The following is a 55,569-nucleotide window of genomic DNA, read 5'->3' as shown; positions in this document are numbered from 1 at the left end:
GGAGCTCACCGCCCGGCTGCGCTCGCGCCGGATGCTGCTGGTGCTCGACGACTTCGATCCGGTGCGACGCGAGTGCGTTCGTCTCGTGCGGGCGCTGCTCGACGGGGCTCCGGAGGTACGGGTGCTCACCGCGGGACGGCACCCGCTGGGACTCGGCGAGGAGGCGGTGCTGCGGTTGGGGCCGCTGGCGGTCGGGGAGGGCGGCGAGGGTGTCGGCGCGGACGCCCGTGCCGACATCCCGTCCGTCCCTGCCTCTGCCCCTGCTCCGCCTCCCGACTCCGAGGGCGCCGAGCCGGGCCCGGCCGTGGCGCTCTTCCTCGACCGTGTGCGGGCCGCCCGGCTCCGCGCGGACCACCACGACGGCCCCCTGCGCGGACGGCACGACCCCACGCGTGGTGCCCGCGCCGAAGAGCTGCGGCTCGCCCGTGACATCTGCCGTCGGCTCGAAGGCGTCCCCCTGGCCCTGGAGTTGGCGGCCGCGCAGACGGCGCAGTATCCGCTGGCGCAGCTCGCCCGGATGCTGGAGTCCGGACAGGGCTGGCTCGGCGTGCCGGACGCGCCGGTGCGCAGGCACCGGTCGCTGCGCGCGGCCGTGGGCGCGGGATACGCCCTGTGCGGGGCGGCGGAGCGGACGGTGTGGGCCCGCCTCAGCGTGTTCGCCGGGAGCTTCGAGGAGGAGGCCGCCGCCTACGTGTGCTCGGGCGGCGGGCTGGACGCCCAGGACGTGCCGGCCGCGCTGGCCCGCCTCGCCCTCGCCTCGGTCCTGGAGCCGGTCCGTGATCCGGGCGGTGTGCTGCCGCCGCGGTACCGGATGTCCGCCGCGGTGCGCGGCTTCGGTGCCGAGCGCCTGCAGGCCGCGGGCGAGACGGCGGCGGCCGTGAGCCGTCATCTGTACTGGTACGGCCATGTCGCCTCCAGCGCGCACCACTTGTGGAGCACGGGCCTGCACGAGCGCGCCGCCGCACTGGTCCGTGAGGAGGAGGCCGATCTGGGCCTGGCCCTCACCCGGCGCCCGGGGGACGCGGGCCAGGCGGCCGAGACGCTCGCGCTGGCCGTCGACCTGTGGTTCTGGTGGGCGGTGTGCGGGCACGCCGAGGAGGGGCGCGCGCTGCTCGGCGGGCTGCTGCCGCTCGCCCGGCCCGACACCCGCGTCTGCGCGCGGGCGCTGTGGCTGTCCGGCTGGCTGGCCGTGCGCACGGACGCGCCGGGGTACGCCGAACTGCTCGGTCGGGCCTGGCGGGTGGCCGTGCTCGCCGGTGACGACGCGACGGTCGGGCGGGTCTCGCACGTACTGGGCGCGCTCGCGCTGGAGGACGGCAGGACGGAACGGGCCATCGCCCATCTGCGGGACGCGGCCGACACCATTCCGGTGCACGCGGAGCACGGGCCGCCCGTGGCCGTCAGCTGGGCGCTGCTGGCCGTCGCGCAGGCCGGGGTCAGGCCCGCCGACGCGTGGCGCAGTGTCCGTCGCGCCTCGGCGGGCCCGCAGCCGCGGCACGACCTCTGGACGCGGTCCATGACGCAGTACGCGCAGGCCGTCGTCGACCATCTGCGGGGGCGGCGGAGCCGGGCCTGGCGCCGGGCGCACAAGGCGCTCGCCGGAGCGACGGGCGTGGCCGGGGCCGCGCGGGGGCCGGCCACGGCGGGCGTGTTCCTGTCCGGCGAGCCCGCCGCCCCCGCGCTCCCCCGCGCCGCGCGCACGACCGGCGCCGCCATGGCGGGGCCGCCCGACGCCGCCCTCATCCATCAGCTCATCGCGGACATCGCGGCGGGCCCGCCGCGTGGCCGGGGCCGCCGCGCCACCGGCGCCACGGACGCCCGGGGCCGCGCCGATCCGGAGCTCCCGGCCCGGGGCGCGTCCCCATGAGCGACCCACAGGCGATCCACGGGCGATCCACAGGCGGCCCACGGACGCCGCGCGTCCACAGCCTCCTCGCCGGACGCTCCCGCGCCCTACCGCGCCCCGCGCCCCTCCAGGACCGCCTGCCAGTCGGGCACCGCCGCTGTCGACGACTCCGTGCCGGCGAGTGCCGTGCGGCGGCGCCCGCCGCGGGCGAAGAAGTCGGCCAGCGGCAGGGTCGCCGCGCCCACGGTGACCGCGTCCGGGCCCAGCTGGCCGAGGTCGACGGTGGCGCGGGCGGCGGGGTGGCGCAGCGCGTACGCGTCGGCGTAGGCACGGACGGCGGGCAGCAGGTGCGGGCCGAGCAGGAGGCCCGCCCAGCCGCCGACGAGGACCCGCTCGGGGCCGAAGAGGTTCACCAGGTCCGAGATGCCCGCGCCGAGATACTCGGCGGTCTCGTCGAGCACGGTGACGGCGACCGGGTCGGGGGTGGTGCCGTCCTGCGGATGGGCGGCCGCCAGGAGGGCGCTCACCCCGGTCTCCTCGTCGGCGTCCTCGGGGAGCCGGCCGCCCGCCTCCTGCCAGCGCGCCAGCACGGCCTCGGCCCCCGCGTACGCCTCCAGGCAGCCGCGCGCCCCGCAGCGGCAGCGGCGGCCGCGGATGCTCACGGTCAGGTGGCCCCACTCGGCGGGGGCGCCCCGCGCACCGCCGTGGATGACGCCGCCGGTGACGACGCAGGCGCCCACGCCGGAGCCGATCAGCACGATCGCCGCGTCGCGTGCCCCGCGGCCGCCGCCGAACCACATCTCGGCCTGGCCCAGCGCCCGCGCGCCGTTGTCGACGAAGTAGGCGGTGTCCGCGGGCAGTTCCACCGCCTCGCGGAGCATGTCCTCCAGCGGGACGGCGTCCCAGCCGATGGTCTGGCCGTGCACCACCGTGCCGCCGGAGTCGTCGCGGTCGACGATGCCCGGCACGCCGACGCCGACGCCGAGCAGCGAGCCGTGCGGCGCGTCGGACGCCTCGGCGCCGACCTCCGCCACGCCTTCCCTGATGTGCCGGACGATCGTCGCCACGTCGTAGCCGGAGTCCGTCAACGGCCGCTCGGTGCGGGCCAGTTCCTTCATCCCCAGATCGAAGGCCTCCACGCGGACGCGCGTCTCGCCCACGTCCACGCCGATGAGACGGCCGCTGGACGGCGCGACGCGCAGCAGGGTGCGCGGGCGGCCGCCGTCGGACTCGACGCTGCCCGCCTCCTCCAGGAGGCCGTCGGCGGTGAGTTCGGCGACCACATTGCTCACAGAGCCCGAACTGAGTCCGGTCGCGGGACCGAGCGCCTGACGGCTCATCGGCCCGCCGAAATACAACCGTTGCAACACCGCCGCGCGGTTGCCCACCCGCAGGTCGCGCACCGTTCGACTGCTCCGCTCGGCCATGTGGCTCCTCTCCGGTCGGCAACATACCCGTGCGCGACCCCTTGACGCGACTATCTCTCAGGTTTTAACTCACGTCCTAAATTAAGTCGTGAATTCGTTCAGACGTCGAACTCGGCGCGATCTCACGCCTGTTGTCATCCCGATCATCCACCAGGAACCACTACGAAAGGGACGGATCCGCCATGCGCAGACTCCGAGCCGTGGCAGCTCTTGCCACCGTCACCGCTCTCTCCGGCGCCACCCTCACGGCCTGCGGCGGCGGGACCAGCTCCGGGAGCGAGGGCAGCAACTCCTCCCCCAAGACGCTGACGTACTGGGCGTCCAACCAGGGTCCGAGCATCGACGCGGACAAGAAGATCCTCACTCCCGAGCTGAAGAAGTTCGAGAAGCAGACCGGGATCAAGGTCAAGCTGGAGGTCGTCCCCTGGTCCGACCTGCTCAACCGGATCCTGGCGGCCACCACGTCGGGCCAGGGCCCCGACATCCTCAACATCGGCAACACCTGGTCGTCCTCGCTCCAGGCCACCGGCGCCCTGCTGCCCTGGGACGCGAAGAACTTCAAGGCGATCGGCGGCAGGGACCGCTTCGTCGACGCGGCCCTCGGCTCCACCGGCACCGAGGGCAAGGACCCGGCGGCGGTGCCGCTGTACTCCCTCTCGTACGCCCTCTACTACAACAAGGCGATGTTCAAGGAGGCGGGGATCAGCAAGCCCCCGGCCACCTGGGACGAGCTGGTCGCCGCCGGCAAGAAGATCTCCAAGAACGGCAAGTGGGCCCTCGGTGCCGAGGGTTCGAACCTGGTCAACAACATCCACCAGGCCTTCGCCCTCGGCAAGCAGCACGGCGCCGACTTCTTCGACGCGCAGGGCAAGCCGACCTTCACCTCGCACGGCGCCGTCGCCGCCGTGAAGCAGTACGTCGACTTCATGGCCAAGGACAAGATCATCGCGCCCGGCAACGCCGAGTACGCGCAGAACCAGTCGCTGCGGGACTTCGCGAAGGGCAAGACCGCGATGGTCCTGTGGCAGGCCGCGGCCACCACGTTCGAGGCGCAGGGCATGAAGCCCGACGACTGGGGTGTCGCCCCCGTGCCCGTGCCGTCCGGCAAGCCCGGCGCGGACCGGCAGGTGAACTCGATGGTCGCGGGCATCAACCTCGCCGTCTTCAAGAACACCGACAACCTCGACGGCGCCCGCAAGTTCGTGAAGTTCATGACGAGCGACGCCGAGCAGGCCCACCTCAACAAGGCCTACGGATCGATCCCGCCGGTCAGGACCGCGCAGGAGGACGCCGCCTTCGACCGGGCCGACACGGCCGTGCTGCGCGACACGCTCCGCACGAGCGCGGCACCGCTGCCCCAGGTGGCCAACGAGTCGCAGTTCGAGACGTCCGTGGGCACGGCCATCAAGAAGCTCTTCGCCGACGCGGCGGCGGGCAGGCCGGTCACCACGGCGTCCGTGACGGCCGAACTGTCCAAGGCCCAGCAGCAGATGCCGAAGAGCTGAGAGCCGTTCCATGACCACCCTCACCACGGAGACCGCCCCCGAGAAGCGGGCCGCCCCGCCGCCCGGCCGGCGGCGGAGGCGGCCGCGGCTGCCCGCCCGTCTGCGCCGCGTCTCGCTCCCCTACCTCCTGCTGCTGCCCGCGCTCCTCCTCGAACTCGTCGTCCACCTCGTCCCGATGGCCGTCGGCATCGTGATGAGCTTCAAGGAGCTCACCCAGTTCTTCATCCGGGACTGGGGCGCCGCACCCTGGTCGGGCCTGGACAACTACGAGCTGGCGGTGGACTTCGACGCCCCGGTCGGCGAGGCGCTGCTGCACTCGTTCTTCGTCACCGTCGTGTTCACCGTCCTGTCCGTGGGCCTGTGCTGGCTGATCGGGACGACGGCCGCGGTCTTCATGCAGGAGAACTTCCGCGGCCGCGGCCTGCTCCGGGCCATCTTCCTCACGCCGTACGCGCTGCCGGTCTACGCGGCCGTCATCACCTGGTCGTTCATGTTCCAGCGCGACACGGGACTGATCAACCACGTCATCCACGACCAGCTCGGCCTCACGGACAGCCCGCCGTTCTGGCTGATCGGCGACAACAGCTTCATCGCACTGCTCACCGTGTCGGTGTGGAAGGGCTGGCCGTTCGCCTTCCTCATCGTCATGGCGGGCCTGCAGAACATCCCCAAGGAGCTCTACGAGGCGGCGTCGATCGACGGCGCCGGCATCTGGCAGCAGATACGGCGCATCACGCTGCCGTCGCTGCGGCCGGTGAACCAGGTGCTCGTCCTGGTGCTCTTCCTCTGGACGTTCAACGACTTCAACACGCCGTACGTGCTGTTCGGCAAGTCGGCGCCCGAGGCCGCGGACCTCATCTCCATCCACATCTACCAGTCGTCGTTCGTCACCTGGAACTTCGGCACGGGCTCGGCCATGTCGGTCCTGCTGCTGCTCTTCCTGCTCCTGGTCACGGCCGGCTATCTGCTGGTCACCTCGCGGGGAAGGAAGACCGCCGATGTCTGAGTCCCTGGGCGCACCGCCGCGTTCTCTGCCCGCACGCTCGCCCAGCGCGCCGCCGCGCTCCTTCCTGTGGGCGCGAGGGGTGTTCCTCACCCTGCTGACCGGCTTCGTGCTGCTCCCCGTCTACGTGATGGTCAGCAGCTCCCTCAAGCCGCTGCAGGACGTGTCGGGATCGTTCCGCTGGATGCCCACCGGGTTCACCGTGCGGCCCTACATCGACATCTGGAAGACGGTGCCGCTGGCCGACTACTTCATGAACTCGCTGATCGTGGCGGGCGCGGCGACCGTCTGCTCGGTCGTCATCGCGGTGTTCGCCGCCTACGCGGTCAGCCGCTACCGCTTCCGCGGCAAGCGGGTCTTCACCGTGACCGTCCTGTCGACGCAGATGTTCCCCGGCATCCTGTTCCTGCTGCCGCTCTTCCTCATCTACGTCAACGTCGGCAACGCCACCGGCATCGCACTCTTCGGCTCGCGCGGCGGGCTGATCCTCACCTATCTGACGTTCTCGCTGCCGTTCTCCATCTGGATGCTGATCGGCTACTTCGACTCCGTGCCCAGGGAGCTGGACGAGGCGGCGCTCGTCGACGGGTGCGGGCCGCTGCGCGCGCTGTTCCGGGTCGTGGTGCCCGCCGCGATCCCCGGCATCGTCGCGGTCGCCGTCTACGCCTTCATGACGGCCTGGGGAGAAGTGCTCTTCGCCTCGGTGATGACCAACGACTCCACCCGCACGCTCGCCGTGGGCCTGCAGGGCTACGCCACCCAGAACGACGTGTACTGGAACCAGGTCATGGCCGCCTCGCTCGTCGTGAGCATCCCCGTCGTCGCCGGCTTCCTGCTCCTCCAGCGCTATCTCGTCGCCGGACTCACCGCGGGCGCCGTCAAGTGATCCCGCGGCAGCCCCTTCCCGAAAGGAATTCCGTGACCGACCCCTCCCCCACGACCGCCCCCGCCGCCCCGGACCTCTCCGCGCTCCCCGCGGACTTCACGTGGGGCGTGGCCACCTCGGCGTACCAGATCGAGGGGGCCGTCGCCGAGGACGGCCGCTCGCCGTCGATCTGGGACACCTTCGCGCGCACACCCGGCGCGATCGACGGCGGCGACACCGGCGACGTGGCCTGTGACCACTACCACCGCTGGCCCGAGGACATCGCCCTGATGCGGGAGCTCGGCGTCGACTCCTACCGCTTCTCGCTGGCCTGGCCGCGCATCGTGCCCGGTGGCGACGGGCCGGTCAACGCGGCGGGCCTCGACTTCTACGACCGGCTCGTCGACGCGCTCCTGGCGGCGGGCATCACGCCCAACGCGACCCTCTACCACTGGGACCTGCCCCAGGTGCTGCAGGAGCGCGGCGGCTGGCCCGAGCGGGACACCGCCGAGCACTTCGCCGCGTACGCCTCGGTGGTCGCCGAGCGGCTGGGCGATCGCGTCCCGCACTGGGCCACGCTGAACGAACCGCTCTGCTCCGCCTGGATCGGCCACCTGGAGGGCCGCATGGCGCCGGGTCTGACCGACCTCACGGCCGCCGTGCGCGCCTCCTACCACCTGCTGCTCGGCCACGGGCTGGCCACGCAGGCCATCCGCGCGGCCGTGCCCGGCGCGCAGGTGGGCATCGTCAACAACCTCTCCCCGGTGGAGCCCGCCTCCGACCGCCCCGAGGACGTCGCCGCCGCCCGCCGTGTCGACGGGCACACCAACCGCTGGTGGCTGGACCCGCTGCACGGACGCGGCTTCCCCGCCGACATGCGGGAGGTGTACGGCGTCGAACTGCCGGAGCGGGCGGGCGACCTGGCGACGATCGCGCAGCCGCTGGACTGGCTGGGCCTCAACTACTACTTCCCGGCGATCGTGGCGGACGACCCGGCGGGCCCGGCGCCCTTCGCCCGGCAGGTGTACCGCCCCGAGGTGCCGCACACCGGCATGGACTGGGAGATCGACGCGAACGGCATCGAGAGCCTGCTGATGCGGCTCACCGAGGAGTACGGGGCGCGCAGGCTGTACGTCACCGAGAACGGCTCGGCCTACCCCGACGTGGTCCGCGCCGACGGCACGATCGACGACGTGGAGCGCACCCGGTACCTGGGCGAACACCTGGCGGCCTGCGCCCGCGCCGTCCGCAGGGGCGCGCCGCTGGCGGGGTACTACGCCTGGTCGCTCCTGGACAACTTCGAGTGGGCGTACGGCTACGACAAGCGTTTCGGCCTGGTCCACGTCGACTACGCGACGCAGCGCCGCACCGTGAAGGGCAGCGGCCGGCACTACGCCGACCTCGTCCGGGCGCACCGCCACCGCTCGGCGCGGGCGGCCTGACCGGGGGCTGCGCCCCGAGCCGTCACGGGGAGACGCTGTCCGGTCCCAGCGCCGCGGGCCGGACAGCATCCGCAGTTCCCCGCTGCGCAGCAGCCGCGCGGTCCGCGACCCAGACCGCCCTTTCGGACGGGTGTGCGGGGGCGAGGTCACGGGTGGGTGACCGGCTCACCGTCCCTGGCCGGGGCGCGCAGGATGCCCGCCGTGCAGGCGGCGACCGCGCAGAACGCCACGGGCAGGAAGAAGGTGAGGTTGAGCGGCATGAGGTGGGTGAGCGGGCCGATGACCGCGGGGCCCGCCAGCATGCCGAGGTAGCCGAGGCCGGCGACCCGCGAGACGTTGGCCCCGGCCGCGTCCCGGTCGGCGTGCCCGGCGGCGCTGAACAGCTGGGGGATGCAGCCGGACAGGCCCGCGCCGAACACGGTCCAGCCGGCCAGGGCGAGGGGGGTCCACGGGGACAGGGCCGCCGCGGTGAGGCCGACGGCGGCCACCGTCGCGCCGTACCGGAGGATCGCGACGGGCCCGAAGCGGGCGGCCACACGGTCGGCGAGCAGGCGTCCGACGGTCATGGCGGTGGCGAAGGCGCCGTAGGCGAGGGCGGCGGTCGCCGCGGGCGCGTCCAGGACGTCGCGCAAGTGGAGAACGCTCCAGTCGTTGGCGACGCCCTCGCAGAGCATGAGCATCAGCGCGAGGGCGGCAAGCACCCAGATCCGCCGGGGAGTTCCGCGCCGATTGCCTGCTCGATCGTCAGGGGCCCCGGGTGCCCGGGCGAGCTCGGGGCGCAGCAGTGCGGGTGCCGCCGCTGCGGCGGCGGCGACGCCGAGCAGGGCCACCGCGCCGAGGGTCGCCGCCGGGCTCCAGCCCCAGCTGAGCGTGCGGGCGCCGACCAGCGCGGCCAGGACGCCGCCGATGGAGAACGTCGCATGGAAGGCGGACATGACGGGTCGTGCGTAGCCGCGCTCGACCTGCACGGCGTGGGCGTTCATGCTGACGTCCAGGCAGCCGTTGCCGAAGCCGAGCGCCAAGAGGGCCGCCCCCAGTGCCCACACGTTCGTCGCCAGTCCCGGCAGGACCAGGGCGGCGGCGCACACTCCCGCACTGACCGGGACGACGGTGCGGGCGCCGAGCCGGTCGGTGAGCGGTCCGACGATCTGCATGCCGACGAAGGCGCCCGCCCCGAGCAGCAGCAGGAGCCAGCCGAGCACGGCGTGGCCGATCCCTGCGCGGTCCTCGACGGCGGGGATGTGGACGATCCACATCCCCATGAGGAAGCCGTTCAGCACGAAGTAGGCGAAGGTGGCCAGCCGTCCGGCCCGCAGTGTTCTCTCCATGCCTTCGAACATAACGAACATGGTGAGTGTTCGGAAGATTGATTTTCGAACACTCTTGGTGTTTGATGTGACCGTGGCCAGTACCGATCGACTCCGGCAGATCACCGACGCCGTACGCGAAGCGGGGCGGCTCGGTGTCGCCGAGCTCGCCGCCCTCACCGGCGCCTCCGAGATGACCGTCCGCCGCGACCTGGAGGCCCTCGCCGAACAGGGCGTGCTGGAGCGGTACCGGGGCGGCGCGCGGAGCCTGCTGCTGCGCGGCGAGGAACCGCCGTTCGCGCTGCGGGAGCAGGAGGGCCTCGACGCGAAGCGACGTATCGCCGCCGTGGTGGCGGAGCTGATCTCCGACGGCGAATCCGTCGTCCTGGACAGCGGCACCACATGCCGGGAGGTCGCCCGCGCGCTGGCACACCGCAGGGTGACGGTGATGCCGTTGTCCCTGCACGCGGTGAACGCCCTGACGGGCGCGCCGGAGGTCACCCTCCTGGTGCCCGGCGGCCGGCCGCGCCCCGGTGAGCTGGCCCTGACCGGCCCGCTCACCACGGCGTCCCTGGGCGCGCTGCGCTTCGACACCGCGGTGCTCGGGTGCTGCGGCCTCGGCGCCGCGGATGGCCTGACCGCCTACGACCTGGACGACGCCACCGTCAAGCGCGCCGCGATCGGCTCGGCCCGCCGGGTCGTCGCCGTCGCGGACGCCGCCAAGCTCTCCCGCACCGCCCTGGCGTTCGTCGCCCCCGCCTCCGCCCTGCACACCGTCGTCACGGATGACACCGCACCGGCCGAGGAGACCGACGCGCTCGCCGCCGCGGGCGTGACCGTACGAAAGGCATGACCCCCATGAACCACCCTCCCGCGGCCGCGACCCCCGGCCCGCACCCCGCTGCCGCCGCCGACCACGACATCGTGCTGTTCGACATGTTCGGCGTCATCGCACGCCACCAGTCCGAGGACGGCAAGGACCGGCTGGCGGCGCTCGCGGGCGGCTCGGCACCCGCCTTCTGGGACGCCTACTGGACGCTGCGTCCGCCCTACGACCGCGGGGACGTGACCGGGCCCGCGTACTGGCGACAGGTCGCCGACGCGCTCGGCACGGACTTCACCCCGGCGCAGGTCGCACGGCTCGTCGAGGCGGACGTGGACAGTTGGAGCGCCGTCGACGCGTCCATGGTCGACCTCGTCGAGGAGCTGGCGGCCGCGGGCCGGCCGGTCGCGCTGCTGTCCAACATCCCTGAGGAGCTCGCCGCGTCCTACGAGGAGCGGTACGCGTGGCTCAAGCACTTCCGGGTGTGCGCCTTCTCCTGCCGCATCGGCCACGCCAAGCCCGAGCCCGGCGCCTACCGCTGGTGCCTGGACGCCCTGGGCGTTACGCCGGAGCGCGTCCTGTTCGTCGACGACCGCGACGAGAACATCCGGGCCGCCGAGGCCCTGGGCGTGCGCGGCCACCTCTTCACGGGCCCCGCCCGACTGCGCGAGGCCCTCGGCCTCAGCGGGTGATCGCGCCCAGCAGGGCCTTGGCGCACAGATCCCGCACCTGCTCCCGCGTCAGATCCGGCTCCTGCAGCCACTCCAGACACACCGCCACCATGAACGCGAGCCAGCCGCGCACGGCCAGGCGCAGCGCGGGCAGGTCCTGGGCGGCGTCGGCGGCATCCGGATCCGCGGCGAGGGCCGCGAGGATCTGCCGCTCCTGGGCCGCGAGGCCGTTGCGGTAGACCTCGCGGACCAGGGGATCGCCCGCCGCCTCGGCCCGGTGGAAGGCGCGGAAGCCCTCCGCGTGGCTCTCCACGTAGCCGAGGAAGGCGTCGAGGCCCGTGCTGATCTGCTCGTGCACCGGCAGGCCGGGGACGGCCGCCGTCAGGCGCAGCATGCGCTCGCTCTCCCGGTGCACGACGGCGGCGAAGAAGTCCCGTTTGGTCGGGAAGTAGTGGTACAGGAGTCCGCGCGAGACACCGGCGATCTCCGCGACCCGCTCGATCCACACGTCGTCGTAGGGCTTCTGCGCGAAGAGCCGCGCCCCGACCGAAAGCAGCTGCTCACGCCGCTCTTCGGTACTCAGTCTGCGGCGTGTGCGCTCCTGGGGATTCGCAGCCATACAGGCACCTTACTTGACGCGAATTCAATAGCGGTACCAGACTGGGATCTCCTGTTGAATCCACGTACAACAGGCCCAACGGGCCCGTCGGACAAGGGAGATGGGCAGATGGCGCAGACGACGCGGTCCGCGGCGGCGAACGGTGACCGGAGCGGGCCCCCGCCCGCTCCGCCGAAGGGCTTCCGCAGCGCCGAGCTCGGCTGGCCCGAGCTGCACCGCATCCCGCACCCGCCTCGCCGGCTCCCGCTGCTCGGCGACATCCTGGGGGCCAACGTCCGCACGCCGTTGCAGGATTCGATGAAGATGGCCCGCGAGCTCGGGCCGATCTTCCGCCGGAAGGCCTTCGGCAAGGAGTTCGTCTTCGTGTGGGGCGCCGAGCTCGCCGCCGACATGGCCGACGAGTCGCGGTTCGCCAAGCACGTGGGGCTGGGCGTGGCCAACCTGCGGCCGGTCGCGGGCGACGGGCTTTTCACGGCGTACAACCACGAGCCCAACTGGCAGTTGGCGCACGACATCCTCGCCCCGGGCTTCAGCCGGGACGCGATGGCGGGTTACCACCCGCTGATGCTGGACGTGGCACGGCAGCTGACGGCGCGCTGGGACGAACGGGAGGCGGCGGGCCGGGCGGTGGACGTGCCGGGCGACATGACGAAGCTCACCCTGGAGACGATCGCCCGGACCGGCTTCGGGCACGACTTCGGCTCCTTCGAGCGGTCCGCGCCCCACCCGTTCGTGACGGCGATGGTCGGCACGCTCTCCTTCGCCCAGCGGCGCAACGTCGTGCCGCCCCTGCTCACCCCGCTGCTGCTGCGCGGCGCCGACCGGCGCAACGACGCCGACATGGCGTACCTCAACCGCACCGTGGACGCGGTGGTCGCGGCGCGCCGAGCCGCGTCCGGGTCCGGCGGCCACGGCGACCTGCTCGACCGCATGCTGGAGGTCGCCCACCCCGACACCGGGGAGCGGCTCACCCCGGAGAACATCCGCCGCCAGGTCATCACCTTCCTGGTCGCCGGGCACGAGACGACGTCCGGTGCCCTGTCGTTCGCGCTGCACTACCTGTCACGCTCGCCCCAGGTGCTGGCACGCGCGCGTGCAGAGGTCGACGAGGTGTGGGGGACGGAGGGCGAGCCCGCCTACGAGCAGGTGGCCAAGCTCCGCTATCTGCGCCGGGTGCTCGACGAGTCGCTGCGGCTGTGGCCGACCGCCCCGGGGTTCGCCCGCGAGGCCCGTGCGGACACCGTGCTCGGCGGCGCCCACCCGATGCGTCAGGGCGCGTGGGCCCTGGTCCTCGCGACGATGCTGCACCGGGATCCGGCGGCATGGGGCGAGCACCCCGAGGAGTTCGACCCCGACCGGTTCGCCCCTTCGGCGGTACGTGCCCGGCCCGCCCACGTGTTCAAGCCGTTCGGCACCGGGGCGCGCGCCTGCATCGGACGTCAGTTCGCCCTGCACGAGGCGACCTTGGTCCTCGGCCTGCTGCTCCGGCGCTACGACCTGCACGCCGATCCCGCCTACCGGCTGCGTATCGCCGAGCGTCTGACCCTCATGCCGGACGGGCTCACGCTGCGGCTCACGCGCCGCGCCCCGGCCGCGTAGGACGCCGTTGTCAGACCCGTGCGCAAGAGTGGGGGTGGCACATCCTTCATGCCGTACACGCCACCCAGCGCAGAGGAGTCGCTCGACATGACCGGCACGACGTCCGAGGAACTGCTCGCCGCCCAGGCCTGCTTGCGTCTGCTGCACACCGCGCGCGCCGCGCTCTCCGAGACCGCGTCGGTGTCCCCCGTCGCGGCGGCGACGCTGCTCGCGGGGCCGCTCGCGGAAGCCGACGAGGCCCTGCGGCGCGCGGGCCTCGCGGGCAACGAAGCGGATCTGATCGACCGCATCTACGATCTCGCCCCGCCCCCGCGCGCCGCCGACCTGCCCTGCCAGGAGCGGGTGCCGATGGCCCGCTCCTGCGCGCATGAGGGCGGCCGGTCATGAGCGCGGCGCGGGACGACGCACGGGACGGGGCCCCGGAGAGCCCGGCGGAGGGCAATTCCGCGTTGGGGCACAAGGAGTTCAAGCGCTCCAAGAGCCACTTCGCGGACCGCGTCACCGCCGACGGCAGGGACGGCTGGCCCGTCGAGGCGGGGCGCTACCGCCTGGTGGTGAGCCGGGCCTGCCCCTGGGCGGGCCGGGCGCTCGTCGCGCGGCGGCTGCTGGGCCTGGAGGACGCGCTGTCCCTGGCCGTCACCGACCCGATCCAGGACGACCGGAGCTGGCGGTTCACGCTGGACCCGGACGACCGTGACCCGGTCCTCGGCATCCGCTTCCTCGGCGAGGCGTACGAGGCCCGCGAGACGGACTACCCCGGCGGCATCAGCGTCCCCGCGATCGTGGACGTGCCGAGCGGCAAGCTGGTCACGAACGACTACCAGCAGCTCACCCTCGACCTCGCCACGCAGTGGACGGCGCTGCAGCGGGACGGGGCGCCCGACCTGTATCCCGAGCCGTTGCGCGACGAGATCGACACCGTCATGGAGGGCATCTTCCGGGACGTCAACAACGGCGTGTACCGCGCCGGATTCGCCCCCGACCAGGCGACGTACGAAGCGGCGTACCACGACGTGTTCCGCCGCCTCGAGCTCACGTCGGAGCGCCTGTCCACCCGTCGCTACCTCGTCGGGGACACCCTCACCGAGGCCGACATCCGGCTGTTCAGCACCCTGGTGCGGTTCGACGCCGTCTACCACGGCCACTTCAAGTGCAACCACCACAAGCTGGCCGAGGACCCGGTGCTGTGGGCGTACGCGCGGGATCTGTTCCAGACCCCGGGCTTCGGCGACACCATCGACTTCGACCACATCAAGCGGCACTACTACCAGGTGCACACCGGCATCAATCCGACCGCCGTCGTGCCGCTGGGCCCGGACCTCTCCGGCTGGCTGACGCCGCATCACCGCGAGGAGCTGGGCGGGCGGCCCTTCGGCGACGGCACCCCGCCCGGCCCCGTGCCCGCCGGGGAGGAGGTGCCGGTGACCGGGCGCCCCTGACTCCCCCGGCCCGGCCCGCGCACGCTAGCCCGTCGCGCCGCCGGGGTCCGCGAGCGGCTCCTGGACCGGGTCCACGAGCCGCTCCGCACCCCCGCCGGCGGCCGGCGCGTCGGCCGGCCGCCAGGTGAACTTGTCCCCGCCCACCCACCGCACGGCGTCCGGATCGTCCAGGTCGCGCACGGTGATGCCCGCCATCGCGGCCGCGTCCAGGACGTCCGTGACGGTCTTCGCCTTGCCCACGACCTCCCCGTCGATCTCCACGATCCGGAACGGCGGGTGTCCGGGCTGGACTCCGAGGACCGTGATCCGGGGATTCGCCATGTACAGGTACGTTTCGGTCATGCCCGGAACTCTTCCACGGCGACCGCCGCCACCGCCTCGCCAGTCGGCCGCTCGGGCTAGGGCGGGTTTCGAAAGGAGCGTCGCCCGCCCGCAGGGCGGCCGAGCAGACGGGACTCTTCGAAACACGCCCTAGCCGGGCGTCCCGCCCGGCGCGCACCCGATGAGGCGTTCCGCCGCCGACCGCGCCGAGCCCAGCGCGCTCCGCCGGTCCGCGTCCCGCTGACCCAGCACCACGCGTGTGCTCAATCCGTCCAGGAGCGCGAGGAGTTCGCCGGCCCGGCCGGGGCCGTCGTCCGCGGCGAAGGCGCCCGCCGCGGCGCCCTGCGCGAGGAGCGTCTCCAGATCGTCCCGCCAGCCCCGGTCCAGCTCCTCCTGGGCGGCGCGGAGCGGTTCGTTCGCCCCGGCCCGCGCCCACAGTTCGATCCACAGCATCCAGCGGGGGTCGCGGGGCCCCGTCGGCAGATAGAGGCGCAGGAAACGGTCCAGCTTGCGGGCGGGTGCGGCCCGGCCCGCGAGCAGGGCGCGGCGCTCCTCGGTGAGCGCCGCCTCGCTCCAGCGCAGCGCCTCCAGGAACAGCCGGTCCTTGCTGCCGAAGTAGTACAGGATGTGGCCGCCGCTGGTACCGAGACGGTCGGCGAGCGCGGACATGGTGAGGGCGGCCAGGCCGTTCTCCGCGATGGCCGTCATCGCCTCGTCCAGCATCCGGTCGCGTGCGACCTGCCCGTCCCGCCGTCGTGCCACCGGTGCTCCCGCCTCCGCGACCTGCCGTTCCCCTGCCGAACCGACCCTATCCCCGGGCCGCCGTCCATCGATTTGCCCGGGGGTCTTGACGGCACCGGACCGCATGCCGCACTTTGAATGCCGTTCTAAATCATAGAACGGCATTCAAACTCTGGATGCCGGAGAGCGAGGTCCCGCATGGCGCAACAAGCCCCGGTGTCCGCCGGGATGGGCACGGGAGTCACCAGCGACGAGGTGTTCCGGGTCGAGACACACGGCATCGACCCGATTCCCCCTGCGGACCGGCACGGCAGCGCCAAGGACCTGTTCTGGCTCTGGTTCGGCTCCAACCTGACCTTCACGTACGTCATCAACGGCGCCCTGGCCGTCTCCTTCGGCCTCACCTTCTGGCAGGCCGTGACCGTGGTCGTCATCGGCGGCCTGTCGTTCCTCGTCATCAGCGCGGCCGGCCTCAGCGGCGTGCGGACCGGGACCGCGACCCTGGTCATCTCCCGGGCCGCCTTCGGCATGCGCGGAAACTTCCCGGCCGGGCTGCTCAACTGGGTCGTGTCGATCGGCTACACCGTCGTCAACACCGTGGTGGGCACGCTCGCCCTGGAAGCCCTCTTCGCCGACCTGGGCCTCGGCGGCGGGAACACGGCCCGCGCCCTGGCCCTCACGGTGACGCTCGCCATGACCTTCGCGGTCGCCATGTGGGGACACGCCACGGTGCAGCTCGCCGAGCGGTGGATGGCGTACGTCCTGGCGGCGGGCTTCGGCGTCCTGCTGCTCCTGCTCCTGCCGGGCGCCGATGTCGGCGGGGCAGGTTCCGGCGGCGGGGCGGGGCTCTCCGGGTGGACGCTCGCCTTCGTCGTGACGCTGGCCGGGCCCTTCTCCTACCTGCCGATGCCCGCCGACTACACGCGCTACCTGCCGCCCGACACCTCGCTGCGCTCGATCACCGTCGCGGGCGCGCTCGGCGGCTTCGTCTCGTCCGTGGCGCTCGGCGTCGCCGGGGTCGCCGCCGCGAGCCAGGCGGACATGACCGACGCGGTCGCCGGGGTGGAGGAGCTCCTGCCCGGCTGGTTCCAACCGGTCTTCCTGCTCCTCGTGCTCGGCGGCTCGGTCACCAACTCGATCCTCACGCTCTACTCCTCCAGCCTGAACCTCCAGGTCCTCGGCATCCCCTGGAGCCGCGCCAAGGCCATCGTCATCAGCGTCGTGGTGACGGCGCTCGGCTCCCTGGGCGCGCTGTTCCTGACGGACTTCACCGAGTCGCTGCTCAGCTTCCTGTCCCTGCTCATCATCGTGTTCGCGCCGTGGGGCGGGGTGTTCCTCGCCGACATGCTGCTGCGCCGCTGCCGCTATGACACGCACGCCCTGCACACGCCGGGGCGCGAGGGGGCGTACTGGTACCGCGCCGGCTTCCATCCCGCCGGGATGGCCGCGCTCGCCACCGGCATGCTCTTCGCCGCCCTGACCTGCGACTCCGAGCTCTGGACCGGCCCGCTGGTGGCGCCGCTCGGCGGCGGTGACCTCACCCTGCTCGGCTCGGTCGTCTCCGGGCTCACCTACGGGGCGCTGGCCCGCCGCACGGTCGGCGCGCCCGTCGCCGCGTGAACGGCACCTCCCGGCCCGGCCACGCCGTTCGCACCACCCGCACTACTAGCGCCACCCGCACTACTCGCGCCACCCGTACCACCTCAGGAGTTCACCCCACATGCCCCGCACCACCCCCTCCCCCGCCGATCTCGTCCTGCGCGACGCCCGCATCCACACCGTCGACCCGGAGCTGCCCACCGCCCAGGCGCTCGCCGTCCGCGACGGGCGCATCCTCTGGCTCGGCCCCGACGCCGAGGCCGACCGGTGGACGGGCCCGGACACCCGCGTGATCGACGGACGCGGACGGCTCGTGCTGCCCGGATTCATCGACGCCCACAACCACGTCCGGCTCGGCTCCGACGACGCCTGCGTCCAACTCGCCGGCGTCCGCACCCTCGGCGAGATCCACGACCGGATCCGCGCCTGGCACGCCGCGCACCCCGACGCCGAGTGGATCGAGGCGGAGGCCTTCGACTACTCCGCTATCCCCGACGGCCGCATGCCCCGCGCCGCGGACCTCGACGCGGCCACCGGGGACACCCCGGCCTTCGTGCTCAGCTACGACGTGCACACCGCCTGGCTCAACACGGCCGCGCTGCGCCGCCTCGGCATCGACCGCGACCACACGCTGCTGCCGTTCGGCCGCGCCGAGACCGACCCGGCCACCGGCGAGCCCACCGGGTTCGTCAAGGACTTCGCGATCCGGGGCCTGAGCCGCGACGGGCACCGTGCGCTGCGCGACCTCGGCGTGCCGTGGGCCTCGCAGGACCGGCAGTACGGGCGCCTGGCCAAGAGCCTGGACGACGCGATCGGCTTCGGCATCACCACGGTCGTCGAGCCGCAGAACTCCCTGGACGACCTGGAGCTCTTCGAGCGCGCCCGCGCCGAGGGGCGGCTGCGATCGCGGATCGTCGCCGCGCTCTTCCACCCGCGCGGCACCACGGACGCCGACCTGGACGACTTCGCCGACGCTGCGGTGCGCTGCGCCGACGAGCGCCTGCGGGTCGGCCCGCTGAAGCTGTACATCGACGACGTCGTCGAGCCGCGGACGGCTGCGCTCCTGGAGCCGTACACCGGCTGCGGGCGGCACCGCGGCGACACGTTCTACCCCGCCGAGGAGTTCGCGGCGCTCCTGGCGAAGCTGGACGCGCGGGGATTCCAGTGCTTCGTGCACGCCACGGGCGACCGGGGCATCCGCACGGTCCTGGACGCCGTCGCGCACGCCCGCTCGGTGAACGGGCCGCGCGACGCCCGCCACCAGGTCGTCCACGTCGAGTGCCTGGACCCGGACGACACCCCGCGCTTCGCGGAGCTCGGCGTCGTCGCCTGCATGCAGCCCCGGCACTGCGCGCCGGAGATCGCGGGCCCCGGCAAGGACTGGGCGGAGAACATCGGCGCCGACCGCTGGCACAAGGCGTGGCCGATGCGCAGCCTGCACGCGGCGGGCGCGGTGCTCGCGCTCTCCAGCGACTGGAACGTGGCCGAGATGGACCCGATGGCGGGCATCTACACCGCCGTCACCCGGCGGCCGCTCGGCGGCGGCGCGCCCTGGCAGCCCGAGGAGACGCTGGACGTCGAGACCGCGGTGCACGGGTACACGATGGGATCGGCGTACGCGAACTTCCTGGAGGACGAGCGCGGTTCGCTGACGGTGGGCAAGCTGGCCGACTTCGTCGTGCTGTCGCGGGACATCCTGCGCGTACGCCCGGAGGAGATCCCGGGCACGGTCGCCGAGGTGGTCGTGGTGGGCGGCGAGACGGTCGTCGACCGGCCGCGGGGCTGAGGTCCGGGGCGGCCGGGCCGACACCGGCCCGGCCGCTCAGTCGGCCCAGGCCGGCGTCCAGGTCGCGCCGTCGTCCGCACCGGTCCGGGCGTCGGCGAGATGGTCGCGGAGCGTGCCGAGCGCGGGGTGCGGGTTGTCGGCGCGCCAGATCAGCGAGTGCGGGTAGACCGGCACCGGGTCGCGCAGCGCGATGCGCCGCAGGTCGTCGTCGGCGGGCCAGACCAGCCGGGTCCGCTCGCCGACCAGGGTGGCGAGGCTCCCGGTGTGGGCGATGGTGTCGAGGAGCGGCTCGGTGCCGAAGTCGGGCCCGGTCGCCTCGATGGTCATCCCGAACGCGTCGGCGAGCGCGTCGTAGTAGGCGGCCCACTCGGTTCCGGTGACGATGCCGGGCATCCAGATCCGGTGCCCGGCGAGCTCCGCGGGGGCGACCGAGCGGGCTCCGGCGAGCGCGTGGCCGGGGCCGGTGAGCAGCTGGATCGGCTCGTCGTGGACCCGCACCGCCTCGATGCCGTCGGGCAGCTCGCGGGGCGGGCGGGTGACGGCGCGGAACGCCGCGTCGATCGTGCCGGAGCGCACGGCGGCGATGGCCGCGTCGGCGTCGAAGAGCGTCACGACGTCGAGCGGGGTGTCGGGGTGCGCGCGGCGGAAGTCCCGGAGCAGGCCGGCCGGCGCGAGTCTGCGGCCGATCACGTCGACGCGCAGCGCCCGGCTGCCGGGCCGCACCGAGGCGGCGGCGCGCTCCGCGGCCGCGAGCAGGTCCCGGGCGTGCGGCAGGAACGCCTGCCCGTCGACGGTGGGCCGCACGCCGCGGGCGCTGCGGGTGAAGAGCCGTACCGCGAGCTCCTTCTCGAGACCGGCGATGCGCTTGGAGACGGCCTGCTGGGTGAGGGACAGCTCGGCGGCGGCGCCCTGGAACTGCCCCGCGTCGGCGGCGGCGACGAAGGCCCGCACGGCGTCGAGATCCATGTCCGTCACCCTAGACGGGCGCCGTGGGCGGACCGGCCCGGGTGTCACAACCGCTGGTTGTACCTGGACGGCAGGGCGGTTGTTTGCCCGGAGGGGCGGTGACTCGCTTGGATGTCCCCGGACGGCGCGAGGCCGTCCGACGGGATGTGCGGGGAGTACGCGAGGCATGGCGGGCAGGCAGTCGCTCGGGCGGCGTTTCGGGTGGCTGTGGGCGGCGTACGCGGTGAGTACGTTCGGCACACGGCTCGCCTTCGACGCGTTCCCGCTGATCGCGATCCTGGCGCTGGACGCCGGGACGACGCAGGTGGCGCTTCTCGCGGCCGCCGGTCTCGCGGTGGGCGCGGTGGCGGCGGTGCCGCTCGGCCCGTGGGTGGAGTTCCGGCGCAAGCGGCCGGTGATGGTGACCATGGACCTGTTGCGCTGCGCCGTGCTGCTGACCGTCCCGGCGGCCTACGCGCTGGACCTGCTCAGCTTCGGGCAGCTGCTCGTCGTGTCGGTCGTCGTGGCCGCGGCGGACATCACGTTCACCGCGGCGAGCGGCGCCTACCTCAAGTCGCTCGTTGCTCCGGAACACCTGCTGGTCGCGAACGGACGGTTCGAGTCGACGCTCTGGACGGCCACCATGCTCGGACCGCCGCTCGGCGGCGCCGCCATCGGGATGTTCGGCCCCGTGATGACGGTGCTCGCCGACGCGGTCAGCTATCTGCTCTCCGCCGTGGGCATCAAGGCGATCGGCGGCAAGGAGCCCGCTCCGGCGCGGACCGCCGACGCGGCGGCGGCGCCGCGCGCCGGGCTGCGCGCGGCCGAGGTGCTCGACGGCTGGCGGTTCATCCTTCGCGACCCGGCGATGCGGCCGCTGTTCTTCAACACGGTGCTGGTCAACGGCCTGATCATGGCGGCGGCGCCGCCGCTCGCCGTGCTCATGCTGGGCCCGCTCCACTTCGCCCCCTGGCAGTACGGCCTCGCCTTCGCGCTGCCGTGCCTGGGCGGCCTCATCGGGTCGCGGCTGGCGCGGCCGCTCGTCGCGCGCTTCGGGCAGCGCCCGGTCCTGCTGTCGGTGGGCGCGCTGCGCGTGTGCTGGCCCGTGGGGCTCGCCTTCGTGGGCCCCGGTGTTCCCGGGCTCGTGCTCGTCATGGGGCTGGAGTTCGTCCTCATCACGTGCATGGGCGTCTTCAGCCCGGTGATGGCCACCTACCGCCTGGAGCGCACACCGGCGGACCGGGTCGTCCGCACGCTCTCCGCCTGGTCGGTGACCGGTAAGGGCACCACCGCGGCCATGACCGCCGCGTGGGGGCTGCTCGCCGGGGCGACGGGCGCCCGCCCGGCGATCGCGGCCGCCGGCGTCCTCATGCTCGCGACGCCTCTCCTGCTGCCCTGGCGCGACCGCGCACCCCTGGCACGGAAGCCGCAGCAGTCGACCGGCGCACCCACGGGCTAGCCGGGCGGGCCGGTGGCGGGGCCTGTCTCGACCTCAGGTTCAGGGTGAGGTCGAGGGTCGATCTCAGGTGTACGTCGACCCCGGCCGGCCGCGCCGCCGCGCGGGCCCGCGGACATCGCGGAGGCACCCCCTAGGTCAGCTGGTGCAGCAGGTGGGCGCACGCCGTGGCCTCGTCCGTGTGCCGGGCGAGCGGGTGGCGGGTGCCCCGCTCGTAGATGCCGACCTCCCAGGCCCCGTCCCCGGTCGCGCGGAGATAGACGAAGTCGGGCGGCGTCGGGGTGGGCTCGTGGACCCCCTCGATCCAGTAGTAGCCGTCGGCGACGTGGGCGGCGCGCAGAGTCGCCGCCGCTTCTCGGACGTCCACGAGAACCCTGTCCCTCCTGCTCCGCGCGGCGCTAGTCGTTCGCGGGCTCCAGATAGCCGTGGTCGAGCAGCCATTTCACGTTCAGCCGCTGCCCCTCGCCCGGGTTCAGGAAGACCGGGTCCAGCTTGATCTGCTGACCACCGCCGGGCTGCTCGAACCAGGGCGCGATGGCGCCCTGCCAGACGCGGAACGGCTTGCTCACCTCGTAGCCGCGGTAGTCGCAGGCGAATCCGGCCTCGCGGGTGTTGAGGTTCTGCGGGGGCAGCGCGCGCCGGGCGTACGAGTCCCCGGCGGGTGCGAGGTAGCCGCCGAACTCCGAGCCGAAGCGGTCCAGCTCCTCGCCCTGCTCCAGGAGCTCGGGATGCTTGTCGACCTTGCCGTCGACGGTGGCGAAGCCGTCGTCGGGCGGATACTTCCAGCCGCCGGTGCCCGCGGGGCCGTCCCAGTACTTCTTCAGGAACGCGTCCGGCGACAGCTTGCCCGTGCGCTTCCAGTTCTTCAGGAGGGGCCCGACGGGGCGCTGCCACTTCTTCGGCAGCCACTTCGGGCCGAGACGGCTGTCGCCGTGGAACTCCCCCGTGCACGGCTCGTGCGCCGCGGCGGCCACCGGGGGCGCGGGCGCGGCGGACGTCGTGGCGCTCGCGGCGGGCGCGGCCGCCAGGGCACCGGCGACGCCGAGCGTGGCCAGGACGGTACGTATTCGGATGCCACGGCTGTGGTCCACTCGGCAGCTCCTCCTGCGGCTACGTGCGGTCGGCGCTCTGCGTGCTGCCGGCACGCCGGACGGGGCGCCACCGACAGCTCGCACACCGTATCGGAGCGGTGGCTCTGAGTGGTCAACTCTCCATGGGGCGCACCCTTGTTGGCGCGATATCGGCTCTCCCGGCGGGGCGCCGGGGCCGGATCCGTGCCCCTCGCGGCGCGCCGTCGGACGGACCTCTTGTCCCCCGGCTCGGGTACCGGGCACTGTTGCTGCCACATCCGTCACCCCCGACACATGAGGTGCAGCCATGAAGAGCGGATCAGGGTCGGCCACGGGGTCCGGGGGCGGCCCGGGGCGTCGGCGGTTCCTCGGTGCCCTGGTGGGGGCGGCCGCCGCGGGGACGGTGTCCGCCGCTTCGGCCTGCGCCTCGTCGGGCCCGCCGGATCGGGCGGCGCCTACTCCCGTACGCCGCAACTCCGCGTCGCCCGCGTCCCGCCGCCCGCGCGGCTCGGGGCGGCTGTTCCTGGGGACGTACACCTCGCAGCAGGGCGGCGGCCCGGGCATCGGCCTGGCGACGTACGACGACGCGACGGGCCGGATCACGGGGACCGGCACGATCACCGGCGTCCCCGACCCGTCCTACCTGGCCCTGCACCCCTCCGGACGGACGCTCTACGCCGTCGACGAGCGGGAGCGGGGCGGGGTGACCGCCGTCGCGCTGTCCGACTCGGGCGGGCACGAGGTCCTCGGGACCCGCGACACCGGCGGGGCCGGCCCCTGTCACCTGTCGGTGCATCCGGGCGGGCGCTGGCTGCTCAGCGCGAACTACTCGTCCGGCAGCGTGGCGGTCCACCCCATCACGGCGTCGGGTGCGCTGGGTGAACGGACGGACCTGGTCTCCCATGCCGAGCCGCCGCCCGGCCCCGGCCAGGACGGACCGCACGCGCACCAGATCGTGACGAGCCCGGACGGCCGCCACGTCCTGGCCGTCGACCTCGGCAACGACACCGTGTACACGTACCGCCTCGACGAGAAGGCGGGCCGGCTCACCCGGGTCTCGTACGCGACCCTGCGGCCGGGCGCGGGCCCGCGCCATCTGGCCTTCCACCCCTCGGGGCGCTTCGCGTACCTGGCGAACGAGCTCGACGACACGGTGGTCGTCTGTGCGTACGACCCGGCCACCGGGCGCCTCACCCCGGGCGCGCCGCAGTCGACGGGCGCCGAGGGGGGCACGAACTATCCGGCCCAGCTCGTGGTGACGCGCGAGGGGCGCTTCGCGTTCCTCGCCAACCGCGGGCACAACAGCGTCGCGCGGTACGCGGTCGAGGGGGACGGCGCCCGGCTGCGGCTCCTGGACACGGTGTCCGTCGGCGGGGACTTCCCCCGGCACCTGGCCCTGTCCCCGTCGGGGCGGCTGTTGTTCACGGCGAACCAGAAGTCGAACGACGTGAGCGTCTTCCAGGTCGACGGTGACAGCGGAGCACTGCGCCCTGCGGGCACACCGTTCGCGGCGCCGATCGCGGTGTGCGCGCTGCCGGTCTAGCGGGCGGCCCGGACGGCGGGCCGCCGGTTCAGCGTGTGTAGCCGCGGATGCGGTAGCGCAGTCCGGTCGTGGAGACCTGCCAGCCGCTGTCGTCGGCGACCTGCCACTCCTCGCCGCGTGTGGGGGCGTAGGTGTCGCCCGTCACCGGCGAGTCGACCTCGGTCACCGAGAGATGGGTGGCGTGCTCCAGGGCGGCGCGGTAGATCTCCCCGCCGCCCATCACCCAGACCGACGGGGTGGACGACGGCTCGTGGGGCGCGCCTGCGGCGTCCGGTTCGGCCGCGAGCCGGAGCGCCTCGGCGATGGACCCGGCGCGCACGGCGCCCTCGGCGCTCCACTCCGGAGCGCGCGTCACGACGATGTTGCGCCGGCCGGGCAGCGGGCGGAACCGCGCGGGGAGCGAGTCCCACGTGCGGCGGCCCATCACCACGGGGTGGCCGAGGGTGGTCGCCTTGAAGTGCGCCATGTCCTCCGGCAGCCGCCACGGAATGCCGTTGTCCGCGCCGATCACGCCGTCGACGGTCTGCGCCCAGATGAGGCCGACGTTCATACGGCGACCGGGGCCTTGATGCGCGGGTGGTGCTTGTAGTCGATGAGCTCCACGTCCTCGTACGCGTACGAGAAGAGCGAGTCCGCCTTGCGCAGGCGCAGCTCGGGGAACGCGTACGGGTGGCGGGTGAGCTGCTCGGTCACCTGGTCGACGTGGTTGTCGTAGATGTGGCAGTCGCCGCCGGTCCAGATGAAGTCGCCCGGTTCGAGGCCGGTCTGCTGCGCGACCATGTGCGTGAGCAGGGCGTAGCTGGCGATGTTGAACGGGACGCCGAGGAAGAGGTCCGCGCTGCGCTGGTAGAGCTGGCAGGAGAGCTTGCCGTCGGCGACGTAGAACTGGAAGAACGCGTGGCACGGCGCGAGCGCCATCTTGGACAGCTCGGCGACGTTCCAGGCGGAGACGATCATCCGGCGGGAGTCCGGGTCGCGGCGCAGGGTGTCGAGCACCTCGGCGAGCTGGTCGATGTGGCCGCCGTCCGGGGTGGGCCAGCTGCGCCACTGGACGCCGTAGACCGGGCCGAGCTCGCCGTTCTCGTCGGCCCACTCGTCCCAGATGGTGACGCCGTTCTCCTTCAGCCAGCCGACGTTCGAGTCGCCGCGCAGGAACCACAGCAGCTCGTACACGATGGACTTCAGGTGCACCTTCTTGGTGGTGACCAACGGGAACCCCTGCGCGAGGTCGTAGCGCAGTTGGTGCCCGAAGACACTTCGGGTGCCGGTGCCCGTGCGGTCGGCCTTGGCCGTCCCGGAGGTGAGCACTTTTTGCAACAGGTCTTCGTACTGGGTGTCCGCCACAGGCGTCGAGTCTACTGGTCCGCGCAGGTGCCCCGAGCCAGGCATATGTCCTGATCAGCCCCTTCCTGATCACCCTTGCCGATCATCCTCTTCCCCTGTGGCCCGCCCGCCCCGATAGCCTGCCCGGTGTGATCGACACATCAGCGCGCTCCCCTGACGCCGACGCCAGTGACACCGATGTCGCCGTGGCCGCCGCGGCCGCCGGCGCGGAGGTCGTGCGCACCCTGTACGGGCAGCGGCTCGCCCGCATCGACAAGGGCGGCGGAGACTTCGCCACCGAAGCCGATGTCGCGGCCGAGAAGGCGATCCTGGCGGTGCTCAGGGCCGCGAGGCCCGGGGACGCGGTGCTCGGCGAGGAGGGCGGACAGCACGGCGACGCCGCCACCGCGCGCCAGTGGCTGGTCGACCCCCTGTGCGGCACCCTCAACTACGCCGTCGGCTCCCGGCTGGTCGCGGTCAACGTCACCCTGCGGGGCGGAGCCGCGGCGGTGGCCGATCCCTTCGGCGGCGAGATCTTCCACACCGACGGCGTGACGGCCCGGGTGCGCGCGGGCGGGGTCGACACCCTGCTGGCGCCGACGCCCGGCACCGGCCTCGTGGACGTCAACCTGGATCCGCCGTTCCCGAGCGCGCCCGGCTTCCGGGGCGTGGACCTGCTGGCCCATCCCGGGTTCGTCGCGCGGTTCCGCCCTCGGGTGGTGTCCACGACGCTCGCCTTGGCCTGGGTCGCGGCCGGAAAGCGCGCCGCGTACGTCACCGACGGCGGCGATCTCTCCAGCAGCGTGCACTTCGCCGCCGGAATCGCGCTGTGCCGCGCGGCCGGGTGCGTGGTGACCGGCGTGGACGGCGGTCCGGTCGGGCCCGGGGGCCGGGGACTCGTGGCGGCGGCCGACGCCGGGACCCACGACCTGCTCATGTCGATGATCCGCGGCTGAACCGGCAGGGACGACGGGGCGCTACGGCTTGGTGAAGTCCAGCGTGGCCGCGCGCGCGATGATCTCCACCTCGTCGCCGAGGGACCACTCCGCGACGCGTGAGACCGTCGCCGCGGGCACCATGTCGCTGATTCCCTCCGCGGGCGGGATGTCGTACGTGGCGTGCGCGTCGTGCGGCAGGACGACGCGGAAGCCGAGGTCCAGGGCGCTGGCCGCCGTCGCCCTGACGCACATCTCCGACATCACCCCGCAGAGGGCGAGTTCCTGCACCCCGGCGTCGCGCAGGAGGTCTTCCAGCGGCGAGTCCTCGAAGCCGTCGTCGACGGTCTTGTGCAGGACCGGCTCGCCGCGGTGGGTGTCGGCGGGCAGGTGGAGCTCCCAGCCGGGGGTGCCCTTCTCGTCGTCGGCGCCGGGCCCGCCGTCGTTCTGGAGGTGGACGACGAGGGCGCCGCTCTCGCGGGCGCGGGCCAGCAGGTCCTCGACCCGTTCGAGGAGCGGCGCGGCCTGCGGGACCGGGTTCGCGCCGGTGACGAAGGCGGCCTGCAGGTCGACGAGGATCAGGGCTTGCACGGGCGCGACGGGCCGGGGGGACACGGGGGACGGGGCGGACGGCGGGGACTTCGGCTGCTGGGTCACTCGATCATCATGCCTGCGAGACGCGGGGCCGCCACGTGATTAACGTACGGGGGTATGAGCACGGATCTGACCGTACTCCTCGTCGTCGCCGCCGTATTGGCCGCCGCGACGCTGGCCGGCGCCGTCGTCCTGCTGGTGCGGCTCGTCCGGACGCGCCGCGCCCTGCGCAGAGCCGGACTTCCCGTCGAGCGGCAGTGGGTGTTCTGGGGCGCGATCGCCTATCTGATACTGCCCGCGGACCTGTTGCCCGATCCCATCTATCTCGACGACATCGGGGTGTTGCTGCTGGCCCTGCGGTCGATGCGGTCAGCCACCGACGGGACGTCCGCGCCGCGTGGCTGAGAGGCGGGCCTTCATCAGGAGCGCGTGCATGCACTCCGTCACCTGCGTGACGTCCTCGACCGGTTGGTGGAAGGGGAGTCGGACGTCGGCCTGGCCGCGGGCGCGCTCCAGACGCAGGGAGATCCCGTGCCGGTCGAGGGCGAGCGGGCGTACCCGCACGACACCCTGGAGGCTGTCCGGGCTGATGAGGCGGGTGAGCTGCTCGACGGCGTCCGGGTGGGAGTCGGCGAGGTGGGTGAGCAGCCGCGACTCCGCCTCGGCGAGCGGGTCGGGCACGGTGAGGGCCAGTTCGTCGAGCTCGATGCCCTGGCGTTCGCCGTTGGAGTCGTGCAGGACGGCGCAGGTCGGCTCGAAGACGAGGTGCTCGCCGTCGTACGCGAGTGAGCCGGACAGCCAGAGCCGTGCGCGGATCCGGTCCCGCAGCGGCACCGGCGCGACGTCGGCGAACTCGACCAGGGTGGACGGTTCGCCGCGGGGCGCGCAGATGAGGGCGGCGGCGAGCGCGCTGTCGTCGGGCGGCGACAGGCGGATGCCGCCGTCCTCGGTGACGCTGTGGGCGCCCACGAGTTCGTCCCTGCCGACCTCCGTGGTCACCGCGCAGGACCATGCGGTGGCGAGCACCGAACGGGCCCGTGCCGCCGCTGTGGGCACGGTCGTGCTGCTGTGACGGACACCCATCCTCAACCTCCATTAGGTAAGCCTTGCCTAACTTATCGGAGATTGCGGGGCGGGGCCAGTACGCGTCATGGCCCCGCGCGGCGAACCACGCGGGGCCATGAGACGTACGCCGGCTGACGCAGCCGGGGGGGGTGTCAGTGCCCCCTGGCGATCCACTCCTCCAGGTGCGGCGCTTCGGCGCCGACCGTGGTGCTGTCGCCGTGCCCGGTGCGCACCACCGTCTCGGGCGGCAGCGTCAGCAGGCGCTCCTTGATGGACTCCACGATGGTCGGGAAGTCGCTGAAGGAACGGCCCGTCGCGCCCGGGCCGCCGGCGAAGAGCGTGTCGCCGGTGAAGACCGTGCCGAGTCCCGGGGCGTGCAGGCTGACCGCGCCGTGGCAGTGCCCCGGCGTGTGCAGCACCTTCAGGACCGTGCCCGCGACGGTCAGTTCCTGCCCGTCGGAGAGCTCGCCGTCCGGCGCGCGGTCGGGGTGGGTCTGCTTCCACAGCTCCGTGTCCGCCGGGTGCAGCAGGATCGGCGCGCCCGTGCGGGCGGCGAGCGCCGGGGCCGCGTCGATGTGGTCGTCGTGGGCGTGCGTGCAGACGATCGCGACGAGGCGCCGCTCCCCCACCGCGTCGGCGATGGCGTCCGCGTCGTGCGCGGCGTCGATGACGACGCACTCGCTGTCGTCGCCGACGATCCAGACGTTGTTGTCGACGTCCCAGGTGCCGCCGTCCAGGGAGAACGTCCCGGACGTGACGAGGTGGTCGACGCGCGCTCCGGGCGCGCCCGTGGTGTTCCCGGCCGCCATCAGAGCATCACCACCGAACGCAGGACGTCACCGTGGTGCATGCGCTCGAACGCCTTCTCCACGTCCTCCAGGGCGATGGTCTCCGTGACGAAGGAGTCCAGGTCCAGACGCCCCTGCTGGTAGAGGTCGACGAGCATCGGGAAGTCGCGGGACGGCAGGCAGTCGCCGTACCAGCTGGACTTGAGCGCGCCGCCGCGGCCGAAGACGTCGAGCAGCGGCAGCTCGATCTTCATCTCGGGGGTCGGGACGCCGACGAGGACGACGGTGCCGGCCAGGTCGCGGGCGTAGAAGGCCTGCTCGTACGTCTCCGGGCGGCCGACCGCCTCGATGACGACGTCGGCGCCGTTGCCGTCGGTCAGCTCGCGGATGGCGGCGACGGGGTCGGCGGAGCGGGAGTTGACCGTGTGCGTGGCGCCGAGGTTCTTCGCCGTCACCAGCTTCTGGTCGTCGATGTCGACGGCGATGACGCGCGCGGCGCCCGCGAGCCGGGCGCCGACCACCGCGGCGTTGCCGACGCCGCCGCAGCCGATGACCGCGACCGAGTCGCCCCGGCCCACGTTGCCCGTGTTGATGGCGGCGCCGATGCCCGCCATCACGCCGCAGCCCAGCAGCCCGACCGCGGCGGGCGAGGCGGCCGGGTCGACCTTGGTGCACTGCCCGGCGGCGACGAGCGTCTTCTCGGCGAAGGCGCCGATGCCGAGCGCGGGCGTCAGCTCGGTGCCGTCGGCCAGGGTCATCTTCTGCTTCGCGTTGTGCGTGTCGAAGCAGTACTGGGGGCGGCCGCGCCGGCACGCGCGACACTGCCCGCACACCGCGCGCCAGTTCAGGACCACGAAGTCGCCGACCGCGACCTCGCTCACGCCCTCACCGACGGACTCGACGACACCGGCCGCCTCGTGTCCGAGCAGGAAGGGGAAGTCGTCGTTGATGCCGCCCTCGCGGTAGTGCAGGTCGGTGTGGCAGACCCCGCACGCCTGGATCTTGACCACGGCTTCTCCGGGGCCCGGATCCGGGACGGTGATCGTCTCGATCCGTACCGGCTCGCCCTTCGCGCGTGCGATCACGCCCTGCACCTGCTGCGCCATGACTTCAGCCTCTCTTTCTCTCCACGTCTTACCCGTCACATCGTTACAGGTCGAGCGCCCCGACACAGCAGGTCCCCCGCCCGGCACGACCGGAACGGCCACCCGCCTGCCCCCTGCGGCCCGCCCCGAACCCGCCCGCGCTCCCCCACGGGTCCCCGGTCGCCCCCGGCGACACCGCACACCCGATCTAGGGTGACCCCGTGCGCACCCTCGCCGCCCAGGCCCTGCTGCCGGTCGACACGGCCCTCGCCGTCGCCTTGCTCGTGCTGCTGCTGGTGGCCGCCGCGGCGGCAGCCGCCTTCCGGCTCGCCCCCGACGGCACGCGCGGCCGGGCCCGCGAGATCCTGGTCGCCGGGGTGCGGGCGGCCGCCCAACTGGCCGTCGTCTCCCTCGCCATCGGCTGGGTCGTCCACCGGACCGCGGCCCTGTTCGTCTTCCTCCTCCTCATGGTCGCGGTGGCGTCCCGCACCGCGGGCCGGCGCATCACGCCGAACGGCACCTGGTGGTGGGCGGCACTGCCGATCGCGGGGCCCGTCGTGCCGGTGGTGACCGGCCTGACCCTCGCGGGCCTGCTTCCCGTGCGCGGCATCGCGATGATTCCCGTGACGGGCATCCTGATCGGCGGCGCGCTCACCGCGACGGTGCTCGCGGGCCGCCGCGCCCTGGACGAACTGCACACCCGGTTCGGCGAGTTCGAGGCCGGGATCGCGCTGGGTCTCGCCGACCACGAGGCCCGCCTGGAGGTCATCCGCCCGGCCGCCTCCGACGCGCTCCTACCCGGCCTCGACCAGACCCGTACGGTGGGCCTGGTCACGCTGCCCGGCGCGTTCGTCGGCATGCTCCTGGGCGGCGCGTCCCCCGTGCTCGCCGGGGCGGTGCAGCTCTTCGTGCTGATCGCCCTGATGGCGGTCCAGACGATCGCCGTGGCCGCCACCGTCGAGCTGGTCGCCCGCGGCCTGCTGCACCGCGGGGCGTAGGCTCGCGGCCATGTCTGTCTACGAAGAAGAAATCGGCGCCCTGCAGGGTGGCACCGCCGACCTGCGCCAGTACGAGGGCAAGGCCGTGCTGGTCGTCAACGTCGCCTCCAAGTGCGGCCTCACCCCGCAGTACGCGGGCCTGGAGCGGCTCCACGAGCAGTACGCGGCGCGCGGCTTCAGCGTGCTCGGCGTGCCGTGCAACCAGTTCATGGGCCAGGAGCCCGGCACGTCCGAGGAGATCGCGGAGTTCTGCTCGGCGACGTACGGCGTGACCTTCCCGATGACGGAGAAGGTCGACGTCAACGGCGCGGACCGGCACCCGCTGTACGCCCGGCTGGTCGACACGGCGGACGCCGAGGGCCACACGGGTGACATCCGCTGGAACTTCGAGAAGTTCCTGGTCGACCCGTCGGGCAAGGTCGTGGCCCGCTTCTCCCCGCAGACCGAGCCGGACTCCCCCGAGCTGGTCGCGGCCGTCGAGGAGCACCTTCCGGCCTGAGCCACGCGAGGCCCTGCCGCCCGGCGCCGAAGGTTGACGTGCGCCGGGCGGCGGTGCGGTCCCGCCCGCGCCGGGGCCCTTCGGGGTCCGAGCGGTCGGCGTACGGCTGTGCGCCGACGGGAAACGCCGGTTCTGGGGGGAGTTCGCAGCCGGAGGGCGCTCCGGGGCACGGAGCACCGCTTGCGGGCGACGGGAAGCGGAGAAAGCGAAGTGGGGCCCGGACGGCGGGACTTGGATGACCGCGGAGAGGCCGACATGCGCATCGGCGGGACCCATCCGTCACGGCCACGGGAGCGGAGGACGCTCACAGGCCGCCGCCTCGACCGACCATCGGGACGCGATCGCCGTAACCGACCCCCGGGCACTTGCTGGCCCACCTCCGCCCGCCGCCGCGCACCAGCGCCCTACCGGGACGAGGCCCGCGGCCTCTACTGAGGCGGCGTCAGCCGGTGGGCGGCGGGCCACCGTCGCGCCGGTTCGGCCGCGCCCGCCCGTCCGGCTCCGCCCGTCCGCGGACACCCCGGCCGGAGCAGCGATACCTCCAGCCGGGCCAAGCCGATCTGCGGACTCCGGGCAGCGCTCCTACGGTGGCTGAATGGTCATCAGGTACCTTTCGCGCTCCTCCTCCGTACGCACCGCGACGCTCACGCTCGGTGCCCTGGTCCTCCTGTCCTCGCCGGTCTCGGCCACCGAAGTGCCCGCCGAACCGGCGCCGCCGCCGGCCGTCCCCGCGTACTCCTCCGCCCTCCTGGACCGGCCGGGCACGCAGGTCAGGCCCGGCCCCGGCGCGCCGGGGCTGCCGGGCGGCGTGTCCGCCCTCGCCTGGGTGGTGGCCGACGCCCGGACGGGCGAAGTGCTCGCCGCGCGGAACGCGCACCGGCCGCTGCCGCCCGCCTCGACCCTGAAGTCGCTCTTCGCCCTGGCGACGCTCCCGCACCTGGACGCCGGGCAGCGGCACGTCGTCGCCGGCCACGAGCTGGCCCGGGTCGGCGAGGGCAGCAGCATGGTGGGGGTCGCGGAGGGCCGCGCCTACCGGGTCGCCGACCTGTGGCGGGGCGTCTTCCTCAGCTCGGGCAACGACGCCGTGCACGTCCTCGCCGGGCTCAACGGCGGCCTGCGCAAGACCGTCGAGCAGATGCGCGCGAAGGCCCGCGAGCTGGGCGCCCGTGACACCCACGTGGTCTCCCCCGACGGCTACGACGCCGCCGGTCAGGTCTCCTCGGCGTACGACCTCGCGGTCTTCGGCAAGGCGGGGCTGGCCGACCCCGAGTTCGCCCGCTACTGCGCGACGCGCGTCGCCCAGTTCCCGGCGGGCGGCTGGTCGTACCCGATCCAGAACACCAACCGGCTGCTGACCGGCGCCGACGGCGTGGCGCCCTACCCGGGCCTGCTCGGTGTGAAGAACGGCTACACCAGCCACGCGGGCTCCACCCTGATCAGTGCGGCGGAGCGCGGCGGGCGCACGCTCGTCGTGACGGTGATGAACCCTCAGGCGGGCGGCGGACGCGCCGTGTACGAGGAGACGCGGTCCCTGCTCGACTGGGGCTTCGCGGCGGCCGGGAAGGTGCGTCCGGTGGGCTCCCTGATGCCGCCTCCGAAGGCGGCGAAGACGGCGCCCGGTCCTGCGCACGCGGCCGGGCAGGCGGCGCTCGACGTGGCACCGGACGACTCCGCCTGGCCCGCCGTGCTGATGGTGGTGGCGGGCGTCCTCGTGCTGCTCGCGGGCTGTGTGGTGGTGCTCAGACGACGGGCGGTTACGGTGGCCCGACGCACGCGCGCGGGTGGCGCCGTCGAGTGACCGGGCACGGGGAGGCCGTCGGGTGAGCGAACTGCTGGGGGTGGCCGTGCTCGGCGCGGGCCACATGGGCGCCGACCATGTGCGGCGGATCGGCTCCGCCGTGGGCGGGGCCCGGGTGGTGGCGATCGCGGACCCCGACACCGCGCGGGCCGAGGCCGCGGTGGCGGGGCGCGCCGGAGTGTCCGTGCACCGCTCGGCAGTGGCCGCCGTGGACGCTCCCGGGGTGGGCGCGGTCCTGGTCGCGTCGCCGGAGGCGGCACACGAGGAGGCCGTGCTCGCGGCCGTCGCGCGCGGCCTCCCCGTACTCTGCGAGAAGCCGCTGGCGCCCGACTCGGCGGCGGCCCTCCGCGTGGTCGGGGCGGAGGCGCGGCTGGGGCGCCGGCTGGTCCAGGTGGGTTTCATGCGCCGGTACGACACCGAGTACGCGGCGCTGAAGGCCCTCCTCGACAGCGGGCGCCTGGGCCGCCCCCTGCTCCTGCACTGCCGCCACCGCAACGTTTCGTCGCCCCCGCACTTCACGTCCTCGATGCTCATCAGCAGCTCCGTGTCCCACGAGATCGACGCCGCGCGGTGGCTGCTCGAGCAGGAGATCACGGCGGTGACGGTGATGCGGCCGACCCCGTCGGCACACGCCCCGCGGGGGCTGCTCGATCCGCAGCTCGTGCTCTTCGAGACGTCCGGGGGCGTCGTCGTCGACGTGGAGGTCTTCGTCAATTCCGGGGTCGGCTACGAGGTGCGGTGCGAGGCGGTCTGCGAGCGCGGCGGCGCCGGTCTCGGCGCGGCGCACTCCCTGCTGGTCCGGTCGGCGGGCCGCGCCGAGGAGGAACTGCCGCAGGACTACCTGGTGCGGTTCGCGGACGCGTACGACCGGGAGGTGCGGGCCTGGATGGCCGCCGCACGGGAGGGCCGGGCCACGGGGCCGAGCGCGTGGGACGGGTACGCGACGACGGCCGTCGCCGAGGCCGGCGTCGCGGCTCTGCGCACCGGAACCCGCGTCACGGTGGAGATGGCCGAGCGGCCCGCCCTCTACGGCTAAGCCTCATCGCCGCCTTCTAGGGCTGCCCCTCATCGCCGCCCTTAGGGCTGACCCTCATCGCCGCCCTCCAGGGATGAGCCTCAGGGCCGTCCGCCAGGAATGATCGCTCTCAGACGCCGCCGAGGAGCCGCGAAAGACCTTGGTCGAGTTCAAGGCTCTCCTCCTCGCCGCCCGCGGGCACCACGGCGTACGACCGCACCAGGAAGCGCCGCAGGACGATGCGGTCGAACTGCACCATCGCCACCCCCTGGTGGGAGTGGAACTCCAGCACGGTGCGGGCCCGACCGCACGGCCAGATATGGACGTCACCACCGCCCGCCGGGGCACCGAGCCCCTCCTCCAGGAGCTGCCGCGCGAAGATCCAGGTGACCTCGACCCCGTCGAGCGACGCCTCGGAGGGGAACACCATCTGGACCGCCAGGGGGTCGTTCGTCGAGTAGCGCAGGACCACGGGCAGAGCACGCTCGCGGCCCTCGGGCGTGACGAGGCGGGCGCGTGCGGGCTGTTCGACGGTGACGGCCATGGTCGGGCTCCACTTCTGGTGTTCCGGTTCTCGGCGTTCCGGTTCTCGGCATTCCGGTTCCGGAGACTCCTGTGCCCTTTCGACCCCTCGACAAGGGGTCTCATTACGCCAAGACGCCAAAAGATCCATGTGACCTATGCCACTCCGCTTTCATAAGTCGGACTTTTCTCGCCTAGAGTTCCAAACTCGTCCGAACCACCCGCAGTGGGAACGGGAGAGTGTCCTGCCATGTCCGACGTCCCTGCCGACGTCCCCTCCGGCACAGCCGCCGGGCCCGCCTCCGGGGTGCCCGCCCCGGCGGCCGGGCCGTCCGTCCCACCCGCCCGCGCGACCGCCACGGGCGACTACACGCGCGTCTTCGCGGAGCAGCAGCCACGCCTCGTGGCCTACGCGCGCTCCCTCACCGGCCATGCCTGGGTCGCCGACGACCTGGTCGCCGAGGCGCACTTCCGGGTCTGGCGGCGGCTGTCCGCCGGGCACGAGATCGAGAACGTGCCCGCGTACCTGATGACGACCGTGCGCCACCTCGCGGCGACGGTCGGCCGCGGTCCCGCCGGGCGGGAGACACCGCACGACCCCCAGGCCCCCGAGGGCGTCTGGGGCACCGCCAGCGGGGAGTCGCCGTTCGGCCCCGGTGGCGAGGAGCAGGACCCCGCCGCCAGGATCTCCTCCGTCGACCTGCTGACCCGTGTGCTCGGCCAGCTGCCGGAACGCTGGGTGAAGGCCTTGTGGCTGGCGGAGGCCGAGGGACAGCCGCTGGAGACGGTCGGGCGGCGCATCGGCGCGGGGCGCGGCGCCACGGCCGTCCTGCTGCACCGGGCCCGCGAGGGCATGCGCCAGGCGTTCCTGCGCGCCCACCCCGGCACGCCCGCGGATCCCGCCTGCGAGACGCACTGGGACCGCATGCCCGGGCACATCCGGGGCGAGGCCTCGCCCCGCCGGTCCGACCGGCTCCTGGCCCACCTCGACACCTGCGAGGACTGCCGGGCGCGGCTCGCCCTGCTGAGCCGCGCCAACGACCGGCTCCCCGCGCTCACGGGACCCGCCTTGCTGATCTTCGCGATCGGCGGCCCGGGCGCTCATCTCCTGGCCTCGGCCGCCGGTACCGCGTCCGCGGGTGCCCCGGGCCACGCGGGCGGTCCGGCGCACGGCATCCGGCACGTGATCACGGGCGGCGGCAAGGTGTCCGTCGCCGCGGCCGGGGCGGTCGGCACGGCCGCGGCGGGAGCCGCCGTCGCGGCGGCGCTCGTCCTCGGCGGTTCGGGCCAGCCCGCCGCGGTACCGCCACAGCGCGTCGCGGCGGTGGAGAGCGCTGCGCCACAACCGTCGGCCCCGCCCTGGCAGGCCGCTCCGGAGCCGGACGGCGCGGGAGAGGCACGTGGGGCCGGGGACTCGGTTGTCGGCTCGGGGCACTCTGGTGACCACCCGAACGATCCGAGTGGCCCGAATGTCCCTAGTGACCCAAGTGACCCGAGTGACACGAATGGCCCAAGGGGTACGGGGGACTCGGGTGCGGCGGCGGGAAAGGCGCCTGACTCGGGTGGGACATCGAAGCCCCCACGGGCGGCGGGCGAGGGGGCGGACGGCCAGGCACCCTCCGTACGACCGACCGAGCCACCGCAGACCACGGCGGAGCCGCAGGCCGCGGGACAGCCGGGGACCCCTGCGCCGACCGCTTCGGAGGGCGCGACCGGCCCGGCCCCTGCACCTCCCGTCGCACCGTCCGTCGCACCGCCCCCGACACGGACCCCGACCGATCCGGCCACCCCAGCACAGCCACCCGCTCCCACCCCTACACCCACCCCTACGCCCACCCCCACACCGACCGACCCCGCGCCCACGCGGCCGACCCCGGTCGACCCGACGCCCGTCCCTCCCACCCCGACCGACCCCACGCCCGTCGCCCCCACGCCCGTCGACCCCACGCCCGTCGACCCCGCCCCGACGGACCCGCCGTCCCCCGAACCGCCCGTCTGCGAACCCTGGATCGGGCCGATCCTCCTCTGCCACACCTCATGACCTCCCGCCTCCGCCCTCCGCCCTAGACCTGCCGCCCTCCGCCCCGGCCCGTCCAAGGTCGTCCGGAAGCCCGATGCCGCCCTCCCTGCCGGGAAGACACCATTCCGGTGAAGAGCCGCCGTCGGGTCACAGCCCGCAGGACGGCGACGGCTTGCCAGGGGACCAGCGAAGGAGCACGTCATGTCGTACTCGGACCACCTCGTCTACCCGGAGCCCCGCTACCACGGCGCCAGGGGTGAGGTGAACGCGAGTTTCCGCCCGGCCGATACCCCGCCGGAGATCAGTTCGCCCGGCGGTTCCACCAGCTACCTCGCCACCCACGAGTCGACCGGCGGCGAGTTCGGGCTCTACAAGGCCGAGCTGGGGCCCCGGTCGGCCGGGGCCAAGACCCACTTCCACCGGGCCATGTCGGAGTCCTTCTACATCCTCTCCGGCGAACTGGAGCTCTACGACGGCGAGAAGTGGGTGACGGGCCGCGAGGGCGCCTTCCTGTACGTCCCGGTCGGCGGTCTGCACGCGTTCAGGAACGTGACCGACGAGCCCATGTCCATGCTCATGCTCTTCTCCCCCGGCGCCCCGCGCGAGGAGTACTTCGAGCAGGTCGCCGAGGTGGCACAGCGCGGCCCGGCCGAGCTCAAGGAGTTCCGCATCCGGCACGACAGCTACTTCGCCGAGGACCTCGAACCCGGCACGACCTGACGCGGCACGACCCGACCCGGCGCGCCCGTGCGGCGGGAGCGTCGCCGGGGCAGGATGGCCCCATGCTGCTTGCCCGGCTCGCGCACGTGTCCAAGGAAGTGGCCGCCACCTCGGCGCGGTCCCGGAAGATCGCCCTGCTCGCCGAGCTGTTCCGGGCCGCCGAGCCGGACGACGTGCCGATCGCCATCCCCTATCTCTCGGGGCGGCTGCCGCAGGGCCGGCTCGGCATCGGCTGGAGCACCCTGAAGGACGGCCCGCCGCCCGCCGCCGAACCCACTCTGACGGTGCGGGGCGTGGACGCGGCACTCACCGCCGTCGGCGCGGTGTCCGGCAGCGGGTCACAGGGCGAACGCCGCCGCCTGACAGGCGAGTTGATGGGCGCAGCGACCGCCGACGAACAGCGGTTCCTGATCGGTCTGCTCACCGGCGAGGTACGCCAGGGGGCCCTGGACGCCGTGGCCGTCGAGGGGCTCGCCCTCGCCACGGAGACGCCGGCGGCCGCGGTGCGCCGCTCGGTGATGCTGGCCGGTGCGGTGAGCCCGGTCGCCCAGGCGCTGCTGGCCCGGGGCGCGGAGGCCCTGGACGAGTTCCGGCTCACGGTGGGCCGTCCCGTACAGCCCATGCTCGCGCACAGTGCCGCTTCGGTCGCCGAGGGCATCGACAAGCTGGGGCCGTGCGCCGTCGAGGAGAAGCTCGACGGCATCCGGGTGCAGGTCCACCGGGACGGCGACGACGTGCGCGTCTACACCCGCACCCTGGACGACATCACCGACCGGCTGCCCGAGCTGACCGCCGCGGCGCGAGGCCTGGCAGGGACCCGGTTCATCCTGGACGGCGAGGTCATCGCGCTGGACGGCGACGGGCGGCCGCGCCCATTCCAGGAGATCGCCGGACGCGTCGGCTCCCGCCTGGACGTGACGGCGGCGGCAGCCGGGCTTCCCCTGTCCCCCGTCTTCTTCGACGCCCTCTCCGTGGGCGGCCGGGACCTCCTCGACCTGCCCTTCGCCGAGCGGCACGCGGCGCTGGCGGCGCTGGTGCCCGAGCCGATGCGGGTGCGGCGCGCGCTCGTCGCGGACCCGGACGACGCACGGCTGCGCGGCGAGGCCCAGGAGTTCTTCGAGGCCACCCTCGGCCGCGGTCACGAAGGGGTCGTCCTGAAGGGACTCGACGCCCCTTACAGCGCGGGCCGCCGGGGCGCGTCCTGGCTGAAGGTCAAGCCCGTGCACACCCTGGACCTGGTGGTCCTGGCCGCCGAGTGGGGCCATGGGCGGCGCACCGGCAAGCTCTCCAACCTGCACCTGGGCGCCCGGCGGCCCGACGGCACGTTCGCGATGCTCGGCAAGACCTTCAAGGGGATGACGGACGCGATGCTCGCCTGGCAGACCGAGCGGCTGCAGGAGCTCAAGGTCGACGAGAGCGGCTACGTCGTGACGGTCCGCCCCGAACTCGTCGTGGAGATCGCCTACGACGGCCTGCAGAAGTCCACCCGCTACCCGGCGGGCGTCACGCTCCGCTTCGCCCGGGTCGTGCGCTACCGCGAGGACAAGTCCCCCGACAAGGCGGACACGGTCGAGACGGTCCTGGCGAACGCGCCGGGCGTGGCACCGGGTTCCGACGCCCCCGACTCCGCGTGACCGAACTCCACGTGACCCACGGTCGGCAACCGGCTGCCGAAAGGACTCCGTGGCCGGTCACGGGGCCGCGGTCCGGGGCCGCTCCGCGGACTCCGCCTCGCCCTCGGTGTCGATGTGCGGCAGGATCCGGTCGAGCCATCGCGGCGTCCACCACGCGTGGGCGCCGAGCAGGGTCATCACCGCCGGGACGAGCAGCAGCCTGACGACGGTCGCGTCGATCAGCACACTGACCGCGAGGCCGAGTCCGAGCATCTTGACCACGATGTTGTCGCTGACGATGAACGCGGCGAACACGCTCACCATGATCAGGGCGGCGCAGGTGATCACGCGTGCGGTGATCTCCAGGGCGTGGGCGACGCTCTCCTTCGCGTCGCCGCCGCGCAGCCAGAACTCGTGGACGCGCGACAGCAGGAAGATCTCGTAGTCCATGCTCAGCCCGAAGATGATCGCGAACATCATCATCGGCACGTAGCTCTCGATGGGGACCTTGCCCGACACCCCGAGGGCGGGCCCGCCCCAGCCCCACTGGAAGACGGCCACGACGACGCCGTAGGAGGCGGCGATGGAGAGCACGTTGAGGACCGCGGCCTTCAGGGCGACCAGCAGCCCGCGGAAGACGATCAGGATGATGACGAAGGCGAGGGCGACGACCACGGCGATGATGAACGGCAGCCGGTGCGCGACGATGTCGCGGAAGTCGACCTGGGCGGCCGTGGTCCCGGTGACGTAGGTCTGGGCGTCGGTGCCGGACACCGCCTGCGGGAGCGTGTCGTCGACCAGCCGGTTCGTGAGGTCGGTGGTGTCCTGGCTCTGCGGCGACGCCTTGGAGAAGACGGTGCCGACGAGCACGTCGCCGTCCTTGGTGGGGGTGAGCGGCGTGACCGCCGCCGCTCCCTGGACGCCGTCCAGCGTCTTCTGCGCCTGGGAGGCCAGGGTGGCGCGCTGGTCTGCGGGCACGTCCGTCTGGTCGATCACCACGGTCAGCGGCCCGTTGGAACCCGGCCCGAAGGCCTGCGACATGGTGTCGTACGCCCGCCGGTCGGTGAACGACGTCGGGTCGGCTCCGTCGCCGATGTGCCCGAGCTGGATGAAGAACAGCGGGATGGCCAGGATCACCACGGTGACGAGACCGCCCGCCAGGAACCACAGGGGCCGTCGCTCCACCCGCTGTGCGTAGCGGTGCCACACGCCGTGCGCCGGCACGTCGGGTCCGGCGTCGGCCTCCGCCACGGTCCGGCCCACGCGCAGCCGGTCGATGCGCTTGCCGAGCAGCCCGAGCAGGGCGGGTACGAGCGTGAGGGCACCGGCGACCGCGGAGACGACGGTCACGGCGGCCGCGAGCCCGAGTTTGCTGATGAAGGAGACGCCGGAGACGGACAGACCGGCCAGGGCGATGACGACGGTGCAGCCCGAGACGAGGACCGCGCGCCCGCTGGTCGCGTTGGCGCGGCCGGCGGCCCGCACGGGATCGACGCCGTTCATGAGGAGCTGGCGGTGGCGGGTGAGGATGAACAGGGCGTAGTCGATGCCGACACCCAGGCCGATCATGGTGGCCAGCGTCGGCGACACGGTGGCGAAGGTGAAGGCGGCGGCCAGGAGCCCCAGGCAGGCGAGGCCGCCGAGGACCGCGAGCAGCGCGGTCACCAGGGGGAGCAGCGCGGCGACGACGCTGCCGAAGCCGATGAGCAGGACGACGACGGCCACCGCGAAGCCGATCGCCTCGCTGACGCGGTCGTCCGGTGCGGGCCTGGCCAGCTCGCCCAGCGGTCCGCCGTACTCGACGTCGACCCCTGCGGCGCGCAGGGGTTGCACGGCGTTGTCCACGCCGGTCAGGTAGTCGTCGCCGAGGGTGGAGGGCTGTACGTCGAAACGGACGGTGATGTAGCCCGTCTTCCCGTCGTCGGAGAGCGGCCCGACGTTGGGCTGCGGGGGCTGTCCGGAGGCGGCCTGCGGGTTCGAGGGCAGCGGGTTCTGTGCCGAGAGCACGTGCGGCAGCTTCTGGAGGTCGCCGATCGTCTCGCCCATCTGGGAGCCGACCGACGTCAGCGGCTTGCCGGCGTCGCGCAGGACGATCTGGCTGCTGTACCCGCCTGCGGCCGGGTCGTGCTTCTTGAGGACGTCCACGCCTTGCGTGGACTGCACTCCGGGGAGGCTGAAGTCGTCCGAGTACGCGCCGCCGAACGACCTGTTGAGCACCTGGAGCGCGGCGAGGACCACGAGCCAGGCGACGATGACGAGCACGAAATGTCGTGCGCACCACTCCCCCAGCGCCCGGAGTCCCCCGGTCCGGCTCGGGCCGCCCTTGGATCTGCTGCGGGTCGCGGACATGTGCTGCTCCAGGGAGGAGACGGATCCCCTTTATGCGTTCATTAAAAGCCCGTGTGATCGCCGTGTCCTGGCGAGAGCGGGGGCGGAGCCCGAGGGACCGGGAGCGGAGCCCGAGGAACCGGTGGCGGAGCCCGAGGAACCGGGAGTGGAGCCTGACGGCCGCGCGGTGGGGTACCGGACGGGATCCGGATCCCGTCGGCTGGATTTTGCCAATCCTTGGCCCCGATAGGGTGACACCCGGGGAAGATCATCCATCGCGCAAGGGGAGAAACCGTGCCCGCATCACGCCTCAGCCGTACGCCGCTTCCCGGCATCGGCATCCGTTACGACCTGACGACCCGAGAACAGCAGCGCCTCTCGGTGGTCGCCCACCGGGACGGCGCCAGGACGCTGAACGCCTACCGGTCCGACGACCCCGACGAGTGCGCGCTTTCGGTGCGGCTGAGCTCGGGCGAGGCGGACGCGCTGATCGACGCCCTGATGCCGTCGCACCACAGCCCGAACCTGCTGCACACCACGGACCTGGGGCTGGTCGCGGAGCGCGTGCTGCTCTCGGCGACCTCGCACTGGAACGGTCGGCTCCTGGGCGAGACCCGGATGCGGACCGAGACGGGCGTGTCCATCGTGGCCGTGCTGCGGCGGGCCGACGCCATTCCGTCGCCGAACCCCGACTTCCGGCTGGCCGGCGGCGACACCCTCATCGTCATCGGGACGCGCGAGGGCGTGGAGACGGCCGCGACCATACTCGGTCGGGAGTGATCGCGTGCATTCCGCTGTCCTCCTGATCGAATTCGGCGCGATCATCCTCGCGCTGGGGCTGCTCGGCCGGTTCGCCGGCCGGTTCCAGTTCTCGCCGATCCCGCTGTACCTGCTTGCCGGACTCGCGTTCGGCGAGGGCGGGCTGCTGCCGCTCGGCGCGAGCGAGGAGTTCGTCGCCATCGGCGCCGAGATCGGCGTCATCCTGCTGCTGCTGATGCTCGGGCTCGAGTACACCGCCAGCGACCTCGTCACCAACCTCAAGACGCAGTACCCGGCCGGTCTGGTCGACTGCACGCTGAACGCCCTGCCGGGCGCGATCGCCGCGCTGCTGATGGGCTGGGGTCCGGTCGCCGCCGTCGTGCTCGCCGGTGTCACCTGGATCTCGTCGTCCGGTGTGATCGCGAAGGTCCTGGGCGACCTCGGCCGCCTCGGCAACCGCGAGACCCCGGTCATCCTCAGCGTCCTGGTCCTCGAAGACCTGGCGATGGCCGTCTATCTGCCGATCATCACCGCGCTGCTGGCCGGCGTCGGTCTGGCCGCGGGCAGCCTGACGCTGGCGATCGCGCTCGGCGCCGCGGGGCTCGTCCTGTTCATCGCGGTGCGCTACGGGCGGCTGATCTCCAAGTTCGTCTCCAGCGACGACCCGGAGAAGCTGCTCCTGGTGGTACTTGGTCTGACCATCCTCGTCGCGGGCATCGCGCAGCAGCTCCAGGTGTCCGCCGCCGTCGGCGCGTTCCTCGTGGGCATCGCGCTCTCCGGTGAGGTCGCCGAGGGCGCCCACTCGCTGCTCGCGCCGCTGCGGGACCTCTTCGCCGCCGTCTTCTTCGTCTTCTTCGGGCTGCACACCGACCCGTCGAGCATTCCCCCGGTGCTGCTGCCCGCGCTCGCGCTGGCCGTGGTCACCGCGCTGACGAAGATCGCGACCGGCTACTGGGCGGCCCGCCGTGCGGGCATCTCGGTCAAGGGCCGCTGGCGGGCCGGTGGCGCCCTGGTGGCGCGCGGCGAGTTCTCCATCGTCATCGCGGGCCTCGCGGTCGCCGCCGGCATCGAGCCGTCGCTCGGCCCGCTGGCCACGGCGTACGTCCTGATCCTCGTCGTCGTCGGCCCGCTGACCGCCCGTTACACGCAGCCCATCGCGGGCCGTCTGGGCGGCGTGCTCGCCCGGCGGCGCGGGACCGCCGAGCCCGGCGCCACGGCCGACACCGCAACCGCCACCGCGCAGGTCCCCGGCCCCCGCGGGACGGTCGAGTCCCTCGACGGGCAGGACGTGCCCGACCGTTCCTAGGACTCATCCCGGGGAAGGCCCGGACAGCGGCACGTCGGACGGCACGCGGGACACGGTTCCCCGTGCCGTCCGGGCTTTCCGGGGTGCCCGACGGCCCGAGGTGACGGCCCGATGTGACGGCCCGATGTGACGGCCCGACAGGAACGGGCGCGCGGGGCGCCGTCCGGCCCACGCCCCCGCCGTCCCCCGCACCGGCGGAGGTCGCGCGAGCGGTCGGCGGCCGTCGCCCGGCAGCGGCGGATCAGGGCACTTCGGGCATCTCGGGGACTCGCCGCCCCCAACCCCCCTGACGCCTGGCACGATGCTCCCCATGACCTCAGGTCCGGCGTTCCGCCTCGCACGAGCCGCGATGTTCGCGGCCGTCTGCGTGGTGGCGACGGCCCTGGGGCACGCGCTGATGTCCGCCGCCCCGCTGCCCTGGTGGGCGGTGGCGTACGCGTTCGCCGCCACCGTCGCCGCCGCCTGGTGGCTGACCGGCCGTGAGCGCGGCGCGTCCGCGGTCGTCGGCGCCACCGTCGCCGCGCAGTTGTGCCTGCACGAACTCTTCGGCCTGGCGCAGCGGATCAGCGCGCCGGCGGGCGACAGCGGACCGCCCGCCGCGGTCGCTCCGCCCGGTGACGGCATGAACCACATGAACCACGCGATGCCGATGACCGGTCCGCGGCCCGGCGCCGGGCCGGGGTCCGGCGGCTCCGCGCACACCGCGCTCATGCCGGACGAGGGCGCCTCGCACTGGATCATGTCGGTCTTCGGGCACAGCGGCCTCGGCATGTTCCTCGCCCACGTCGTCGCCGCCCTCGTCTGCGCGCTGTGGCTGTGGCGCGGCGAGGCCGCCGTCTTCCGGACCGGGCGCGCGCTCGCCGCGTTCGTGTTCGTGCCGCTGCGGTTCGTCCTCGCGGTCCTGGTCACCGCCCTGCCGCCCACGCCGCCGCACGTCGGCGCGCTCGTACCCGTGCCGCGGCTGCGCGGGGCCCTTCTCCAGCACGTCGTCTCACGCAGAGGTCCACCGGTCCTTCCGGTCCGTTCCTGAGACCGCCCGCGCCCCTCGGTGCCGGGCGGATATTCGGCGTCCCCGCACGCGCAGGCCCCGCCGCGCCGTGCGCGCGCCGACTTCCCGAACTCCCTTCACCGAAGGACCTTTTGCGATGACTCCTGCCCTTGTGCGGTCCCGGTCCGGCACCGACATGACCCGTGACGACCTGATCACCCAGTGGGCGCTCGCGGCCCGTGACGGCGACGCCGCCGCGTTCGAGCGGTTCGTGCAGGCCACGCGCCGCGACGTGTGGCGCTTCGTGGCCCACCTCAGCGGTGACCTGCACGGCGCCGACGACCTGACCCAGGAGACGTACCTGCGGGCCCTGACCTCGCTGAACGGCTACGCGGCCCGGGCCTGCGCGCGCACCTGGCTGCTCGCCATAGCGCGCCGGGTCGTCGCCGACCGCTTCCGCTCGGCGGCGGCCCGGCCGCGGATCGCCGACACCGGGGACTGGCAGGCGGCCGCCGAGCGCGCCCAGCCGCGCGGTGTGCCCGGGTTCGAGGAGGGCGTGGCGCTGCTCGACCTCCTGGAGACCCTGGACGCACCGCGCCGCGAGGCGTTCGTCCTGACCCAGCTCGCCGGTCTGCCGTACGCGGACGCGGCGGCGGCCGTCGGCTGTCCCATCGGCACCGTGCGATCCCGGGTGGCGCGCGCCCGGGAGCGCGTGAGCGAGCTGCTGCTGGCCGCCGACCACGGCGCCTAGGGCGTGGCGGGCCTCCCTGCGGGTGAGGCCCGCCGCGGCGCGCGAAGATCCCCGGTCGCGCCACCCGACCAGGGCGTTTAGCGTGGGGCGGGGGTGTCTGGAGGCCACCATGGACCGTGAAGCCGTGCCCGCGCCGGAGCCCGTCCCCATGTCGGATCCCGCCCGCGAGCCCGCACCGCCGACCTCCGTGCCGCACACGGGAGGCGGGCGTCACGAACACCGGTGGCTGATCCTCGCGGTGATCGGCATCGCCCAGCTCATGGTGGTGCTCGACGCGACCATCGTGAACATCGCGCTGCCGTCCGCCCAGAAGGACCTGGGCTTCTCCGACGGCAACCGCCAGTGGATCGTCACCGCCTACGCGCTCGCCTTCGGCTCCCTGCTGCTGCTCGGCGGTCGCATCGCCGACCTGGTGGGGCGCAAGGTCGTCTTCCTCGCGGGTCTTGCCGGATTCGCGGTGGCCTCGGCGCTCGGCGGCGCCGCGAACAGCTTCTCCATGCTGGTCGCGGCCCGCGCCCTGCAGGGCATGTTCGGCGCACTGCTCGCGCCGGCCGCGCTGTCGCTCCTGACGACCACGTTCACCGACGCCCGGGAGCGCGCCAAGGCGTTCGGCATCTACGGCGCGATCGCGGGCGCGGGCGGCGCGGTGGGACTGCTGCTCGGCGGTGTCCTCACCGAGTACCTGAACTGGCGCTGGTGCCTGTACGTGAACCTCGCGTTCGCCGTGATCGCGATGCTCGGCGGCGCACGCCTGCTGCACGCGGGCGCGCCTCCGGACCGGCCCAAGCTGGACGTGCCCGGCACCGTACTGGTGTCCGCCGGTCTCTTCTGCATCGTCTACGGCTTCTCCAACGCCGAGACGCACGCCTGGAGCGACGCACTGACCTGGGGATTCCTGGTCGTCGGCGCGGTCCTCCTGGTGCTCTTCGCGTGGTGGCAGACGCGCGCCACACATCCGCTGCTGCCGCTGCGGGTCGTGCTGGACCGGGACCGCGGGGCGTCGTTCCTCGCGATGTTCATCTCCGGCGCCGGCATGTTCGGGGTGTTCCTCTTCCTCACCTACTACCTGCAGCAGATCCTCCAGTACACCCCGGTCAAGACCGGTCTGGCGTTCCTGCCGATGGTCGCGGTGATGGTGGTGGCCTCGGTGGTGACCACGAACAACCTGGTGCCGCGGATGGGCGCGAAGCCCATCGTGCCGCTGGGCATGGGGCTTTCCGCGGCCGGCATGGCCTGGCTGACCGCGCTGGACGTCACCAGCGGGTACGCCGCGCACGTCCTGCCGCCGCTGCTGGTCGCCGGACTCGGCCTCGGCCTGATCTTCGCCCCGGCGATGAGCATGGCGACGGCCGGAGTCGCGGCCCACGACGCGGGCGTGGCCTCGGCCATGGTCAACACCAGCCAGCAGGTGGGCGGTTCGATCGGCACGGCGCTGCTCAACACGCTCGCCACCACGGCGGCCTCCAACTACCTGGTGGGCAAGGAGCCGACGCCCCAGGTGCAGGCCCAGGCGGCGATGCAGTCGTACTCGACGGCGTACTGGTGGTCGGCGCTCTTCTTCGCGGTCGGACTGGTCGTTACCGTGATCCTGTACCGCAGAGGCGCGCCGGCGCCGACCCCGACGGACGGCGGCGCGGTCCACATGTAGGGCGGTGACGCGATGGCTTCCGGTCCGGCCCCGACCTCGAGCGCGGCCCCGGCCGCCGGGGACGGTGTGGCGCTGTCCTCGGCCCGCGGCCGCTGGGTGCTGACCTGCGCGGTCCTGGCGTCCGGGATGGCGCTGCTGGACGGCACGGTCGTCAACGTCGCCCTGCCCACGCTGGGCAGGGACCTCGGCGCGTCGCTCTCGGCGCTGCAATGGGTCGTCAACGCCTACATGCTCACGCTGTCGGCCCTGCTGCTGCTCGGCGGGGCGCTGGGCGACCGCCTGGGGCGGCGGCGCACCCTCGTCATCGGTGTGGTGTGGTTCGCGGCGGCGTCCGCGCTGTGCGGCCTCGCCCAGGACGCGGGGACGCTGATCGCGGCCCGGGCGCTGCAGGGCATCGGCGGCGCGCTCCTGACGCCGGGTTCGCTGGCGCTGGTGCGGGCCTCGTACCGGCCCGAGGACCAGGCCCGCGCGGTGGGCGCGTGGTCGGGGCTCGGCGGGGTGGCGGGGGCGGTGGGCCCGTTCCTCGGCGGCTGGCTGATCGACGGTCCCGGCTGGCGGTGGATCTTCCTGATCAACGTGCCGCTGGCCGCGCTGGTGCTGTTCGCGGTGCGGCACGTGCCGGAGAGCCGCGACGAGACGGCGTCCCGGCGGCCCTTCGACGTCACCGGCGCCTGTCTGGCCGCGCTGTTCCTCGCGGGCATCAGCTTCGCGCTGATCGGGGCGTCCGGCGACAGCCCGGCGGCGGGCACGGTCCTGCCGGGGGTCCTGGGGCTCGCGGCGGGCGTCGCGTTCGTCGTGGTCGAGCACCGCAGGCGCGACCCGATGATGCCCCTGGAGCTGTTCCGCTCGCGCCTGTTCAGCGCGGCCAACATCATGACGCTGTGTCTGTACGCGGCCATCGGCGGCATCCTGTTCATGCTGCCGGTGCAGCTCCAGACGACGCTCGGGTACGACGCGCTGCAGGCCGGCACCGCGACGCTGCCGATCACCGTCCTGATGCTGCTCCTGTCGGCCTCCGCGGGTGACCTGGCCCGCCGCCTCGGTCCGCGACCGCCGCTCGTCGTGGGGCCGTTGGTGGCCGCCGCCGGAGTGCTCCTGATGCTGCGCGTGCGGCCCGGCGCCGCGTACGTCACCGAGGTACTGCCCGCGGTGGTCGTCCTGGGTCTGGGGATGAGCCTGTTCGTCGCGCCGCTGACGGCGACCGTGCTCGCCTCGGTCGACGCGAGCCGCGCGGGGCTCGCCAGCGGGGTCAACAACACGGCGGCGCGCATCGCGCAGCTCCTCGTGGTGGCCGGTCTGCCGCTCGCGGTCGGCCTCTCCGGCACGGCGTACGCGGATCCGGGGGCGCTGGACTCCGCCTTCGGGAAGGCGGCCGTGGGCTGTGCGTCGCTGTTCGCCCTCGCGGCGCTGGCCGCCGCGGTGTTCGTCCGGCCGAGCCCGACGGCCTGGCACGGCGAGCGCGGCAACGCACCGCAGTGCAAGACCTGTCTGGGCGTCCAGTCGCCACCGCTGGAGCCCGGCAGCCCGACTACCGGGACGTCTCCTTGACGAAGAGGGTCACCGACACGCTCGCCTCGAAGCCGTTGCGCCGCATCAGGCCCGCCGAGGCGGTGTTGCGGGACTCGACGTCGGTGACGACGGCGCTCGCGCCCGCCTCCGTGAGCGTGGCGCAGCAGGCCTTCACCAGGCGGCTCGCGATGCCCTGGCCCTGGTACTCGGGGGCGCTCGCGATCCACTCCAGGTTGCCCCAGTCGGTGCGCTGGTCGAAGCCCATCGACCCGAGCACGAACCCGGCCAGACGTCCGCCGTCCAGCGCCACCCAGCAGGCGGACGCCTCGCCGTCCATGTGCCCGGCGATAGCAGACAGGGACCACGAGGTGTACGGCTTCACGGACGTGTCGTAGACCCGGCGGCCCAGAGCGAGGACGTCGGCCAGATGGGTGGCCGCCATCGGTGCGAGGTCGATCACGGGGCGCTCCGGCGCGGCGGGGGTCGGCATGGGTCCTCCCAGGGGCGGGCGGGGGCCTCGACCACCGCGTTTCGTGCACCTCACGCTATGAGGCGGCCGTCGCGCGCGCATGCCGGGACGGGCGGGGCGGGCCCCGCGCGCCGCCGCCGGGCGCGCCCCCGCGCCGCACCCGGGCCACCCGGTACGCGCCAACTGCCGCGTACCCGCAGTCCTTTGATCAGTTGGACGCCGGTCCTGCGCACCCCCTCGGAGCCCTTATCGTGGTGCGCATGTCCGTTCCTGATCTCATCCGCATCGTCTCCCGCTCCTCCCCCATGGCCCTGGCCCAGGTGGAGCGCGTCCGCAGCGAACTCGCCGTCCTGCACCCCGGCATCCGTACCGAGGTCGTGCCGGTCACCACCTCCGGCGACCGCTGGATGGGCGATCTGGCGGCGCTCGGCGGCAAGGGGGCGTTCACCAAGGAGGTCGACGCGACGCTGCTGGCCGGTGAGGCCGATCTGGCGGTGCACTGCGTCAAGGACATCCCGGCGGACCGGCCGCTGCCCGCGGGCACCACGTTCGCCGCGTTCCTCGCGCGGGACGACATCAGGGACGCGCTGATCCACCCGGGCGGCCTCACGCTCGACGAGCTGCCCGCCGGGACCCGCATCGGCACCTCGTCGGTGCGACGGGTGGCCCAGCTCGCGGCCTCGCACCCGGAGTTGGAGTGCGTGCCGATGCGGGGCAACGCGGGCCGCCGGCTGGAGAAGCTCGCGGCGGGCGACGCCGACGCGCTGCTGCTCGCCCAGTCGGGCCTCGACCGGATCGGCCGCCCCGAGCTGGCCAGCGAGATCCTGTCGGTGGAGACGATGTGTCCGCCGATCGGCGCGGGCATCCTGGCCCTGCAGTGCCGTGCGGACGACACCGCGACCATCGACGCCGTGTCGGACCTCGGCGACACGAACGCCTGGCGCGAGGCGACCGCCGAACGGATGTTCCTGCACGTCCTGCAAGGGCACTGCAATTCGCCGATCGCCGGGTACGCGCGCTCGGAGCGCGGCGGCGACCTGTCGCTGCGCGCCTGCGTGTTCACGCCCGACGGCAAGACGGTCCTCAACGCCCACGAGTGGGCGGGCCCGCTCGACCCCGCGACCCTCGGCACGTCCGTGGCCGTCGCGCTGCTGCGCCAGGGCGCCCGCGATCTGATCGACGGCATCGCCCACTGATCCACCCCGGTTCCGCGACCGCCCCCTGCCCGTACGGCGTCAGGGGGCGGTCGCGTGTCCGGGCCGTGCCGGTCAGGCCCGGCGACGACGTGCCCCGGCCCTCATTCCGTCATATCGTGCATTGCGGAACCAAAGGCCACGTAGGACACGCCGTCCCGGAAGGGCCCTCATGCACCGCTCACTCACCTCCACCACCCTGGCCGAGCTGCGCAGACCGCGCCCCTATCCGGCCGTCACGGTGGTGCTGCCGACCCATCGCCGAGAGCCGGACAACGCGCAGGATCCGGTGCGGCTGCGCAATCTCGTCGCCGAGGCGAAGGAGCGGCTCCGCGCCGACCCCGCCGTCACGGCCGAGCGCGCGCACGACGGCTCCGGGCACCTGGACCGGGCGCTGGACGAGGTGGACCTCGTGCACGCCGAGGACGGTCTGGTCCTCCTCGCCGCGCCCGGTGAGCACCAGGTGTGGTCCCTGACCCGCGCCGTGCCCGCCCGGGTCGTGCTCGCCGACACGTTCCTGACCCGCAACCTGGTCGCCGCCCAGGCCGCCGAGCGTCCGTACTGGGTGCTCACCGTCTCCGCCGACCGCGTCACCCTCTGGAACGGCACGCCCGAGCGGGTCACGGAGCACCAGGGGGACGGGTTCCCGCTGACGCGGAGCCTGGAGGACCCCGACGCCCAGCGCAAGGAGCGGATCGGCGACGTGCCGAGCACCTTCCGCGACGAGCAGACCCGCACGTTCCTGCGGGACGCCGACCACGCTCTGGCCAACGTGCTGCACGCCGACCCGCGCCCCCTGCTGGTGGCGGGGGAAGCGGCCGCGCTCTCCCTGCTCGGCGATGTCGGCACCGCCACCCACGGGGCCACGCAGATCCGGCACGGCGGCCTGGCGCAGGGGCCCGCGAAGGCGGTCCACGAGGCGGTCGGACCCGCACTCGCCGAACGTGACAGGGCCGAACAGGACGCGACGCTGAAGGAGTTGGACTCCGCGCAGGGCCGCAAGCAGTACGCGGCGGGGCTCGACGACGTCTGGCAGAACGTGACGGCCGGCCGGGTCGGACTGCTGGCGGTGGAGGACAGCTACCGTGCCACCGTGCGTGACCACGGGGGCCACCTGGAACCGGCCGAGACCGGCGACCTCGACGCGCGCGACGACATCGTGGACGAGATCGTCGAACGGGCCCTGGAGTCCGGCGCCGAGGTGCGCTTCCTGCCCGAGGACACCCTCACCGACCGGGGCCGGATCTCCGCCGCTCTGCGGTACTGACCGCGCTCCCCGCCGACGGCCGCTGATCAGCAGTGATCAGCGGCCCGTCCGCGCCGGGCCGCTGGACTGCGCCGGCCCTCAGAACTCCACCGGCTCCCGGACGAGCGGGCACGTCATGCAGTGCCCGCCGCCGCGCCCCCGGCCGAGCTCCGCCCCGACGATGGTGATGACCTCCACCCCCGCCTTGCGCAGCAGGGTGTTGGTCTGGGTGTTGCGGTCGTACGTGAAGACCACGCCCGGTTCCAGGGCCACGGCGTTGTTGCCGCTGTCCCACTGCTGGCGCTCCGACGCGTACACGTCGCCGCCCGTCTCGATCACCCGCAGTCCGGAGAGGCCGAGGGCCCCGGCGACGACGTCGACGAAGGAGCGCGACCCCTCGTCGGTCACGTCGATGCCGGAGGGCGAGTCGCCGGGGCGCAGCGTGAACGTGTGCACCGCGTCCATGATCCGCGGGTAGAGCGTGACGACGTCGCGGTCGGCGAAGGTGAAGACGGTGTCGAGGTGCATCGCCGCGCGCAGCTTGGGCATGCCCGCGACGACGACCCGGTCGGCCGCGCCCTTCTCGAACAGGGCCGCCGCGACCTGCGTGATGGCCTGTCGTGAGGTGCGCTCGCTCATGCCCATCAGGACGACGCCGCCGCCGACCGGCATGATGTCGCCGCCCTCGAAGGTGGCCTGGCCCCAGTCCTGTTCGGGGTCGCCCCACCACACGGTGGCGCCGGTGAAGTCGGGGTGGAACTGGTAGACGGCCTTCATGAGGAGCGTCTCGTCGTGCCGCGCCGGCCAGTACAGCGGGTTGAGCGTCACGCCGCCGTACAGCCAGCAGGTCGTGTCGCGGGTGTAGAGCGTGTTCGGCAGCGGTGGCATGAGGTATTCGCGTACGCCCGTGGACTCGCGGGCGAGGGCGACATGGTCGGAGCGGAACTCGTCCGGCAGGTCGGCGGTGGCGAGGCCGCCGATGAGGTACTCGGCGAGCTTGTGCGGTTCCAGGGTCTCCAGGAAGGCACGGGTGCCGTCGCCGACCCCGACCCCGACCTCGTTCGCCGTGATCTTCCGCTCCAGGAGCCAGTCGCGGGCGCCGGGCGTCGCCATCGTCCGGGCGAGCACCTCGTGCAGTTCGACGACCTCGACGTCCCGCTGGCGCAGCTTGTTCACGAAGTCCGCGTGGTCGCGCTGGGCGTTCTCCACCCACATGACGTCGTCGAAGAGCAGGTCCTCCGCGTTGGTCGGGGTGAGCCGCCGGTGGGCGAGGCCGGGAGCGCAGACCAGGACCTTGCGGAGCCTGCCGACCTCGGAGTGGACGCCGTGGGGCGCTGCGCTGGGGGTGTCGGTGGTGTCGTTGCTGGTCACGGGGTGCCTTTCCGGGAATGGCCGGTCACGGTGGGCCTGGGGGATGCGGTCGCGGGGGGCTCGTCCCGCGCTGCCGGTCAGAGGCTGATCCAGCCCGCCGCCAGGGCGATCACGCCCACGACGGCGCCGATGACCGAGACGGCGAGGATGACGAGTTCGCGGGGGGAGAAGAGGCGTCGGCCCTGCTCGCGCCTGGCCATCACGAACAGGATGGTGGCCGGGGCGTAGAGGACGAAGGAGACGAGGACGAACTTCAGTCCGGCCGCGAACAGCAGGAACGTCGTGTAGAGCACCGCGACGGCCCCCACGGCCAGTTCGCCGCGTGTCGCCCTGCCGCCCTCGGTCCTGCCGTCCGGCCGCAGGGCGATCTTGACGGCGAACCCGGCGGCCAGCAGGTACGGGATGAGCGAGAGTGAACTGGTCAGGTCGAGGGCGAAGTTGAACGCGTCGTCGGAGAAGAGGGTGACGACCAGGACGACCTGGGTGAGGCAGGTGGTCATGAGCAGCGCCGGGACCGGCACGTCGGCGGCGGTGGAGCGGCCGAGGAAACGCGGCATGTCGTCGTCCTTGGCGGCCACGAAGAGGACTTCCGCGGACATCAGCGTCCAGGCGAGGTAGGCGCCGAGCACCGAGACGATGAGGCCGACGCTGATGAACACCTGGCCCCAGGTGCCGACCGCGGACTCCAGGACCCCGGCCATCGACGGCTGCCGCAGATCGGCGATCTCGCTCATCGGCAGGAGGCCGTACGACACGATGGTGACCGAGGCGAAGACGGCGAAGACGCTGAGGAAGCCGAGGACGGTCGCCCGCCCCACGTCCTTGCGGCGCTCGGCGTGGCGCGAGTACACGCTGGCGCCCTCGACGCCGAGGAAGACGAAGACGGTCGCCAGCATCGTGCCGCGCACCTGGTCGAACAGCGAGCCCGCGTAGTCCGCGCCGCCGAAGTTGTCCGCGAAGACGTCCGCCTTGAAGTAGAAGAGCGCGAGGACGACGAAGAACAGGATCGGCACGATCTTGGCCACGGTGACGATCCGGTTGATCGCCGCCGCCTCCTTGACGCCCCTGCGGATGAGGAGGAAGAACCCCCACAGGCCGAGCGAGGAGAGCACCACGGCCAGCACCGTGTCGCCGTCGCCGAGGCCCGGCCAGATCGCGCCGACCGTCGACATGATCAGCACCCAGTACGTCACGTTGCCGACGCAGGCGCTGGCCCAGTACCCGAACGCCGAGAAGAAGCCGAGGTATTCGCCGAACCCGGCCTTGGCGTAGGCGTAGACACCGGCGTCCAGGTCGGGCCGCCGCACGGCGAGCGTCTGGAAGACGAAGGCGAGCATCAGCATGCCGGCACCCGCGATCGCCCACGCGATCAGCGCGCCGGCGACACCCGTCTCCTCGGCGAAGCGCCGCGGGAGCGAGAAGACCCCGGCCCCGACCATCGAGCCGACGACCATCGTGGTCAGCGTGAGCATGCTCAGCTTGACGCTAGGGGCCCGGCCCGGTGCGGTGTCGGCCCTGGTGTCCGCGTGGCTCATGACGCTCCTCGTCGGTGCGCGGAGGGGAAGTCCGCGGGCCACCGCACGGTCGACGACCCACTGGGAGCCGTGGGGCGATGCCGGTGACCGCGAGATCACCGAGATCGAAAATCTATCGCGGTCCGGTCGGAATGTCCTGATATCGGGCGATCGGGAGACCGCCTCGCCGAGAGGACCATCAGCCCCCGCACAGGGGCCTTTGGTCCCGGATTGCGCCACGCCCCAGGGGCACCCGGTTCCCTGCACCGGCCCCCCGGCCGCCGGAGCCGTCCGGCGGCGGACACCTCGGCGTGTGGTCATGCTGAGGAGGGGTACCGGGGCGATCGATCGACTTCGAGAAGGAACGGAAGGTAGCACCGTGGGCGTCATCGCCTGGATCCTGGTGGGCTTGATCGCGGGAGCGATCGCGAAGGCACTGACTCCGGGGAAGGACCCGGGCGGGATCATCGTCACGATGCTCATCGGCATCGTCGGCGGGCTGCTCGGCGGCTGGCTCGGCAAGGTGATCTTCGGGGTGGAGTCGATCAGCGGCTTCTTCCACCTGTCCACCTGGATCGCGGCCGTCGTCGGGGCCGTCATCGTCCTGTTCGCGTACCGGATGATCCGCGGCCGCAGCGCCCACTGAGCAGCGACAGGCCCCCGCCGGGCGGCCGCGCACCCGCGAGGGACGGCACGCCCACCGGCGGCAGCAGCGCAAGAAGAACACCGCAGCAAGGACACAGCACCAGCAGAAAGGCAGCGTCATGGCCCAGAACACACTGAACGGCCGCCGCGTCCTGGCGATCGTCACCAATTACGGAGTCGAGCAGGACGAGCTCGTGGTGCCGGTGCAGCACCTGCGTGAGCGCGGTGCGCAGGTCGACGTGGCCGCCGTGTCGGCGGAGGAGATCAGCACCCTCGTCGGCGACAAGGATCCCGGCGAGACCGTCACACCCGACCTCACCCTCGCCGACGCGGACACGTCCTCGTACGACCTGCTGCTCATCCCGGGCGGCACCATCAACGCCGACGGGCTGCGGCTCGACGGGACCGCCGTCTCGACGGTGCGCGCCTTCGCGGACTCGGGCCGCAAGGTGGCGGCGATCTGCCACGGTCCGTGGCTGCTCGTCGAGGCCGGGGTCCTGGAGGGCAAGACACTCACCTCGTACCCCTCGGTCGCCACCGACATCCGGAACGCCAAGGGCACCTGGGTCGACAAGGCCGTCATGCACTGCGGCGCGAACGACTGGGACCTCATCACCTCGCGCACGCCCGACGACCTGGAGGACTTCCTCCGCGAGATCGACGCCACGCTCGGCGCGGCGGCCTGACGAGGGCGTCACCCGCCTCGGGGAAACGGGGCGCGGTCGCGTGACACGGCGGTGGGGGGGGGGGGGGGCCCCCCCCCCCCCGGCGGGGGGGGGGGCCCCGGGGTCACACAAAAAATTAAAAAAAAATTAAACACCAACAATAAACCGACACCGCGTCGCACGACACCCCCCGCG

The 55,569-nt window shown here is 73.2% G+C and carries 52 protein-coding genes (1 of these 52 only partly in view); 33 read left to right on the top strand and 19 right to left on the bottom strand.

Going from position 1 to position 55,569, the window contains the following annotated elements:
* Positions 1-1,867, top strand: partial view of an ATP-binding protein gene (locus tag ACFYXE_RS10740; RefSeq protein ID WP_389311071.1) — the 3' portion only. It extends 332 nt beyond the left edge of the window; only the last 1,867 of its 2,199 coding nucleotides appear in the window; the start codon falls outside the window, past its left edge; the stop codon is at positions 1,865-1,867.
* Positions 1,868-1,953: 86 nt separating this feature from the next.
* Here the strand turns inward: ACFYXE_RS10740 and ACFYXE_RS10735 are convergent, their stop codons facing one another.
* Complete coding sequence (locus ACFYXE_RS10735; protein WP_389311069.1) at positions 1,954-3,273, bottom strand: ROK family protein; 1,320 nt, start codon at positions 3,271-3,273, stop codon at positions 1,954-1,956.
* Positions 3,274-3,455: 182 nt separating this feature from the next.
* Here ACFYXE_RS10735 and ACFYXE_RS10730 point away from each other — a divergent pair, with 182 nt between their 5' ends.
* The 4 genes from ACFYXE_RS10730 to ACFYXE_RS10715 are packed head-to-tail and all read left to right on the top strand — an operon-like array spanning position 3,456 to position 8,088.
* Positions 3,456-4,778, top strand: a complete 1,323-nt coding sequence (locus ACFYXE_RS10730) for an ABC transporter substrate-binding protein (RefSeq protein WP_389311067.1) — start codon at positions 3,456-3,458, stop codon at positions 4,776-4,778.
* Positions 4,779-4,788: 10 nt separating this feature from the next.
* Positions 4,789-5,784 (top strand): carbohydrate ABC transporter permease, encoded by a 996-nt coding sequence (locus ACFYXE_RS10725; protein ID WP_389311065.1) that lies wholly within the window; start codon positions 4,789-4,791, stop codon positions 5,782-5,784.
* The gene (locus ACFYXE_RS10720; RefSeq protein ID WP_361169730.1) at positions 5,777-6,667 is read left to right on the top strand and encodes a carbohydrate ABC transporter permease; all 891 of its coding nucleotides are present in this window, start codon (positions 5,777-5,779) and stop codon (positions 6,665-6,667) included. The genes ACFYXE_RS10725 and ACFYXE_RS10720 overlap by 8 nt, the downstream gene beginning before the upstream one ends.
* 32 nt (positions 6,668-6,699) lie before the next feature.
* A complete protein-coding gene (locus ACFYXE_RS10715) occupies positions 6,700-8,088 on the top strand; it encodes a GH1 family beta-glucosidase (RefSeq protein WP_389311063.1) in 1,389 nt (462 codons plus the stop codon).
* A gap of 146 nt (positions 8,089-8,234) precedes the next feature.
* On the opposite strand, the gene ACFYXE_RS10710 is transcribed toward ACFYXE_RS10715, so the two are convergent.
* Complete coding sequence (locus tag ACFYXE_RS10710; protein ID WP_389311061.1) at positions 8,235-9,416, bottom strand: MFS transporter; 1,182 nt, start codon at positions 9,414-9,416, stop codon at positions 8,235-8,237.
* Between the two features lie 73 nt (positions 9,417-9,489).
* On the opposite strand from ACFYXE_RS10710, the gene ACFYXE_RS10705 reads away from it, so the two are divergent.
* Together ACFYXE_RS10705 and ACFYXE_RS10700 are read left to right on the top strand one after the other, a co-directional pair.
* The gene (locus tag ACFYXE_RS10705) at positions 9,490-10,248 is read left to right on the top strand and encodes a DeoR/GlpR family DNA-binding transcription regulator (RefSeq protein ID WP_389311059.1); all 759 of its coding nucleotides are present in this window, start codon (positions 9,490-9,492) and stop codon (positions 10,246-10,248) included.
* A 5-nt stretch (positions 10,249-10,253) separates the two neighbouring features.
* Positions 10,254-10,910, top strand: a complete 657-nt coding sequence (locus tag ACFYXE_RS10700; RefSeq protein ID WP_389311057.1) for an HAD family hydrolase — start codon at positions 10,254-10,256, stop codon at positions 10,908-10,910.
* On the opposite strand, the gene ACFYXE_RS10695 is transcribed toward ACFYXE_RS10700, so the two are convergent.
* Entirely contained in the window at positions 10,900-11,508 is a 609-nt protein-coding gene (locus ACFYXE_RS10695) for a helix-turn-helix domain-containing protein (protein WP_361169742.1), read from the bottom strand. The genes ACFYXE_RS10700 and ACFYXE_RS10695 overlap by 11 nt on opposite strands.
* Before the next feature lie 108 nt (positions 11,509-11,616).
* On the opposite strand from ACFYXE_RS10695, the gene ACFYXE_RS10690 reads away from it, so the two are divergent.
* The 3 genes from ACFYXE_RS10690 (at position 11,617) to ACFYXE_RS10680 (ending at position 14,546) form a co-directional block, all read left to right on the top strand.
* Positions 11,617-13,107, top strand: a complete 1,491-nt coding sequence (locus tag ACFYXE_RS10690; protein ID WP_389311055.1) for a cytochrome P450 — start codon at positions 11,617-11,619, stop codon at positions 13,105-13,107.
* Between the two features lie 87 nt (positions 13,108-13,194).
* Positions 13,195-13,494 carry a hypothetical protein gene (locus tag ACFYXE_RS10685; protein WP_389311053.1) on the top strand — a complete coding sequence of 100 codons (300 nt, stop codon included), beginning with the start codon at positions 13,195-13,197 and terminating at the stop codon, positions 13,492-13,494.
* Entirely contained in the window at positions 13,491-14,546 is a 1,056-nt protein-coding gene (locus tag ACFYXE_RS10680) for a glutathione S-transferase C-terminal domain-containing protein (RefSeq protein ID WP_361169751.1), read from the top strand. Before ACFYXE_RS10685 ends, ACFYXE_RS10680 begins: the two co-directional genes overlap by 4 nt.
* Positions 14,547-14,570: 24 nt before the next feature.
* Here the strand turns inward: ACFYXE_RS10680 and ACFYXE_RS10675 are convergent, their stop codons facing one another.
* Together ACFYXE_RS10675 and ACFYXE_RS10670 are read right to left on the bottom strand one after the other, a co-directional pair.
* Positions 14,571-14,867, bottom strand: coding sequence for a hypothetical protein (locus ACFYXE_RS10675; protein ID WP_389311430.1), 297 nt, complete (start codon positions 14,865-14,867; stop codon positions 14,571-14,573).
* A gap of 150 nt (positions 14,868-15,017) precedes the next feature.
* Positions 15,018-15,590 (bottom strand): TetR/AcrR family transcriptional regulator, encoded by a 573-nt coding sequence (locus ACFYXE_RS10670; RefSeq protein ID WP_389311428.1) that lies wholly within the window; start codon positions 15,588-15,590, stop codon positions 15,018-15,020.
* 216 nt (positions 15,591-15,806) lie between these two features.
* Between ACFYXE_RS10670 and ACFYXE_RS10665 the strand changes: the two genes are divergently transcribed.
* Both ACFYXE_RS10665 and ACFYXE_RS10660 read left to right on the top strand, forming a co-directional pair.
* A complete protein-coding gene (locus tag ACFYXE_RS10665; RefSeq protein ID WP_389311051.1) occupies positions 15,807-17,228 on the top strand; it encodes a purine-cytosine permease family protein in 1,422 nt (473 codons plus the stop codon).
* Between the two features lie 100 nt (positions 17,229-17,328).
* Positions 17,329-18,993, top strand: coding sequence for an amidohydrolase (locus ACFYXE_RS10660; protein WP_389311049.1), 1,665 nt, complete (start codon positions 17,329-17,331; stop codon positions 18,991-18,993).
* A gap of 36 nt (positions 18,994-19,029) precedes the next feature.
* Here the strand turns inward: ACFYXE_RS10660 and ACFYXE_RS10655 are convergent, their stop codons facing one another.
* Positions 19,030-19,959 carry a LysR family transcriptional regulator gene (locus ACFYXE_RS10655; protein WP_389311047.1) on the bottom strand — a complete coding sequence of 310 codons (930 nt, stop codon included), beginning with the start codon at positions 19,957-19,959 and terminating at the stop codon, positions 19,030-19,032.
* 166 nt (positions 19,960-20,125) lie between these two features.
* Between ACFYXE_RS10655 and ACFYXE_RS10650 the strand changes: the two genes are divergently transcribed.
* A complete protein-coding gene (locus ACFYXE_RS10650) occupies positions 20,126-21,397 on the top strand; it encodes an MFS transporter (protein ID WP_389311045.1) in 1,272 nt (423 codons plus the stop codon).
* Positions 21,398-21,527: 130 nt separating this feature from the next.
* On the opposite strand, the gene ACFYXE_RS10645 is transcribed toward ACFYXE_RS10650, so the two are convergent.
* Together ACFYXE_RS10645 and ACFYXE_RS10640 are read right to left on the bottom strand one after the other, a co-directional pair.
* On the bottom strand, positions 21,528-21,761 hold the full coding sequence (locus ACFYXE_RS10645; protein WP_361169769.1) for a hypothetical protein: 234 nt from the start codon (positions 21,759-21,761) through the stop codon (positions 21,528-21,530).
* A 31-nt stretch (positions 21,762-21,792) separates the two neighbouring features.
* Complete coding sequence (locus ACFYXE_RS10640; protein WP_389311043.1) at positions 21,793-22,485, bottom strand: TNT domain-containing protein; 693 nt, start codon at positions 22,483-22,485, stop codon at positions 21,793-21,795.
* 286 nt (positions 22,486-22,771) lie between these two features.
* On the opposite strand from ACFYXE_RS10640, the gene ACFYXE_RS10635 reads away from it, so the two are divergent.
* Positions 22,772-24,007, top strand: coding sequence for a lactonase family protein (locus ACFYXE_RS10635; RefSeq protein WP_389311041.1), 1,236 nt, complete (start codon positions 22,772-22,774; stop codon positions 24,005-24,007).
* Between the two features lie 28 nt (positions 24,008-24,035).
* On the opposite strand, the gene ACFYXE_RS10630 is transcribed toward ACFYXE_RS10635, so the two are convergent.
* A complete protein-coding gene (locus ACFYXE_RS10630) occupies positions 24,036-24,557 on the bottom strand; it encodes a dihydrofolate reductase (protein ID WP_361169778.1) in 522 nt (173 codons plus the stop codon).
* Positions 24,554-25,351, bottom strand: coding sequence for a thymidylate synthase (locus tag ACFYXE_RS10625; RefSeq protein ID WP_389311039.1), 798 nt, complete (start codon positions 25,349-25,351; stop codon positions 24,554-24,556). The genes ACFYXE_RS10630 and ACFYXE_RS10625 overlap by 4 nt, the downstream gene beginning before the upstream one ends.
* Before the next feature lie 128 nt (positions 25,352-25,479).
* Between ACFYXE_RS10625 and ACFYXE_RS10620 the strand changes: the two genes are divergently transcribed.
* Positions 25,480-26,286, top strand: coding sequence for an inositol monophosphatase family protein (locus ACFYXE_RS10620; protein WP_389311037.1), 807 nt, complete (start codon positions 25,480-25,482; stop codon positions 26,284-26,286).
* A 21-nt stretch (positions 26,287-26,307) separates the two neighbouring features.
* Here the strand turns inward: ACFYXE_RS10620 and ACFYXE_RS10615 are convergent, their stop codons facing one another.
* Positions 26,308-26,880: an isochorismatase family protein gene (locus ACFYXE_RS10615; RefSeq protein ID WP_389311426.1), complete on the bottom strand. Its 573-nt coding sequence runs from the start codon at positions 26,878-26,880 to the stop codon at positions 26,308-26,310.
* A 96-nt stretch (positions 26,881-26,976) separates the two neighbouring features.
* Between ACFYXE_RS10615 and ACFYXE_RS10610 the strand changes: the two genes are divergently transcribed.
* Complete coding sequence (locus ACFYXE_RS10610) at positions 26,977-27,264, top strand: YkvA family protein (protein ID WP_389311035.1); 288 nt, start codon at positions 26,977-26,979, stop codon at positions 27,262-27,264.
* Here the strand turns inward: ACFYXE_RS10610 and ACFYXE_RS10605 are convergent.
* From ACFYXE_RS10605 to ACFYXE_RS10595, 3 genes are all read right to left on the bottom strand, one after another.
* On the bottom strand, positions 27,229-27,942 hold the full coding sequence (locus tag ACFYXE_RS10605; RefSeq protein WP_389311033.1) for a DUF2470 domain-containing protein: 714 nt from the start codon (positions 27,940-27,942) through the stop codon (positions 27,229-27,231). The two genes, ACFYXE_RS10610 and ACFYXE_RS10605, sit on opposite strands and share 36 nt — an antisense overlap.
* Before the next feature lie 134 nt (positions 27,943-28,076).
* Positions 28,077-28,733 carry an MBL fold metallo-hydrolase gene (locus ACFYXE_RS10600; RefSeq protein ID WP_389311031.1) on the bottom strand — a complete coding sequence of 219 codons (657 nt, stop codon included), beginning with the start codon at positions 28,731-28,733 and terminating at the stop codon, positions 28,077-28,079.
* Entirely contained in the window at positions 28,733-29,818 is a 1,086-nt protein-coding gene (locus tag ACFYXE_RS10595; RefSeq protein ID WP_389311029.1) for an S-(hydroxymethyl)mycothiol dehydrogenase, read from the bottom strand. The genes ACFYXE_RS10600 and ACFYXE_RS10595 overlap by 1 nt, the downstream gene beginning before the upstream one ends.
* A gap of 200 nt (positions 29,819-30,018) precedes the next feature.
* Between ACFYXE_RS10595 and ACFYXE_RS10590 the strand changes: the two genes are divergently transcribed.
* The 4 genes from ACFYXE_RS10590 (at position 30,019) to ACFYXE_RS10575 (ending at position 34,128) form a co-directional block, all read left to right on the top strand.
* Complete coding sequence (locus ACFYXE_RS10590; RefSeq protein ID WP_389311027.1) at positions 30,019-30,795, top strand: ABC transporter permease; 777 nt, start codon at positions 30,019-30,021, stop codon at positions 30,793-30,795.
* A 10-nt stretch (positions 30,796-30,805) separates the two neighbouring features.
* Positions 30,806-31,294, top strand: coding sequence for a glutathione peroxidase (locus ACFYXE_RS10585; protein WP_361169798.1), 489 nt, complete (start codon positions 30,806-30,808; stop codon positions 31,292-31,294).
* A 595-nt stretch (positions 31,295-31,889) separates the two neighbouring features.
* Complete coding sequence (locus ACFYXE_RS10580; RefSeq protein WP_389311025.1) at positions 31,890-33,092, top strand: D-alanyl-D-alanine carboxypeptidase family protein; 1,203 nt, start codon at positions 31,890-31,892, stop codon at positions 33,090-33,092.
* Positions 33,093-33,114: 22 nt separating this feature from the next.
* Positions 33,115-34,128: a Gfo/Idh/MocA family protein gene (locus tag ACFYXE_RS10575; RefSeq protein WP_389311024.1), complete on the top strand. Its 1,014-nt coding sequence runs from the start codon at positions 33,115-33,117 to the stop codon at positions 34,126-34,128.
* Between the two features lie 109 nt (positions 34,129-34,237).
* Here ACFYXE_RS10575 and ACFYXE_RS10570 read toward each other — a convergent pair whose 3' ends face one another.
* A complete protein-coding gene (locus tag ACFYXE_RS10570; protein WP_361169807.1) occupies positions 34,238-34,651 on the bottom strand; it encodes an SsgA family sporulation/cell division regulator in 414 nt (137 codons plus the stop codon).
* Positions 34,652-34,879: 228 nt separating this feature from the next.
* Between ACFYXE_RS10570 and ACFYXE_RS10565 the strand changes: the two genes are divergently transcribed.
* The 3 genes from ACFYXE_RS10565 to ACFYXE_RS10555 all read left to right on the top strand — a co-directional run bounded on the left by ACFYXE_RS10565 (position 34,880) and on the right by ACFYXE_RS10555 (position 39,003).
* Positions 34,880-36,670 (top strand): sigma factor, encoded by a 1,791-nt coding sequence (locus ACFYXE_RS10565; RefSeq protein WP_389311023.1) that lies wholly within the window; start codon positions 34,880-34,882, stop codon positions 36,668-36,670.
* Positions 36,671-36,850: 180 nt separating this feature from the next.
* Positions 36,851-37,369 carry a cupin domain-containing protein gene (locus ACFYXE_RS10560; RefSeq protein WP_389311021.1) on the top strand — a complete coding sequence of 173 codons (519 nt, stop codon included), beginning with the start codon at positions 36,851-36,853 and terminating at the stop codon, positions 37,367-37,369.
* Positions 37,370-37,431: 62 nt separating this feature from the next.
* Positions 37,432-39,003 (top strand): ATP-dependent DNA ligase, encoded by a 1,572-nt coding sequence (locus tag ACFYXE_RS10555; RefSeq protein WP_389311019.1) that lies wholly within the window; start codon positions 37,432-37,434, stop codon positions 39,001-39,003.
* Positions 39,004-39,060: 57 nt separating this feature from the next.
* On the opposite strand, the gene ACFYXE_RS10550 is transcribed toward ACFYXE_RS10555, so the two are convergent.
* Entirely contained in the window at positions 39,061-41,331 is a 2,271-nt protein-coding gene (locus ACFYXE_RS10550; protein ID WP_389311017.1) for an MMPL family transporter, read from the bottom strand.
* A 273-nt stretch (positions 41,332-41,604) separates the two neighbouring features.
* Between ACFYXE_RS10550 and ACFYXE_RS10545 the strand changes: the two genes are divergently transcribed.
* The 6 genes from ACFYXE_RS10545 to ACFYXE_RS10520 all read left to right on the top strand — a co-directional run bounded on the left by ACFYXE_RS10545 (position 41,605) and on the right by ACFYXE_RS10520 (position 48,310).
* Complete coding sequence (locus tag ACFYXE_RS10545) at positions 41,605-42,090, top strand: TrkA C-terminal domain-containing protein (protein WP_361169822.1); 486 nt, start codon at positions 41,605-41,607, stop codon at positions 42,088-42,090.
* A 4-nt stretch (positions 42,091-42,094) separates the two neighbouring features.
* Complete coding sequence (locus tag ACFYXE_RS10540) at positions 42,095-43,375, top strand: cation:proton antiporter (RefSeq protein ID WP_389311014.1); 1,281 nt, start codon at positions 42,095-42,097, stop codon at positions 43,373-43,375.
* A 310-nt stretch (positions 43,376-43,685) separates the two neighbouring features.
* Positions 43,686-44,405: a hypothetical protein gene (locus ACFYXE_RS10535; RefSeq protein WP_389311012.1), complete on the top strand. Its 720-nt coding sequence runs from the start codon at positions 43,686-43,688 to the stop codon at positions 44,403-44,405.
* A 115-nt stretch (positions 44,406-44,520) separates the two neighbouring features.
* Positions 44,521-45,114, top strand: a complete 594-nt coding sequence (locus ACFYXE_RS10530) for a sigma-70 family RNA polymerase sigma factor (RefSeq protein ID WP_389311010.1) — start codon at positions 44,521-44,523, stop codon at positions 45,112-45,114.
* Between the two features lie 109 nt (positions 45,115-45,223).
* Positions 45,224-46,762, top strand: a complete 1,539-nt coding sequence (locus tag ACFYXE_RS10525; protein WP_389311008.1) for an MFS transporter — start codon at positions 45,224-45,226, stop codon at positions 46,760-46,762.
* 12 nt (positions 46,763-46,774) lie between these two features.
* Entirely contained in the window at positions 46,775-48,310 is a 1,536-nt protein-coding gene (locus ACFYXE_RS10520; RefSeq protein WP_389311006.1) for an MFS transporter, read from the top strand.
* On the opposite strand, the gene ACFYXE_RS10515 is transcribed toward ACFYXE_RS10520, so the two are convergent.
* Positions 48,291-48,761 (bottom strand): GNAT family N-acetyltransferase, encoded by a 471-nt coding sequence (locus ACFYXE_RS10515; protein WP_389311004.1) that lies wholly within the window; start codon positions 48,759-48,761, stop codon positions 48,291-48,293. The two genes, ACFYXE_RS10520 and ACFYXE_RS10515, sit on opposite strands and share 20 nt — an antisense overlap.
* 239 nt (positions 48,762-49,000) lie before the next feature.
* Between ACFYXE_RS10515 and hemC the strand changes: the two genes are divergently transcribed.
* Positions 49,001-49,936, top strand: a complete 936-nt coding sequence (gene hemC / locus ACFYXE_RS10510; RefSeq protein ID WP_389311002.1) for a hydroxymethylbilane synthase — start codon at positions 49,001-49,003, stop codon at positions 49,934-49,936.
* A 169-nt stretch (positions 49,937-50,105) separates the two neighbouring features.
* On the top strand, positions 50,106-51,200 hold the full coding sequence (locus ACFYXE_RS10505; RefSeq protein ID WP_389311000.1) for a chemotaxis protein: 1,095 nt from the start codon (positions 50,106-50,108) through the stop codon (positions 51,198-51,200).
* A 78-nt stretch (positions 51,201-51,278) separates the two neighbouring features.
* Here ACFYXE_RS10505 and ACFYXE_RS10500 read toward each other — a convergent pair whose 3' ends face one another.
* Positions 51,279-52,550 carry an arginine deiminase gene (locus tag ACFYXE_RS10500; protein ID WP_389310998.1) on the bottom strand — a complete coding sequence of 424 codons (1,272 nt, stop codon included), beginning with the start codon at positions 52,548-52,550 and terminating at the stop codon, positions 51,279-51,281.
* Positions 52,551-52,627: 77 nt separating this feature from the next.
* Positions 52,628-54,085, bottom strand: a complete 1,458-nt coding sequence (locus tag ACFYXE_RS10495; RefSeq protein WP_389310996.1) for a basic amino acid/polyamine antiporter — start codon at positions 54,083-54,085, stop codon at positions 52,628-52,630.
* A gap of 358 nt (positions 54,086-54,443) precedes the next feature.
* Between ACFYXE_RS10495 and ACFYXE_RS10490 the strand changes: the two genes are divergently transcribed.
* Together ACFYXE_RS10490 and ACFYXE_RS10485 are read left to right on the top strand one after the other, a co-directional pair.
* Positions 54,444-54,710 (top strand): GlsB/YeaQ/YmgE family stress response membrane protein, encoded by a 267-nt coding sequence (locus ACFYXE_RS10490; RefSeq protein WP_389310994.1) that lies wholly within the window; start codon positions 54,444-54,446, stop codon positions 54,708-54,710.
* 118 nt (positions 54,711-54,828) lie between these two features.
* Positions 54,829-55,395, top strand: a complete 567-nt coding sequence (locus tag ACFYXE_RS10485; RefSeq protein WP_389310992.1) for a type 1 glutamine amidotransferase domain-containing protein — start codon at positions 54,829-54,831, stop codon at positions 55,393-55,395.
* The last annotated feature ends 174 nt before the right edge of the window (positions 55,396-55,569 follow it).

It is taken from the genome of Streptomyces sp. NPDC002564, from assembly GCF_042889645.1.
GTDB lineage: Bacteria > Actinomycetota > Actinomycetes > Streptomycetales > Streptomycetaceae > Streptomyces.
Note: the sequence above shows the minus strand (reverse complement) of the source record. Positions and strands in the feature narration are given on the sequence as shown.

Bases quoted from the DNA above. Each gene is read 5' to 3' on its own strand.
- ACFYXE_RS10720 (WP_361169730.1), top strand. From the start codon at position 5,777: ATGTCTGAGTCCCTGGGCGCACCGCCGCGTTCTCTGCCCGCACGCTCG.
- ACFYXE_RS10560 (WP_389311021.1), top strand. From the start codon at position 36,851: ATGTCGTACTCGGACCACCTCGTCTACCCGGAGCCCCGCTACCACGGC.
- ACFYXE_RS10605 (WP_389311033.1), bottom strand. From the start codon at position 27,942: ATGGGTGTCCGTCACAGCAGCACGACCGTGCCCACAGCGGCGGCACGG.
- ACFYXE_RS10660 (WP_389311049.1), top strand. From the start codon at position 17,329: ATGCCCCGCACCACCCCCTCCCCCGCCGATCTCGTCCTGCGCGACGCC.
- ACFYXE_RS10535 (WP_389311012.1), top strand. From the start codon at position 43,686: ATGACCTCAGGTCCGGCGTTCCGCCTCGCACGAGCCGCGATGTTCGCG.
- ACFYXE_RS10665 (WP_389311051.1), top strand. From the start codon at position 15,807: ATGGCGCAACAAGCCCCGGTGTCCGCCGGGATGGGCACGGGAGTCACC.
- ACFYXE_RS10600 (WP_389311031.1), bottom strand. From the start codon at position 28,733: ATGGCGGCCGGGAACACCACGGGCGCGCCCGGAGCGCGCGTCGACCAC.
- ACFYXE_RS10685 (WP_389311053.1), top strand. From the start codon at position 13,195: ATGACCGGCACGACGTCCGAGGAACTGCTCGCCGCCCAGGCCTGCTTG.
- ACFYXE_RS10595 (WP_389311029.1), bottom strand. From the start codon at position 29,818: ATGGCGCAGCAGGTGCAGGGCGTGATCGCACGCGCGAAGGGCGAGCCG.
- ACFYXE_RS10585 (WP_361169798.1), top strand. From the start codon at position 30,806: ATGTCTGTCTACGAAGAAGAAATCGGCGCCCTGCAGGGTGGCACCGCC.
- ACFYXE_RS10610 (WP_389311035.1), top strand. From the start codon at position 26,977: ATGAGCACGGATCTGACCGTACTCCTCGTCGTCGCCGCCGTATTGGCC.
- ACFYXE_RS10735 (WP_389311069.1), bottom strand. From the start codon at position 3,273: ATGGCCGAGCGGAGCAGTCGAACGGTGCGCGACCTGCGGGTGGGCAAC.
- ACFYXE_RS10635 (WP_389311041.1), top strand. From the start codon at position 22,772: ATGAAGAGCGGATCAGGGTCGGCCACGGGGTCCGGGGGCGGCCCGGGG.
- ACFYXE_RS10525 (WP_389311008.1), top strand. From the start codon at position 45,224: ATGGACCGTGAAGCCGTGCCCGCGCCGGAGCCCGTCCCCATGTCGGAT.
- ACFYXE_RS10485 (WP_389310992.1), top strand. From the start codon at position 54,829: ATGGCCCAGAACACACTGAACGGCCGCCGCGTCCTGGCGATCGTCACC.
- ACFYXE_RS10670 (WP_389311428.1), bottom strand. From the start codon at position 15,590: ATGCTGGACGAGGCGATGACGGCCATCGCGGAGAACGGCCTGGCCGCC.
- ACFYXE_RS10550 (WP_389311017.1), bottom strand. From the start codon at position 41,331: ATGTCCGCGACCCGCAGCAGATCCAAGGGCGGCCCGAGCCGGACCGGG.
- ACFYXE_RS10695 (WP_361169742.1), bottom strand. From the start codon at position 11,508: ATGGCTGCGAATCCCCAGGAGCGCACACGCCGCAGACTGAGTACCGAA.
- ACFYXE_RS10730 (WP_389311067.1), top strand. From the start codon at position 3,456: ATGCGCAGACTCCGAGCCGTGGCAGCTCTTGCCACCGTCACCGCTCTC.
- ACFYXE_RS10580 (WP_389311025.1), top strand. From the start codon at position 31,890: ATGGTCATCAGGTACCTTTCGCGCTCCTCCTCCGTACGCACCGCGACG.
- ACFYXE_RS10520 (WP_389311006.1), top strand. From the start codon at position 46,775: ATGGCTTCCGGTCCGGCCCCGACCTCGAGCGCGGCCCCGGCCGCCGGG.
- ACFYXE_RS10725 (WP_389311065.1), top strand. From the start codon at position 4,789: ATGACCACCCTCACCACGGAGACCGCCCCCGAGAAGCGGGCCGCCCCG.
- ACFYXE_RS10555 (WP_389311019.1), top strand. From the start codon at position 37,432: ATGCTGCTTGCCCGGCTCGCGCACGTGTCCAAGGAAGTGGCCGCCACC.
- ACFYXE_RS10690 (WP_389311055.1), top strand. From the start codon at position 11,617: ATGGCGCAGACGACGCGGTCCGCGGCGGCGAACGGTGACCGGAGCGGG.
- ACFYXE_RS10505 (WP_389311000.1), top strand. From the start codon at position 50,106: ATGCACCGCTCACTCACCTCCACCACCCTGGCCGAGCTGCGCAGACCG.
- ACFYXE_RS10515 (WP_389311004.1), bottom strand. From the start codon at position 48,761: ATGCCGACCCCCGCCGCGCCGGAGCGCCCCGTGATCGACCTCGCACCG.
- ACFYXE_RS10655 (WP_389311047.1), bottom strand. From the start codon at position 19,959: ATGGATCTCGACGCCGTGCGGGCCTTCGTCGCCGCCGCCGACGCGGGG.
- ACFYXE_RS10565 (WP_389311023.1), top strand. From the start codon at position 34,880: ATGTCCGACGTCCCTGCCGACGTCCCCTCCGGCACAGCCGCCGGGCCC.
- ACFYXE_RS10570 (WP_361169807.1), bottom strand. From the start codon at position 34,651: ATGGCCGTCACCGTCGAACAGCCCGCACGCGCCCGCCTCGTCACGCCC.
- ACFYXE_RS10700 (WP_389311057.1), top strand. From the start codon at position 10,254: ATGAACCACCCTCCCGCGGCCGCGACCCCCGGCCCGCACCCCGCTGCC.
- ACFYXE_RS10710 (WP_389311061.1), bottom strand. From the start codon at position 9,416: ATGGAGAGAACACTGCGGGCCGGACGGCTGGCCACCTTCGCCTACTTC.
- ACFYXE_RS10530 (WP_389311010.1), top strand. From the start codon at position 44,521: ATGACTCCTGCCCTTGTGCGGTCCCGGTCCGGCACCGACATGACCCGT.
- ACFYXE_RS10630 (WP_361169778.1), bottom strand. From the start codon at position 24,557: ATGAACGTCGGCCTCATCTGGGCGCAGACCGTCGACGGCGTGATCGGC.
- hemC (WP_389311002.1), top strand. From the start codon at position 49,001: ATGTCCGTTCCTGATCTCATCCGCATCGTCTCCCGCTCCTCCCCCATG.
- ACFYXE_RS10675 (WP_389311430.1), bottom strand. From the start codon at position 14,867: ATGGCGAATCCCCGGATCACGGTCCTCGGAGTCCAGCCCGGACACCCG.
- ACFYXE_RS10495 (WP_389310996.1), bottom strand. From the start codon at position 54,085: ATGAGCCACGCGGACACCAGGGCCGACACCGCACCGGGCCGGGCCCCT.
- ACFYXE_RS10650 (WP_389311045.1), top strand. From the start codon at position 20,126: ATGGCGGGCAGGCAGTCGCTCGGGCGGCGTTTCGGGTGGCTGTGGGCG.
- ACFYXE_RS10680 (WP_361169751.1), top strand. From the start codon at position 13,491: ATGAGCGCGGCGCGGGACGACGCACGGGACGGGGCCCCGGAGAGCCCG.